This is a genomic window from Patescibacteria group bacterium, from assembly GCA_024654625.1.
In the GTDB taxonomy this organism is placed as follows: Bacteria; Patescibacteriota; Minisyncoccia.
The window spans coordinates 1-52,809 of record JANLHB010000024.1 but is presented as its reverse complement, the minus strand read 5'-3'; the positions used below and the strand labels follow the sequence as shown (position 1 = coordinate 52,809).

The following is a 52,809-nucleotide window of genomic DNA, read 5'->3' as shown; positions in this document are numbered from 1 at the left end:
CAGGACTCGCCTAAGCACCACTAAAGGGTGCTGGGCGTCGTGTACTCTTCAGTAGTACACGACGAATCTGGAACCACGGAGGTCTCATAAATCTTAGTGCACTCGCCAGGACTCGAACCTGGGACCGTCGAGGTATAAGCTCGATGCTCTACCAACTGAGCTACGAGTGCATTTAACAGGCTAAACCGTATCTTTCTTCCTCTTTGGCTTTATCTTATTCAAAATCAGAATTTTTTCAAACTCTTCGCGCTCTATCGTCTCTTTTTCTATCAATTCATCGGCAATCATTTTCAAAGCGTCATGATGTTCTTTCAACACATTCTCAGCCCTATCTCTCCCTTCATTCATGAAAGAAGACACTTCACCGTCTATCAAAGATGCTATTGATTCCGAGTAACTCTTACCGGAAGAATACGCTCCGCCTAATATCGGCGCGCCTTCATAATCACCCCAAGCCACAGGGCCAACCTTCTCTGACATGCCATATTTTGTCACCAAATCTCTCGCTAAGCTCGTCGCCACCTGAAGGTCGTTTGACGCTCCAGTCGTAATATCTCCGAAGGTCATCTTCTCTGCCATATAACCTCCCAAAGAAACAGCGATATCATCTACAAAATGAGCCTTAGAGTGCAAGTGCCTTTCTTCTGTCGGGAGTTTCAGTGTGTAGCCGGCCGCCCTACCCCTAGAGACTACAGATACTTTATGCACAGGGTCAGCATGCGTCAAGACTGACGCCACCAAAGCATGCCCGGCCTCATGATAAGCGGCAATCTTTTTCTCATCCTCAGAGAGAAGACGACTTTTCCTCTCAGGTCCCAACATCACTTTCTCAATAGACCTGATAAGATCAAACTGCGAAACATGCTTCCTGTCTTCACGAGCCGCAAGAATAGCCGCCTCATTCATAAGACTATAAAGATCCGCCCCAGAGAAACCGGGAGTTCTCTCTGCAATAACTTTCAAATTAACATCCTCAGCAAACGGCTTCTTATGTGAATGGATAGTTAAGATTTCTTCTCGGTCTTTAATGTCCGGCAGGTCAAGCATCACTCGTCTATCAAAACGCCCTGGCCTTAGAAGAGCAGTATCTAAGACGTCTGGCCTGTTTGTCGCCGCCATCACTATCACTTTCTCATGCGGTTCAAAGCCGTCCATCTCAACAAGTATTTGATTGAGAGTCTGTTCGCGTTCATCATGCCCGCCGCCAGTGCCTCCGCCCCTATGACGGCCAACAGCATCTATCTCATCTATGAAAATTATTGATGGAGCGGCCTTCTTTGCCATAAGGAAAAGGTCACGCACCCTGGAAGCGCCGACACCGACAAACATCTCTACAAACTCTGAACCGGAGATATGGAAGAATGGCACACCCGCTTCACCGGCCACCGCCCGAGCCAGAAGGGTCTTACCGGTGCCAGGCGCGCCCATCAAGAGGACGCCCTTCGGGATCCTTGCGCCGATATCAAGAAACTTCTTAGGATTTTTCAAGAAATCAACAATCTCCTTTAATTCTTCTTTAGCTTCTTTCACTCCGGCGACATCATTGAAAGTCACTTTCTGCGCCTTATCATCAGGATAGATGACCCTTGCCTTAGACTGACCAAAAGAGAACATCTGCATACTTGAACCTTTAACTTGACGTGATGCAAAATATAAGAAAAGGACAATCAAGATAACAGGGATAAGAAAAGGAAGAGAAGCCAGAAGATAAAAGGCAATATCTGAAGGATTTTTTACTTCAAGACTAACTTTACCAAGCTCTTCAGTGGAAACGCCATAATTTGAAAGGGTCTCTGAAAGTGAAGATTCAACCTCCTTTTTAGAATTTTTTAAAGTACCATCTTTAAATTCAATCTTAATTTTCTCTCCCTCAATAGTCACTTTTGAAACTGCGCCAGAATTGATATCAGAAACAAGTTCAGACAAAGCTATCTCCGGAATATCTTTCTGACGCTCGGAAATAATAGAGTAGACACCGGTAATAAGCATAAGAATAAGAAAAGCAGTTATAAGGTGCCTGCTAAATTGGCCTATTCCGATATTTTTACCGCCTTTTTTCCCAGGTATCTTTGTAGGAATTTTAGGAATCTTTACCATAATATAAGTTTATTATATAGAAAAAGCCGGCAAAGTAAACAAAAAGTATTTGTGTTATTATTAATCAATGCCGGCATTGATTCAAAACAAAAAAGTATATTTTGACTATGAAGTCCTTGAGAAATTTGAAGCGGGAATTGAGCTTTTTGGCTTTGAAGTAAAGTCGCTAAAAGCAAATCACGGCTCTATTACAGGCGCTCGTGTCCTCGTGAGAGGGAACGAGGCATTTGTTGTAAATATGGATATACCGGCCTTCCAGTCTCACAACGCTCCGTCCACTTATGAACCTGACCGCACCAGAAGACTCCTCTTAAACAGAAAAGAGCTCTCTTACTTGGCGGGGAAGTCCCAACAGAGAGGCTTGACAATAGTGCCTATTTCGGTGTATACTAAGGGCAGATTGATAAAGATGGAGATAGGGTTAGTGAAAGGAAAGAAGAAATTTGACAAACGAGAGACGATCAAGAAAAGAGAGACCGAAAGGAATATAGAAAGAGAGATGAAGAGGTAGATTTTACGAACATCCCAGAGGGATGTTTTAGGGGAGTGATTGGCTTCGACAGTGATCATACCTTAAAAATACTGCAAACCGAGCTTGCGAACGCTCGTTAAACATCGCAAACAAATAAGTGCTAAAACTGTAAAAGCAACCGTTTCTCCATATTTTGGAGTTAACGACATTGCTCCAGCATACGCTATTGCGTAAGCCGTCTAGCTTTATCTATTTTCGGTAAGTAAAGCGGGCGTCAAATCACCGAAATAGAGAATTCGCTTTCCTCGACGAATTTTCGAAACAAAGAGGATCGGAGTATAACGACTTTTGCTTTTTTAGATCCTATACTCTTAAATTGCCCACGCACTTTACGGGCGATAAAAAAGATAAGTTTGTAGACGTGTTTTCACAGGAGACCACTGGACGCGGGTTCGATTCCCGCCACTTCCACAGCCAAAACGAGCCACCCGAAAGGGTGGTTTTCGTTTTGCGCTGTGTAAGTGGAGCGAGGCAACTGCTTGCCTCGCGTCGGGAATCGAAAGCCGGAGCGTTGTGTGAGTTTGAGTCCGCTATATGGCGGACGAAAGGCGAACACCGCGAGGCAGGGTCGTGAGATTTTTTCGTCAGAAAAAATACTCCTGACCGATTCCCGTTTTAAAAATCACATGGCTACGTAGCGACCGATTTCCACAACTCAACAATTCAACCGGCTGAGCCGTTTAGCTTTACTTGCATTTTTACCTTTCTTAATATAGATTTCCTCATAGATACAGCACCTACAAAACTAAATAAAAAAATAAAGGAGGAAAGATAATATGACACCCAAAGAAATATTTATGAGTATGCTCTTTAAAATGGCTATCATTATAGTGAGTAGCAGCATTCTTATTGATACTGCTGTGGATATTTGGCACAGGATGAGAGTAAAAGAAGAAGATAATACCCCATCATTTCTTTTTTCTGTTCCGATAGCAGGAATTTGTATTGTTGTTCTTTATTTAAGTCTAGTTCATTTAGGCTAACTAAACAAGACGAATATTTTTTAAAAGCCAACGAGGGAGGTGGTCCATGCCAAAAAAGAAGACTCGAGCAGAAAAATTCGGGATATTGCAGGCCGATGCAATACTGGAAGCGACGCATTTAACATATAATGCGCAAAGAGGAAAACAAATGATCAAGGCCTGCATCAAAAGACTCCAAGAAAGATTTTCCGAATTACAACCCAAGAAAGCCCATCCCGCTTATAAGGAAGCGCGGTATGGGAAAGATAAGAAAAAATCTCCTCCTAAAGGCGCTTCATGAAAATGAAGCGCCTTTTTAATGACCAATATGTCAACCTGCCACGTTGACACTATTTACGGAGAAGCTTGCTAAACCCTTGTATTTTTAAAAGCTTTTTGCTAATATGTAAAGCACTGGATTCTTTATGCACGAGCTTTATAAAAATCGGCTCGTTATCTTAACTATCCATAATTTAAATAATCTGAAGAAATTAAGACTAAACAATCAAATAACCGCGCCTGAATTAAGAGTTATATCTGATGATGGTGAAAACCTTGGCGTAATCTCAACAGAAGAAGCACTCAAAAAAGCTAAAGAGAAAGAGCTTGACCTGATAGAGATATCTCCGACAGCCAAGCCTCCTGTTGCAAAAATAATGGATTATGGTAAATTCCAATATCAGGAGCAGAAGAAAGAAAAAGAAGCCGGAAAGAAAGCCAAGACGGTTGAGATCAAGAACATAAAGATAGGGATAGGAACATCAGAACACGACCTTGAGCTAAAAGCTAAGAAAGTATCTGAATTCTTAAAAAGAGGCGACAGGGTAAAAATAGACCTTGTCTTAAAAGGAAGAGCAAAATACCTTGATAAAAACTTTATAGAAGAAAGATTGAAGCGCGTGCTTAATTTCGTGAGTGAAAATCATAAAATTGCCGACGGACCAAGAAAAGGCCCAAAGGGAATAAGCGTAATAATAGAAATAAATAAAAATAAATAAAATGAAAGGTTCAAAAACAAACAAATCATTTCAAAAACGTTTTAAAATAACCAAGAAAGGCAAAGTCTTGGCTAGAAAGCCCGGACAAGGACATTTTAATGCTAAAGAAAGCGGTAGTAAAACAATGAGTAAAAAAGGTCTTACATCTTTCAATATCAGCGCTAAAAATTTAAGCCGTTTTCTTCCATACAACAACTAATAACTAACATATGACACGAGTTAAAAGAGGAACAATTGCAACAAAAAGAAGACGTAATGTCCTTAAGCAGACAAAAGGATATCGTTTTGGGCGCAGTACAAAGGAAAGATCAGCCAAACAAGCCATCCAAAAGGCCGGCACTCACGCATTCGCGCACAGAAGAAAGAAAAAACGAGAGTTTAGAGCTCTTTGGCAGGTAAAGATAAATGCCGCTCTTAGGCCGCTTGGCTTCTCATATAGCAAATTTATAGATATTTTAAAAAAGAAAAATATTGAAATAGACAGGAAAATACTGGCCGAAATAGCAGAAAAACGACCGGCAGTGTTTGAAAAGATTGTTGAAAACGTTAAATAATGAAAATACCATCCGCCAGCTGGCGGATGGTATTTTTCTGACATGCCTTGCATCTTAAAGGATTTTATGTTAAATTAATAAAATCATGTTATTAACCAAGAAGAAACAACTTATTATAAAAAAGCACCAGGTGCATAAAACCGATACCGGTTCACCTGAAATTCAGGTTGCCGTATTATCAGAAAAGATAAAAGAGCTGACAAATCATCTAAAAAAACATAAAAATGACAATCATTCACGAAAGGGCCTATTGCAGATGGTTGCCGACAGAAGAACTATTCTTAACTACCTTTCCAAAAAAGACGAAAAAAGATACAAATCTCTAATCAAAAAATTAAATCTTAAAAAATAATCTATTAGCCAATCCGCCGCGGCGGATTGGCTAGACAACATGTCAGTAGTAAAACATAAAAATCAACGAGTAGGAGTATTCATAGATACTCAGAACTTGTATCATAGCGCTAAAAATTTATACAAAGCTAGAGTAAACTTCGCTGAAGTTATGAAGACGGCTGTTGCCGGCAGGCAGCTTATAAGAGCCCTTGCCTATGTCATCACCACCGAATCCGGGGAAGAGAAGAGCTTCTTTGAGGCGCTTACTAACCTTGGGATAGAGACGAAGACTAAAGACCTTCAGATATTCTTTGGCGGAGCAAAAAAAGCCGACTGGGATGTGGGAATAGCCGTTGACGCCATTCGTCTTGCTCCTCGCCTTGACGCAGTGGTCATTATCTCAGGAGACGGAGACTTCGCTCCTCTTATAAATTATCTCAAAAGCACTTTTAGCACGCAGGTTGAAGTTATCGCTTTCGGTAAATCAGCTTCAGGGCAGATACGGGAAGCCGCCGACGACTTCGTTGACCTAAGTGAAGATAAAGACAAATACTTGATAAAGAGGTAAAAAATTGTATAATCAAGTCATTACAAGTAAATTACCATTAATACTCGTTTAAGATTTAGGTTGTCAGATAGGTAGAACAGGAATAAGCTGTTTCGTGTTCTAAAATCTGATAATCAAATATCTCTAAGCGTCAAATTTATGCATACAAAAGAGTACTCTATGGAGATAGGCGGAAAGACGCTTATCGCCGAATTCACAAATTTAGCAGACCAAACAAGCGGATCCGTTATTGTAAAATATGGAGAAACGACTGTTCTTGCAACAGTCGTAATGACTAAAAAAGAAAAAGATATAGGCTATTTCCCTCTGGTAGTTGACTACGAAGAGCGTTTTTATGCTGCCGGTCAAATACTCGGTAGCCGCTTTATAAGGAGAGAGGGAAGGCCGACTGACGAAGCAATCCTTGCCGGAAGAGCTATTGATAGGACAATCAGACCGCTCTTCAACCAATCAATGAGAAACGAGATTCAGGTAGTAATAACAGTCCTTGCCATAGATGAAAACAACGACCCTGATGTGCCTTCAATCATTGCCGCCTCTTTGGCTATCGCCACATCTGAGACTCCATGGAACGGGCCTGTCTCTGCTGTACGAATCGGTGAACAAGAAGGAAAATTTATTGTTAATCCTGCTTACCCACAAAGAATTGATTCCCCGATTGATATCTTAATCTGCGGTAAAGAAGGCAAGATAAATATGATAGAAGCCGGCGCAAAAGAAGTAAGTGAAGGCAAAATCAAAGAAGCTTTCCTTCTCGCTGAAAAAGAATTAAAGAAAATTGAAGACTTCCAAAAACAAATAATAAACGATATTGGCAAAGAAAAAGTTGCGATTGAAGAGAAAAAACCATCAGAAGAATTGAAAAAATTGTTTATGGAACATATTGCCGTAAAACTGGAAGAAGTTATATTCAGCAATACAACAAGTGAAATAAACCCTCTTAAAGATTTCTGGCTTGGAGTTATAAAAGAAGCTCTACCTGAAGAGATGCCTATTGCAGGCGATTACTTTGAGTCAGAGATAGATAAATTCGTGCACAAAGAAGCTATTTTCTCAAATAGAAGACCGGACGGCAGAGCGATGGACGAAGTGCGCCCTCTTTTTGCCAAAGCCGGAGCATTATCAGATCTTCTCCATGGGTCCGGGATATTTTTCCGCGGAGGAACTCATGTGCTCTCAGTACTGACACTAGGCGGACCGAAAGAAGTCCAACTTGTAGAAGGAATGGAGGTCCAGACAGAAAAGCGTTTTATGCATCACTACAATTTTCCTCCTTTTTCAGTCGGAGATGTAGGAAGAATGGGCGGAATAAATCGCAGGGCTGTCGGACATGGAGCCTTGGCGGAAAAAGCGCTTGAAGCAGTACTCCCAAGCAAAGACGAATTTCCATACACTATTCGTATCGTTTCTGAATCAATGGCTTCAAACGGCTCTACTTCTATGGGTTCAGTTTGCGCCTCAACTCTTGCCTTAATGGATGCCGGCGTACCTATTAAGAATCCGGTTGCCGGTATTGCCATGGGCTTGATGTTGAGCGAAGCGAAATCCGCCCGTGGCGGAAGCGAAGCGAAATCCGCCCCGCCAGCTGGCGGAAGTGAACAAGAATACAAGGTGCTAACCGACATTCAAGGACCGGAAGACCATCATGGGGATATGGACTTTAAAGTAGCCGGAACAAAAGAAGGAGTTACAGCCATACAGATGGATGTAAAAGTTGAAGGTATCCCTTCTAAAATCCTTATTGAAGCTCTTGAAGGAGCCAAAAAAGCCAGACTCAAAATATTAGACAAAATCACAGAAGCAATCTCTGCCCCAAGGCCAGAAACGAAAGAAGCCGCTCCAAAAATTATAAAAATAATGATAAACCCGGAGAAAATAGGCGAGGTAATCGGCCCGGGCGGAAAAGTCATCAAATCAATAATTGAAGAGACCGGGAGCGAAATTGATATTGAGCAAGACGGCAGTGTCTTCATAACCGGCAAAAAAGACGCCGTAGAAAAAGCCAAGAAAATAGTTGAAGATATTACCAGAGAATATCATGCCGGGGAAAAATTTGACGGTGTAGTGACAAGACTATTTGACTTTGGCGCTATGGTAAAGATAGGGCACAATACAGAAGGATTAGTCCACGTATCAGAAATTGCCCCGTTTAGAATAGACAAAGTAACTGATGTTGTAAATATAGGCGATACTGTCCCTGTCATAGTAAAAGAGATTGATGAAAAAGGGAGAGTAAATCTGTCTATCAAATCAGCTGACCCTCTTTACGCTGAAAAAAAAGGCGCTAAACCATCACAAGGAGGCGCAAGACCTGGCTCGAGTGAACAAGTAGGGTATAATAGAAACAATGAACGAGGAAACGGAAAAAATAATAACAACAGAAGGTATTAATCAAATTCCTTCCCCAGATAATCAGCAAGAAAAAAATACAGAAACAAACTCCCTGAAAAAACCGATCTTACGCACAATGAAAAGTGATATGCAGGAATATATCAACCGGCAAAAAATGTCGATCATTGATATTGCCGGCAAACAAGCTCAAAAGCAAGGGTTAAAAATATCTAAATCTTACACCAACTGGCCAAATAAACTTATAACAATAGCGGTTATAATGCTCGTCATAATAAGTGCCGGAGTTTTCAGTTATACCGTAATACAAAAGAAAAACTCTCAAGGGAAAAAAGAGGCTTCCAAACAAAATTTACCGACACCGCTTATTCTGCCAAATGAACAGAAGATCATTACACTTCTTAAAAATAAACAAGAAGAAAATAAAAATATAATAAACAATTTAATACTTACAGACACCAAGCTTGGCAGTCTGACCGATTTTATTTTCATAGATGAATCTAATCTTATTCTAACGTCAGAACAATTTTTGAAAAGCATTGGAATCAATACGCCTCTTGGATTTTCAAGTTTTCTAAGCGATAAATTTATGTTTGGAGTTTATTCTATAGAAAAAAATGAACCATTTATAATCTTCAAAGCAAGGTCTTATGAAAATATTTTTGCATTAATGCTAAAATGGGAGAAGACGATGAAAAATGATTTAAGTTCGCTATTGCCATATACTGGCGACAGCAGTTCTATTGACCAAATCTTCCAAGACAGAATAATAAAAAATCACGATACGCGGATAATCTACAGTCAAAATGGCCAGATAGATATTCTTTACTCTTTCTTAGATAAAGAGACAATAATAATAACATCAAGCGTAGAAACTTTTGAAGAGATATTAGGAAGACTATCTTCGCCCAAACTTTAGCATAGATTAATATGCTTAAATAAGATTGATTTTTAATATTATTCTTGATATTATAAAAATATGAAAATAGATACTAAACATTTCAAAGAAAAGCTGGAAGAAGAAAAAAAAGTGCTTGAAGAAGAGCTCTCTCAAGTTGGAAAAATTAACCCGAATAACCCGAAAGATTGGGAAGCGACCGCCCCTGACTTGAATCTGCTTAAGGCAGATAAGAACGAAATGTCAGACAATTTTGAAGAATTTGAAAACAGGGCCGCTGTGGAGATAGAGCTTGAAGATCGACTTAAGGATATAAACTTGGCATTATCAAAAATAGAAGACGGGACCTATGGCAAATGCGAGGTAGACGGGAAGGATATAGATAATGCCCGTCTTGAGGCAAACCCTGCCGCCAGGACTTGCATAGAGCACGCATAATATTATGTCAGTCAAGGTTCATTCTGCTCAAACAATAGGACTTGACGCTCGTATTATTGATGTTGAGCTGGATATTTATAAAGGACTTCACTCTTTCTCTCTCGTTGGGCTGCCTGATAAAGCCGTAGAAGAATCTAAAGAAAGAATAGGCGCCGCTATCAAAAATAGCGGTTTTGTCTCGCCATTAAAAAAGAATCAAAAGGTTATAGTCTCTCTGGCGCCGGCCGATATAAGAAAAGAGGGGCCTATCTTTGACCTTTCTATAGCTATCGCTTATCTATTGGCGTCAAAACAAATAAAATTTGACCCGACTAAAAAAATATTTCTTGGCGAAGTGGCGCTTGACGGAACATTGCGCCCTATAAAAGGAGCACTTTTTCTGACAATGGCGGCAAAAAATGCCGGTTTTGAAGAGATTTTTCTACCGAAAGAAAATACTCGCGAAGCCGCTCTAATAAATGGCATAAAAATATTCGGCTGTACTAATCTTAAAGAGATCAGTCTTCATCTTTCTCCTCCTAAAATAATACCGCCGGAAAAAACAAAAGAAGAAAATATTTCTTTTGCTATAAAAGAAGAATCTCCGATTAATTTTAATAAATTAAATAAAACTACATCTCAGAGAATTTGTTTCTCTGAGGTGAAAGGTCAAGAAACAGCAAAAAGGGGTTTAGAGATAGCCGCCGCAGGCGGGCATAATATCCTTATGATAGGTCCTCCTGGCACAGGTAAGACAATGCTCGCAAAAGCTTTTGCAGGAATATTGCCCAACATCTCATTTGAAGAAACTCTTGAAGTCACAGGCATCCACTCTGTGGCAGGCATATTAGAAGGCGATATCGCGCTTGAAAGACCTTTCCGATCGCCTCACCATACTTCTTCTTATGTCTCTCTAGTTGGCGGAGGAAATTTCCCAAAACCCGGAGAGATAACTCTCGCTCATAGGGGAGTCCTTTTCTTAGACGAATTTCCTGAGTTTGAACGAAGAGTTATAGAGGCTTTAAGACAGCCTCTTGAAGACAAGGTTATAAATGTTTCTCGCGCTAGAGGGTCTGTAAGATTCCCAGCCAATTTCATACTTATCTCTGCAGCCAACCCTTGCCCTTGCGGAAATGCCGGTACATCAAAAGAATGTATCTGCAGTATGGGCGCCTTGATGCGTTACCGCAGAAAGATATCCGGACCAATCGTAGATAGGATAGACATATGTATTGATGTGCCAAGGATAGAACACGAAAAACTCTCTGACGACTCTGCGAGCCTTGAGACTTCAGCCATTATAAAAAACCGCGTGGAAAAAGCTCGCGCCATACAAAGAAAAAGATTTTCTCAAAGAAATAAAGATACTCAAACAATGACAAACAGCGACATGACCACCAAAGATCTTAAGGCCTTCGCCCCTCTTTCAGAAGCGCTGAAAAACACTTTAAACCAAGCGGCGACAAAACTAGACCTCTCCGGCCGGGCTTATCATAAAGTGATAAAGCTCGCGAGGACTATTGCCGACTTAGACGGAGCCTCTGACATAGCCGAGAATCATATTTTCGAAGCTCTCCAATACAGGCCGAAACAAGACAATTAACACAAATATCAAAAGCCAAAAAGGTCTCACCTTTTTATACAAAGGTGAGACCTTTTAATGTTTAATGTTTATATTATTTAATTATTTAAAAAGGATTTTTGGCGCCTCGAATCTCAAAGTGAAGATGCGGGCCTGTGGATTTACCGGTAGAGCCAACATAACCTATTATCTGACCTTGCACCACATGCCAACCGGTAGATACTATAACTTCGCTTAAGTGAGAATATAAAGTCTGAGTGCCATTAGAGTGCTTTATAACTATATACTTGCCATAACCTCCATTCCAACCGGCTGAACGGCTCACAATCACATCTCCTGCCGCCGATGCCAAAATTGGCGTTCCTGTTGGCGCAGCCAAGTCAACACCATTATAACCATGAAGGCCTTGGGACCTTACCGCATTTTCAACAGGACGAAGATAATAGCCTGAATAAGAAGGGCCTCCGGAACCTCTTACTACGACAGTCTTTACTGAAGAAGCCGGCACATAAGATGAATCTTCTCCATTTGGAATTATAACTTCACTTCCAACTACAAGCTTCTCACTATCGGCTAAACCGTTAAACTGAATTATTTCATCCGCATCTCCTTTAAACTTAGTAGCAATCCCTTTAACAGTATCTCCTTCTTTTACAATATATTTAACCCCTGAAATAGGCAAAATAAGAAGTGTTTGACCTGGTTTGATGAGGTCGCCTTTTTTTATATCATTTGCCCATATAATAGTACTGATACTTACATTGAACATTTTAGCAATCTGAGACAAGCTATCACCATCCCTTACAACATAAAGGCTGATCTCTCCGCTTTCCGGCTTAGCGTCTTCTATATCAGCCATACTTCCATAAGGACCGGTATCAGAGAACAGCGCGCTTCCGTTTATTATAGTAATATCACCGCCACCTTTAGCCGGAGAAGGATCAGAATTTAAAGCCGCCTGGAGAAGTGGCATATTTTGAAGATTTTCACCAGGTGTCTCTTTCGCCATCCCAGCAGAAAAGCCCAAAATACCCCCTAAAAACGATAAAAAACCAGCCGAAACTGGTATTGGGGACGAGAACAATAATACTAACCCAAATAACATTAAAGATGCCTTTATGGATAAAAGCTTTAAAAATAAGGATATTTTATTCTTGTGAGCCCTATTTCTACTGCTGGGGTCACCAGAATTTGTTGAGTTAATTAAAATAAGCCAAAAATCAAAATTTAAACATTGCGACCATACCTGACACTTCTTTAAAAAATGCTTTTTCAGATATTTCACCCTTAAATATCGTTATTTACGGGGAAAAGCTAGTGCAACTAGCCTTAACTATAATTATATAGCGACCACCCTATTAGTCAATCAATATGTGGATAACAAACCCCGTCACTCGGGAGTGACTAAGGGTAACAAATTTCATCAATTTAGACCGTTAGATGCACAGAAAATCACAATTAAATTTGCCTCAATTTAACAAAAAGAATAGAATAAAGTTATGGAAAAAATGATGGATTCTTTTGACCAACAATTACTCGGTGTCACACCCGAGGAAGATAAATATTCTAATAAGCTAGTGGAGGCAGCTCTAGGTGATGATGTTTTTAAAAGAGACGGGGGGCAACCAGTGTCGGAGAATGCACCACAAGATTTAGGGGCGGCAGCGGCCAAGCCGGAGAAGCTAGTTTACAAGGACTTTAAAGATCTTGGTAAGATAAAAGATTTGTTTCCAAAGGCGGAAAAAAGAGAGGAGCCAAAAATGGAGCAGGCCCCACAAAACTTGGGAGCGGCGGCGGCAGAGAGTAACAAAAAAAGAATCCCTTACCCGATTCATTCAGAGTTAGGTAGGATGAAAGAAGGACTAAGAGATTCTAAAGAAAGACTTGAAAGAATGGAAAAAGAGCATGGACCTAAGTTAGGAATAGAGCATTATAAAAAACAGATTAATTTCTACGAAGAAGAGATTAAAAAAGCTGAAGAAGCAAAGACTCGATATTTAAATTCTATCCAAAAGTCAGTCTCTAAAAAAAGCGGAGTTGAAAAAAACCAATTTGTAGAAGCTAAAACTCAAGATGAGATTACTCAAAAAAACCCAAATGAGCAACCTATAAAACAAGAAATCGGGGAACGACTTAATCTTATAGACTCAAACGAGAAACCCATACGTGAGGTAGACAATACTCCAAAATTTGACGCCTTCAATAAACCAACTCTTAAAGATTTAGCCGGAATAGAAGAGAGTATGAAATCAGCTAAAAATGTTGCTGAAAAAATAGATTTTGGAAGGCACGAAACAAAAGAAGCCCCAGGAACTCCAGTAAAATCAATAAGTGAAGGCTGGTATGGGAAAGCTGAGGAACTAGAAATGCATAAATTTAATCAGGCTATCTCCCGGTTTGAAGATACTACTGAAAAGAAAATTGAGGCAAAAGGGAATTGGGTAATGGAGAGAGCGCGGTCAACCGGCGAATGGTATAAGAAGCAACCCTTTAAACGTAAAATTCTATTATCTGGTGCGCTTATTGCCACTGCGAGTGCATCAGCGCTTATTGGCGGACCTGTGGCAGGAACAATAGCCACAGCCGCTTTTACCGGCACCCTGATGCAAAGAGCATTAGGTGGTCTTGCCACTTTTGTAGCAACTGAAGCATGGCTTAAAAGATCAGCTGAAAAAGGAGGTATGGAGCGAACCAAAGCGGAAGCGACAAGGCAAACAATAGAAGCTGCCGCATTAGGAATGCTTGTAGGAAGCGGTTATGCAGCTGAAGGGATAAAAACAATATCCGATGCAACTGGCCTTACCACACTAATCACTGATGCTTATAATTACTGGCTTCCACCAGAAGATATGGCAAAGATTACCAACGCCATAAAAACACCTTTCATAGAAACATCTACAACACCGCCGACAGTGCCTTCTATTGATGCTAATATACCAACAACACCGGACATAGCTCCTGAAATTAACGCCAATGCTGACGCAGTGTCCCTAGATTCAAATCTCGCAAATGTCGCAGAAGGAGTAACTAAAGAAGTCGCTGAAAGAGGTCTTACTTCTGATTTTTCAATCGAGCTTGGCAAAAATGGCGTCCCGGGGAGCTTGGAGCGAGTCTTTCATATGATGGCGGCAAACCATATGGACTTGAAAGGCACCGTGATCTTCGGAGAAGCGGAAGGCGCAAAAAGCCTAAACATCGCCGCTAATTTAGTGAAACTTGCCGAAGGAAATAATCTTGCCGATGTAGATAATGTCGCCGGCATAAGCGCCTCTGAGTTTAACAATGCCGCTGTTTGGGACAAGACAAAAAATTTCTTAACGATAAAAGATCATAACGCCTTCAATAAAATAGTTGAGAACCTAGAATCGCGCTCTAACGCGCTCTGGGACCAAGGCGTCCTTAAAACAGGCGCTGTGGCTTATCTTAACGACATCAAGCCCGAAACATGGGTAGAAACGCTTCACGCTGACTCGTTAGATAAAATAGGAGATATTGAGACCGGAATTACCGGTCATGACGACATCATCCCTAGCCAAATAACAGATTTTGACAATAGTGAAATGGTAAAAGCGGCAGATGAAGCTCAAAGAAAAATAGCCGAACGCTTAGACACGCTAAGAAATGAGCTATTAAACCCAGAACCTTTAAAAGGGGAGACTTACACTATTACAGGAGCAGATAAAAACACGCCTTCTGGCGCGTGGGAAAGCGCAAAAAATGCCCCTATCACCGCTAACGGAGAAAGTGTATTAGAAAATGTTGCTCCCGCCAAAGTACCTGCAAAAGAAGCCTTAGAGAATCTAGCAAACTACAATGTAAATAAAATAATGAATGATGACATAAATAAACTCTTTGGCTCAAAAGGATTCCTCGGATTCGGCGCTAAAAACGGTCTGGAGTCAGCTGAATGGCTAAAGGCAAAAGACCTGCCAGCCACCAAAGCAGGAGGAGTATTAAAGAAATATTTAGAGAATCTTCAAGGGCACACAGGGTCAGCCCTTCAGTCAAATGAAACAACAGAAAGTTATATAAAAAGAGCGATTGCTCATTTTATGAAAGATGATGAATTGGTAAAAACCCCAATAAGTAAACCAATCTTAACAGAAATAATACCAAAACCAACGCCTGAAATATTCACCCCGACAGAAGTTCCGCATACACAGGCCATAGAACCAAATATTCAAGAAACATCAAGACCGACAGTATTCGGATATCCGAAAGCGCCATTACCACCAAAAGATGAAGGTTTTATATGGGTAGGAGGGGATAATAATAAATAAATATTATGATACAACAAGAAGAAATAAAAAACACACTTATAGAAGAGCTTGGGCTTTCGTCTTTATCAGAAGGAAATAAAGATCTTGTAATTTCTAAATTCGGAGAAAGTCTGCTAAAGAGGATAACGGCTGTAACACTGGGAAATCTTCCGGAAGAAGCGCGTGGAGAATTTAATACATTAAGCAAAGAAGGCAACAACGATAAAATGCATAACTTTTTGCAAGCTAAAATTCCCGGGATTGAAGAATTAATTCAAAATGAAATAAAAGAAGGGATAGCAGAATTTAGAAATATTGTCACCGGGCTCAAATAAGGTATTATACTTTAATGAGTTCGTCTGAATTAAATAAATCTCAAGAGGCAGCCGCCCTGCATAAGGAAGGCCCTCTTTTAATAATAGCCGGAGCCGGAGCCGGCAAAACTAAAACTATAGCTCATAGGATTTTTAACCTTGTAAAAGAAGGAGTGGAGCCAAAAAATATTCTTGCTATAACTTTCACCAATAAAGCAGCCAAGGAAATGAAAGAGCGGATTATTGACCTAATAAAGAAAGACGCCCCGCACCTGCTGCAAGATAGCATACCTTTTGTAAGCACTTTTCATTCGCTTGGTGTCCATATTATAAAAGAAAATTCAAAAGCCATTGGCATAACGCGATATTTCTCTATCTTAGACAAAGAAGATTCTTTAAAAGCCGTTAAGTCGGCGATAAAAGAGGCTAATCTTGATATAAAACAATTTGACCCAAGACGAATTCAAAATACAATTTCAAGACAAAAAGGTGAATTGACGGACTACGAAACTTATCTTGAAGAAGCAGGCGATGAATACTTCCCTAAAATGCTCGCCATAATATGGGGCAACTATGAGAATATTTTAAAAAAACAAAACGCGCTTGATTTTGACGACCTCATCCTAAAAACAGTCATTCTTCTTCAAGAAAATCCTGAAATATTAAAATATTATCAATCCTTGTGGAAATATATCCACATAGACGAGTACCAAGATACAAATAAAAGCCAGTATACGCTTACAAAACTTCTTTCAAAAGAGCATAAAAACATTTGCGGGGTAGGCGACAGCGATCAATCAATTTATGGCTGGAGAGGGGCGGACTTTAAAAATATCCTTAATTTTGAAAAAGATTACCCTGATGTTAAACTTGTGCTTCTTGAAGAAAATTATCGCTCTACTAAAAATATTCTCTTTGCCGCAGATAAGGTAATAAAGAAAAATAAACTGCGCATAGACAAAAATATGTTTACCAAAAACAAAGAAGGCGAAAAAATAACGCTCTTTGAGGCGGAAAATGAAGAAAAAGAAGCTCTTTTTATAGCAGAAGAGATAGAAAAAATTATTTCTAAAAACAAAAGCGAGGCTTCAGGTATTGCCATACTTTATAGAGCTAATTTCCAATCACGCTCTTTAGAGGAAGCGTTGCTTAAAAAAGGCATTCCTTATCAAATTCTAGGGGTCCGTTTTTTTGAAAGAAAAGAGATTAAGGATATACTGACTTTTATAAAAGTGGCTTTAAATCCGGACGACCAAGAAGGGCTAAAAAGAATTATAAATATCCCGCCAAGGGGAATAGGAAAAACGACTCTTCTTAAGATATTCTCCGGCAAACAGAATGAACTTCCGCAAAAAACAGAGGAGAAAGTTAATGATTTCAATAAATTATTAACATCAATAAAAAAATCCATTCTCACAGAAAAGCCGTCACTGGTGATAAAAAATGTTATAAAAGCAACCGGAATGGAGGAGTTTTTAAAAAGCGGAAGTGAAGATGATCAAGAAAGATTGGAAAATATAAGAGAATTGGTAACATTAGGATTAAAATACGATGACTTTGAAGCGCCCCTAGGTATTGAGAAGCTCTTAACGGAAGCGTCTCTTGTATCAGACCAAGATTCAATACAAGAGAAAAATAAAGCGGTAAGGCTTATGACAGTGCACTCAGCCAAAGGACTTGAATTTAAATATGTATTTATCACCGGACTCGAAGAAGGTCTTTTCCCTCATCAAGATTTAGGCGGTAAGGGGGAGGAACACGAGGAAGAAGAGAGGAGGCTTTTTTATGTAGCATTAACCCGCGCAAAAGAAAAACTCTATTTATCTTTTGCCGATATGCGGACTATCTTCGGGTCAAAGCAAGTTAATTACCCTTCATCATTTTTAAGCGAGCTTCCGGATCACCTCATTATTTTCCATAACAATGATGATGCCGGTGAAGACTTGCCAACAATTGAATTTTAATAAATATGATAAAAGCAAAAAAAAGACTGGGTCAAAATTTCCTTACTTCAAAAAGCATCGTCTCATTGATTGTAAAATCCGCCGAAGTAAATCAAAAGGACACTGTCCTTGAGGTTGGACCAGGAAAAGGGGTCTTAACGGAAGAGCTACTTAAATATGCCGGCAGGGTTATTGCTATTGAAAAGGACAAGGAATTAATAAACTTTCTAAAGGACAAATTTAAAAAAGAAATAATAAATAAAAAACTTGAGTTAATATATGGCGATGCATTAGATTTTGACCCAAAACCTTATATATTAAAGGATAAATCTTATAAAATTGTAGCTAATATCCCATACTATATAACATCGCGATTATTAAAAACCTTCTTAGAAACAAGAGTTCAACCTGAAAAAATTGTCCTTTTAGTCCAAAAAGAAGTGTCCGATAGAATAACAACCAAAGAACATAAAGGACAACGGAAAGAAAGTATTTTGTCCATTAGCGTAAAAGTCTATGGAACGCCGAAATTTATAAAAAAAGTTCCGGCAATGTTTTTCAATCCAAAGCCTAAAGTTGATTCGGCTATTATTCTAATAAGTGATATTTCAAAAAAGAATTTTACCTCGCCTCAAGAAACAATAGATGAGAAAAAATTTTTTGAAATCGTAAAAAAAGGTTTCTCAAGTAAAAGAAAACTATTAAAAAATAATCTAAACTTAATAAACACCGCGTGCTTGTTAAAATGCGGAATACCGATAGATGCCAGGGCAGAGAGATTATCCGTGGATAATTGGCTTTGTTTATTAAAAAATCCGGACTGCACCGGACTTTAATAAAATTAATTATAAAGGCTTAATAACAATCCTCCTTTCTTCTCCTTCTCCGATACTCTCTGTCTTAATATCAGGGTATTCAGCCAAAGCAGTATGGATAATTCTCCTCTCATAAGAGTTCATATGAGGTAAAATAATCTCTTTCTTGAAATATCTGACTCTTTGAGCATTCATCTTAGCCAGACTCTTTAATTCTTCAGTCTTTTTAAGCTGATAATCATTAACGTCAACCGAAAACTGAAGCGAATTATCAAATCCGGCTTTTCTTAATTTTACTTCAGAAATTTTTTTTACAATATGAGAAAAAGAGCTAAGATTTTGCCCGTTATTTCCTATTAGAGTATTTATACTCCTGGTCCTTACCGTAAAACGAGCGCCGTCAATTTCGTCAACAATATCAATCTCGCCCGCGATTGTCATTTTCGAAAGAAGTTCCTCTATTATTTTTTTTATTATATCCTTTTGAGTCTCCATTTAGAAACATTTTTTTAGCTTTAAATCTGACTAGTATTTCATGAACTATAGCAAAAATATTCATAGTTGTCCAATAAAGGGCGATAGCCGATGAAAACTTAAATGCTATAAAAAATACAAAAAGAGGCATTATATATCTCATCTGTATATTCATACTGCGGGCAAAATCATCCTGAAAAGAGCTCTTTTTACTATTATCTTTTTTAGCCAAAGGCGGTGTGGCAAGCCTCATTTGGAAAAATTGAGTAATTGCCGCAAAGCCGGCAAGGATATAGCTTTTCTGAGTCAAATCAAATATACCCAAGAATGAAGTCCTTATATTGTCAGGGACAGAGATAAAATAATAAAGATCATCCGGGTTAAAACTAAGGCCATTTAAAAAAACCTTATACAGCGCAAATATTATAGGTAGCTGTATTAAAAGCATTAAAAACCCCGACATAGGATTAATCCCATGCTCGCGATATAAACTCATAACCTTTTTTGCCTGCTCTTGTTTGTCTTCTTTATGCTTCTCTTTAAGCGCCGATATTTCAGGCTCAAGCTTGCGCATTTTTAATTGAGTAACAATTGTTTTATGAGAAAAAGGGAATAATATAAATTTTACAACCAGAGTCAGAGCAATAATTGCAATACCAATATCGCCAAAAGGCGCAAGGTTAGCCAAAAAAGCCAAACCGTTATAAAGAGGTTCATAAAATACTGAAATATAAAGTAATTTTAAAAAAGTCATATATAAATTAATTTTATTTTTTACCTAATAATCCCGATTTTACCAATAGAAAAACGAGATTCTTCTCAAAATCAGCAAATTTAAGCTCTTTGGACTCTTTTTTTAAAAAAACAAGCATTTCTAATCCTCTTTTTATACTGTCTATATTTTTTAATAAAACACTCCTACCCCGTCTTTTAAGTTTATTTCTCTCTGTGGCCTTTTTTTCAACAGAAACAGGGACAATAACTGAAAATTTACTTAAATTACTATCTGTATATCGAATTTTTAATGTAAAGAACTCTGATTTTATTGTTTTTCCTTCCTTAAAAAGTTTTTTGAAGGAATTTTTATCCACCCTTCTTTTTTTAGGCAACATATAGTTATAAAATGAAGGATTCTTAATTTTATTCAATAAAACAAGACTCATCAGGTAAAACACCTTAAAATAAAGAAAAAAACTAGACAGCTAGTTTTTTTCTTCCTTTTTGCCTGCGAGAAGCAAGAACCTTCTTTCCGCCGGCAGTTTTCTGTCTGACAAGGAAACCATGTGTTTTTTTCCTTTTTCTATTTTTAGGCTGATATGTAACTGACATAATTACCAGTATAGTATAATTTCAAGCTTAGTCAATCATATTAAAAACTAAGGTCGGCCAAGTTTTATTTAAAAACAACATTAAGATGAAAATTTTAATCAAGGTCAATCTTCACAACTGCTCCACTTATTATTAACATAACAATAAGGTTTAGCTGATTTTTATTTTTCTATATTTAAAAGGTATAATAATAAACGATTATGGAAAAAGAAAAACTTTGGGAAGGGGTGTTGGCTGAAATAGAATTAAATATTTCACCTGCAAACTTCACAACATGGTTTCAAAACACAAATATAGCGAACAAAGAAGACGGTACTATTTTTATCAATGTTCCAAATACATTCGCAAAAGAGTGGCTTTTTAATAAATATCATAAATTAATAACAAAGGCGTTGCGATGTCTTGATCCAAATGTAAGAAGCGTAGAATATATAATTCTCCCCCAAAACTCAAACAATCTTCAAAAAAATCAGCAATCAAGCCATAAAGAAAGCGAGAATCAACTTGAGTTCAATGAGCTTTATATCAACAGTGAAGACAATTTAAACCCCAGATACACTTTTGACTCTTTTATAGTTGGCTCTTTTAACGAGCTTGCCTACACCGCAGCAGAAACAATTTCAAAAAATTTAGGCTCTCAATATAACCCTCTTTTTATATACGGAGGAACAGGTCTTGGAAAAACTCATCTTTTACAAGCAATCGGTAATAAACTGAAAGAGACAAACAACAGCGCCAAAATAAGATACATAACGTCTGAGAAATTCACCAGCGACCTCATAGAATCAATAAGAAGCAACAATATTTACAATTTTAAAGAGAAATACAGGCAATGTAATCTGTTAATAATTGACGATATCCAATTTTTCTCAGGCAAACAAAAGACCCAGGAAGAATTTTTTCATATCTTTAATTCTCTTTATGAGTCAAACAGGCAAATTGTCTTCTCGTGCGATAAGCCTCCAAAGCATATAGAAGGGCTTGAGGAACGCCTTAGGTCGCGTTTTGAAGGCGGAATGATGGTAGATGTATCAAAACCCGACTTTGAATCAAGGTTGGCGATTTTAAAGTCTAAATTGGAAAGTAAAAATTTTACATTACCAAATGAAACTATTGAATATATAGCATCTGTTATAAAAGACAGTATTAGAGAACTTGAGGGTGCTTTAAACATTATAATAGGGGAGATAAAAGTTAAAAACAGAGAAATTTCAATTCAAGAAATCAAAGATATTTTGAAAAAGAATATAAAACCTTATAAAACCGTAACGATAAACGCTATTATTAAGACAATTGCTGATTTTTATAATATTGAAGAAAAGTTTATTTTCGGAAAAACAAGAAAAAAAGAATATGTTACGCCAAGACAAATAGCGATGTATTTATTACGGGAAGATTTTAACAGTTCTTTCCCTTATATAGGGAAAAAATTCGGCGGCAGAGACCATACCACTGTTATTTATTCATATGAAAAAATTTTAAATGAAATTAATAAGAATGAAAGGTTAAATCAAGAAATAACACAAATAAGAGAAATACTTTATAAAGATTAAACTGTTAATAAGTGTGTGGAAAATTTTATAACATATTAGGGATAAGAAGTAGATTATTATTCGTATAAATTTTTCTTAATAAATACACACATCTTATTAGATTTTAAATTATCATTTTATTAACATTTTATTTTTTAAAAAAGATATATAATAACAAGTTAATAATCAGTTTTCCACTTATACACAACACTAATAATAATAAAAAATTTTATATAAATAATAAATATTAATTACTATGAAGATTACTTGTTTAAAAAAACATTTAAAAGATTCTATATCTTTAGCTGAAAAAATAACAAATAAAAATTTACACTTACCGATACTCGGCTCTGTTTTAATATCAGCTAAAAATAACAAACCGGGAAAAATAAAATTAACAGCAACTAACCTGGAGATTGGTATTGAAATTAATATACCGGCAAAAATAGAAGAGGAAGGTGAAGTTGCGGTGCCAGCAGGTATTATTAATGGTTTTTTATCTAATTTTAATAAAGCTGATAATATAAATCTTGAATTAGTGAATAATAATCTTGTTATTTCAGCGCCAAATACATCAACGCTTATAAAAAGCTATCCGATTGACGATTTTCCTTCACTTCCAACAATAAAAGAAGAAAATGTATTTTCCTTGCCGGTAAAAGAATTTATCTCCGGTTTAAAGTCAGTTTATTACGGAGCTTCATTGTCAGGTATTAAACCGGAGATATCAAGTGTTTATATCAATTCTTCAGATAAAACACCTTTAGTTTTTGTAGCAACTGATTCTTTTCGTTTAGCGGAGAAAAAAATACCATACAAATTTAAAGGATTTTCACCTTTAATTATTCCTTATAGGAGTATAGTTGAAATAATACGTATTTTTGAAAATAAAGAAGGAGATATTGATATTATTTTTGATAAAAATCAAATTATATTAATAGTTGATAATATTAAGTTTATATCAAGATTAATTGACGGCATTTTTCCTGATTATAAGCAGATTATTCCGCAAAAGTTTACAACTACGGCTGTTGTTAATAAGGAAGATTTGATGAATATATTGAAAACAGCAAGTATTTTCTCCGGAAGATTAAATGAAGTTAATTTAATTATACATAAAAGTGATAATATGATAGAAATTAAGACATCAAGCCAAGAAACAGGAGAATATAACACAACTATTAATTCAGATATTATCGGTGAAGATATTAAAATATCGTTTAATTATAGATATATTGTAGACTGTTTGAATTATATAAATACTGATACTATAGTGATGAATTTTAACGGGCCAAATAAACCGCTTGTTATAACCAATAAAAATACAAGCGATTTTCAATATTTAGTTATGCCAATGAATGCATAAAAATATATAAATATATAAATACGAAGCACGAAATCAGAAGCACGAAACAAATTCAAATGACCAAAATACAAAATTTAAAAAAATTAAAAAATTAGAATTTATAACTTAGATATTATTTCGAATTTCGTTATTTCGTGCTTCGAATTTAAAATATTATGTGGAAAACTCTTTCTCCTTTTTTGGAAAAATTTAAAAGTCTAAAAATCCCCAAAGAAGCCATTGTAGATGATATTATGGAGATTATTTTAAATAAAACAGGTATTAAATTAGAAAAAGAGAATATTGTAGTTAATAAACCGACTGTATTTATTAAAGCAAATCCAATGATTAAGAATGAAATTTTCTTTAAAAAACAGCAGATTTTAGAAGAGTTGGAAAAACAATTCTATTCTAAAACAATAATAGATATAAGGTAGATTTATAGACCTATATTAAGCTCCATAGTCGTTTCTCCTTTGTTTTTTACGCTATCGTAAACTATTACCTTAAGTTCGTTTTTATCACCAAGTCCCTCGGTGTTGTTTGGGTTAAATGAGAAGTTAAAAGGAGCATTTACTGTAGAGCCAAGATATATGTTATTTAAGAATATATCCACTCTTGATATTGGAAATTTGCTGTAATTTTGAATCTGGAGTGTTATTTTATCATTTTTATTATAAATATTTTCAGACTTAGGTTCTATTATGTTTATTTTCGGCATAAATTCAGGTTTATGAACATCGTCAAATTCTTTAGGCGTATCATTCGCGGTCTCGGTCTTTATTTTTTGATTTTCTACCCACTTTAAAACCGGATCTTCCCATAATTCAAATTGAAGGTCATTTTCAGGTTCTTCAGGTTTCGGCCCAAGCGGGTTATTCTTATCTACCCAATAAAGTATTGAGTGAACATCTGTAACCACCCTCTCTTCTCTTAATTCTAAAGGGGTAAATTCAGTCGCAAGTTTCTTTGAAATTTTATCTATAAAATAACTCTCTCCTCCTTGCCAAATACCGTGAAGAATCGGTTTTTCCGGTATTGGTATATTAGGTTCCTTGAATTTTTCTTCAGGCAGATCAATTAAAACTTCTTTAAAAAATGTGTTCCACATAGGAGCCACAATAAAACCAGCCACCTTTTTCTCCATTTCTGAGTTATTGTTGTTCCCTGCCCACGCTCCGAGCGCAAAGTTCGGCGTATACCCGACTATCCATGCGTCTTTGTAGTCATTTGTAGTTCCTGTTTTAGCCGCCACGTCTTTTTCCGGGAAATAAAGATAAGAGTTGCTTCCAAATGCCGGTGTTCTGGCATTATTGTCTGATAAGATGTCAGATATCATTAAAGCTATATTTTCATCAAGAACACGCTTTGGTTCCGGAGAGAATTCCTCAATAATTTTTCCATTATTATCTTCTATTTTTAAGATTCCAGTTGTTGGATTTTTTATCCCACCGGTAGCAAATGCGCCGTAAGCCCCTGTTATATCAAGCGGAGTTACCTCGCCGCCTCCTAATACAAGTGTCAGTCCATATTGGTTTACATTTGAAAGGGTGCTTATTCCCATATCTTTGGCAGTTTGAAGCGAGTCTTGTAACCCTGCAAGATAAAGCGCTTTTACGGCTGGAATGTTTATGGATTGAGCTAATGCATCGCGAAATGATATGGGGCCATGGAAAATGCCGTCATAATTTCCAGGATGATAACAGTCATCAGGATTAACTTCTGTATATTTTGGAGTGCCGTCAGGTTTGCAATTTGATTGAAATTCAGTTTGAAGGTCAAAGACGACAGTGTCTGGAGTAAAACCCTTCTTGAATGCTGTAGCATATACAAAAGGCTTAAAGGCGGAGCCTGGCTGGCGTTTGGCTAAGGTAACATTAAAATTACCTTCTTTTTCGGCGTTAAAATAATCTCGGGAGCCAACCATTACAAGTATCTGGCCTGTTTTCGGGTCTATCCCCACCATTCCTGCATTTGAAGCATTAAATTTTTCCTCGTTTTCTTGCCCATATTCAGCAACTATCTTCTCAGCTTTTTCTTGAAGCTTGTAGTCAAGAGTGGTTGTTACTTTAAGTCCTCCTTCTTCTATTAAATCTTTGCCATATTTTTCTTCTAAATAACTTTTTATAAATATTACAAAATGAGGAGCAAGTATTCCCTGATCAGATCGCGGTACGAAATACACTTCTTCATTTTTTGCCTCTTCAGCGTCTTTTTCACTGACAAATCCAAGTTCAAGCATTCTGTTTAAGACAATATTTTTTCTTTCATCCAGTTTGTCGCGATTATTCCCATATGGCGAGTAAAATGTCGGCGCTTTCGGTATGGCGGCTAAGTAGGCTGCTTCCGCCAATGTGACATCTTGGGCATTTTTGCCAAAGAAAGTCATAGCCGCTTCTTCTGTCCCATAAATACTTCCGCCATAAGGCGCTTCATTCAAGTAAATATTAAGGATTTCATCTTTTGACATTAATTTCTCAAGCCTAAGAGATAATACTGCCTCCTTTAGTTTTCTTGATATTTTTTTCTCTCTTGATAGAAGAGTATTTTTAATTACCTGTTGAGTGATAGTTGAACCACCTTGGACACCTTTTCCTTTTAATGGTTGTATAAAAACTGCTCGAAATATTGCGGTTGGACGAATACCGGAATGTTGGTAGAATTCAGCATCTTCAATAGCCACAGTGGCATTTTTTATATGGCGCGAGATTTTTTCAAGTGAGACGACTGTTCGTTGAATATTTTGATGAACATCGTAGAGTAATACCTTTCCTGTTTTGTCATATATTTTAGTTGATTGAATTATTTTTCTCTGTTCAAATGAACCGAAATCGGGCATTTGAAGCGTGTTTGCCCATAAGAGAAAAATTCCTCCGCCTGTAAATAAAATTATAAAAGAGGCTGCAATTAACCCCTTAATAGAAATAAAGCCCTTATCCTTCATTATTTTTTTATGTAACATTGTTAAGTATTGTAGATATAAAAAGAATGTTTGTCTATAGAACAAAAATACTATACGAAAAATGCGATAATATGCTATTGTTTAATAATAATGCTGATAAATACAGATAAACAAAAAATTAATGAAGTTTTAACTCGCGGTGTTGAAGAGGTGATTGATTTTAATCATCTTAAGGAAAGAATGGAAAAAGGAGAAATGCTCCGGGTTAAATTTGGAATTGACCCCACGGGTCCCAAAATTCATTTAGGACGAGCGGTGCCACTTCGTAAATTACGAGCTTTTCAGGATTTAGGGCATCAGATTGTCTTGATTGTCGGTGACTTTACCGCCAGGATAGGAGACCCTTCTGATAAGCTAGAGAAGAGGCCTATGCTCACCAAGGAAGATATAGAAAAGAATATGAAGGATTATATTGTTCAGCTTGGCAAAATCCTTGATATGGGAAAAGTTGAAGTTCATTATAATAGCGAATTTCTTTCAAAGCTTAACCTTGAAGAAATTGCAGAGTTGGCAGAGAGTTTCTCTGTGGGTCAGATGCTTGCTCGAAGGAACTTTAAAGACAGGTTTGAAAAAGGCGAAGAGATAAGCGTCCGCGAGTTCTTGTATCCGCTTATGCAAGGGTACGACTCTCTTGTTGTAAATACCGACTTGGAGATTGGCGGATTTGACCAACTTTTTAATTTAAAGGCCGGACGTATAGTGCAAAGACATTATGGCAAACCCGAGCAAGATATTCTAATCACAAAAATGATAGAAGGCACAGACGGAAGAAAGATGTCTACTAGTTGGGGTAATGTTATTAATATTATTGACGAGCCAAATGAAATATTCGGCAAATTGATGTCTATAAGCGATGAATTGATCGCAAAATATCTTCTTCTTGCCACAGATATGCCGGAAGGCGAAATAATTGATATTGGCGGAAAAATGGAAAAAGGAGAGCTTAATCCCCGCGACGCAAAAATGGAATTGGCAAAAAGAGTAGTAGAGATATATTACGGAAATGTCGAGGCGGAGAGCGCGAAAAATAATTTTATAGAAACTTTTCAGAAGGGCGGTATACCGGAGGATGTTAAAGAGGCGGAAGCTGAGATAGGCGCTAATTTGAATGATGTTTTGCTTGGCGAGGGGCTTGTGTCATCTAAAGCTGATTTTAGAAGATTGATTGAAGGAAATGCTATAGAGATAAATGATGAAAAAATAACAGATGCTCAATATAAAATTAAAAAAGATTGTTTGGTGAGAGTCGGGAAATACCGTTTTCTTAAAATAAAAATTAAGTAATTTTTATAAAAAATAATCCGTCCGCCAGCTGGCGGACGGATTATTTTTATGATTACTCTTCGTCTTCCACCTCTTCATTTTCATCGTCATCATTATCTCCCATTGGCATATCCTCTTCCTCTTCTTCTAGTTCATCGTCGGAGAAATCATCGTTCATTGTTGTATCGTTGAACATATTTTTATTTAAAACTTTTAATTAAATCGCTTTAAACGACCTAGTCAGGCTTAGATATAAGGCTGAACATACCAGTTTTATCAGAAGTTAAAAATTTTTGCAAGTGTTTTAAAATGAAATGTGAATAACCTGTGGATAAAATATTCAGTAGAAAATTTAATGCTAAAAAGTCTTATTTTAATTTACTTTTTGAATGGAGGAGTGGATAGATGGGTTGTCTGCTGGTAGACAGGTCTGCAGGCAGGCAGGCTGAGCAAGTTAAAGCGCAGGCGATGGCGTCTGTTTCATCGTCTGCCATTTCTTTATCTTTAAGTTTAAGGATTGTTTTTACCATATGCTCTACTTGCCTTTTTTCCGCTTTGCCATAGCCGACAACAGCCGTCTTTATTTCAAGCGGGGTAAATTCGCGTAATTCAGATTTATAAAGCATAACCAGGTAGATTATTAATCCTCGTACCTCAGAGACGCGCATAGCGGTTTTTTGATTAGTGGTAAAAAAAAGCTTTTCTATGGCTGTAATATCCGGCTTCCATTTCTTGATTATTTTTTCCAGCTCTTTGCCGATTATGAATAGCCTTTCGTTGAAAGGAATTTTAGCGGAAGTCTTAATACAATCGGAGAAAAGCAGTTCTTCTCTGCCTTTTTTCTTTTCAAGGATTGCTATTCCCAGCCTTTCGTATCCCGGGTCAATACCTAAGATGATCATGATTTTATATTAACATATTTAATCATTCAACTAATTAAAATTATGCTTGAGAGTATCATATTAGGTAGGGTAGAGCCAGGAATTTAATGGTATACTTAATTATATATGAAGAAGCGTCTTTTTGTATCAATTTCACTTCCTCTAGAATGGCAAGATGCATTCGCAGATTATTGCAAGCAATTCCAAGCGCACGATATGGGGTGGACGCCTAAAGAAAATATTCACATTACCGCGTGTTTTTTGGGGGAGGTGGAAGAAAAGCATATTGGTGATATAAAAGAGAAACTTAAAAGTTTGTGCGCGCACACTGAACCATTTTCTCTTTTATTTGAAAAAGTAGATTTTGCTCCACCGAATATGTCTCCGCGTATGGTATGGGCGGAGTTTTCTCAGAGTGATGCATATCGGCAGTTTGTAGAAGAAATGCAAAAAGAGCTGAGGAGTTTTTTAAGCGTAGAGCCTCATGAGGAAATAATTCCGCACGCAACATTAGCGCGTTTTAAAAACCCTGCTTTAGTAAAAGAAATTGATCTCTCAAAATCGTTGCCCGAACTCACTTCATTTGATGTTCGTTTCGTTGATCTAGTGGAATCGCGCTTTGATTCTGCCGGTGTGAGATACGAAACACTTGAAACTTTTCCATTATCAAAAAAAATAAAGATGTATCAGATACTTTCTCATACCGCAGATGTGCGGTTGAAAGCGGAAGGCTCAACGATTGAGGAGTTGTTTTGCGCCGCGCTTCGCGGAATGGCGGAAATACAAAATGCAAAAAGAACTCGTCAGCCGGCGGATGAAAACGAAAAAGTAAAGAAAGAAATACACATAACATCGCCTGATCAAACTGCATTACTAATCGATTTTCTTTCCGAGGTGCTTGCGCAAAGCCAAATTGAGAAAACAGTCTTTGATGAAGTTATAGTTAAAAAACTTTCTGGCACAGAGCTTAAAGCTGAGGTTACGGGCGAACGCGTGGAAGGGTTTGGCGAAGACATCAAAGCCGTCACCTATCACGGTGCAGAGATCATACAAAATGACGCAGGCAATTATGAAGTAACTATTCTTTTTGATATATGAAAAAAGAAGATTTGGTAAAGATTAGCGATTATATTTGGGAGATACCCAAAAGCTATCGGCACGATATGCGGGTGCCGGCGCGCGTATTTATTTCGGAGAAAATGATGGGGAAACTGCTTGAGGAAAAGGCGCTTGAGCAGGTGGTAAATGTGGCAACTCTTCCCGGTATACAGAAATATTCACTCGCGATGCCTGATATTCATTGGGGATATGGGTTTGCGGTGGGCGGGGTGGCGGCAGTGGATGCGGAGCATGGCGTAATCTCGCCAGGAGGAATCGGGTTTGATATTAATTGCGGCGTAAGGCTTTTGAAAACGGATGTTCACTATGGTGACATACAAGATAAAATTCCCGTGCTTTTAAATGCCTTGTACAAAGAAGTGCCTTCGGGCGTAGGGAAGGGTGGGCAGATGATACTTTCAGAAAAAGAGCTGGATGAGGTGCTTCTTTATGGCTCGGAAAAGATGGTGGCGGATGGTTATGGCGCGAAAGATGATCTTTTGCATTGCGAATCGGGCGGACGCTTGGGAGAGGCTGATGCATCAAAAGTGTCAAAGACCGCAAAAGCGCGCGGGCGCGACCAGCTTGGCACCATTGGCGCAGGGAATCATTTCGTGGAAGTGGATCGTGTTGATGAAATATATGATGAGAAAACGGCAAAAGAATTCGGCCTATTTAAAGATCAGATAGTCATACTCATTCATTGCGGGAGCCGCGGATTGGGGCATCAGATTGCGACAGATTATATTCGGGTGATGCTTCGTGCGATGCCGAAGTATGGTATTTCATTGCCAGACAGACAGCTTGCCGCGTGCCCGTTTATGTCGCCCGAAGGGCAGGATTATTACAAGGCGATGGCAGCAGGGGCAAATTTTGCGTGGGCGAATCGCCAGCGCATTACTTGGGAAGTGCGAAAGGCGTGGGATTATGCGATAGGAAGAGGGGATGCATTGGAGTTGTTGTATGATGTGGCGCATAATATCGCAAAAGTGGAAGAGTATGATGGAAAAAAGTTACTGGTGCATCGAAAAGGAGCGACACGGGCATTTCCCGGCCAGCCAGTGATTATCCCAGGGTCCATGGGGACGCATTCATTTGTGATGGTTGGACAGAAAGAATCGCTTGAGCAAAGTTTCGGTACCACGGCGCACGGCGCTGGGCGCATGATGTCTCGTACGCAGGCGAAGCATGAGATACGTGGCGCGGCACTGAGAGAAAAGTTGGAAGCAAAAGGTATTGCCGTGCGCGCCGGTTCTATTTCCGGTCTTTCAGAAGAAGCGCCGGAAGCATACAAAGATATTGAAGACGTAGTGGACGTTGTAGATCACACCGGTATCGCGCGCAAGGTTGCTCGACTTCGCCCTGTAGCGGTAATGAAGGGATAATAAAAACTTAAAATTATTTTTTTAGATATAAACTGATTTTTAATTAACTGGAAAAATTAGCGAAAATGATGAATAATAAAAATAATTTTATGATAAAGATTATTACTCATAATGGGAAGTTTCATTCAGACGATGTATTTGCCGTGGCGACTCTTGGGCTTGTTCTTGGTGACGAGCCTTTTGAAGTGTTAAGGACGAGGGATCTTGAGATTATTAAGAGCGGGGATTATGTACTTGATATCGGCGGGGAATATGATGAGGGGAACAATAAATTTGACCATCATCAGATCGGCGGAGCCGGCGAGAGAGAGAACGGCATCCCTTACGCTTCTTTCGGCTTAGTCTGGAAGAAGTTTGGAGCTGGTTTATGCGGTTCACCCGAAGTGGCTAGTCATATAGATGAGAATTTGGCACAAGTAGTGGACGCGGAGGATAACGGCGTGGATTTGGTGAAAGAATATGTTTTCCCTGATGTGTATGGCTATACAATTACCGGCGTGGTAAATATGTTTAGGCCGACATTGAAGGAGAAGGATATAAGTTTCGATGAGAAGTTTCTTGAGGCGGTCTCTCTGGCGCGCCAGATAATAGAAAGAGAGATAAAGATAACTCAAGATCAAGTAGAATCAGAAATTAAAATAAAAGAGGCTTATAATATGTCCGAGGACAAACAGCTCGTCGTGTTTAACGAGGACGGAGATTACGGCAGAGAGAATGTCGTCCGCGTCCTGCTTGAATACCCGGAACCTCTATACGCTGTGCTCTACAGAAGTGATGTTTCAAATTGGCAAGTGGTGGCCATAAACAAAGACAAGAAGACATTTGAGACAAGGAAACCCATTCCCGATAAGTGGAGAGGTTTGCGGGGTGAAGAGTTGGCAGAGGCGACAGGTGTGCCCGACGCTATCTTCTGCCACCGAGGCGGCTTCATGTGCGTATCTGGCTCAAAAGAAGGGGCCATCAAATTTGCAAAACTTGCCATGAAGTAAAACTACGGACATGCGACGTCCGTAGTCTCATGACTGAGGATTATAAAATTTAAGCTAATTTGATATTATAAAAATATGAAAAATAACGCAGTGCGATAAGAAAATGACGCCGGCGGAGATCATCGCGGGGTTCAATAATGACCCCAATGATTTCACGACGCAATGTCCGAAGTGCGAGTGTCGTTTTGTCAAAAGTAGATAACCGTTGATTTTTGGTAAGAAAAATATTAGACTCTAAATTAGATTAATATCGTCTTTAAAACTGGTAATAAGTTTTAAATTAAAAATAGAAAATTTAAATAAAGGAGGCGGGCTATGGAAGAAGATGTTATGAAAGAGAGAGCTTATGAGCGTTGCGACTGGGCTAGAGCTACGATGTGCGGAGCTTGGGTAAGCGGTATTTTCTTCATCTTCTACTACCTGGTTCTTTTGCTCTCCAATGACAGTAAGGTGGCGCTGGAGAGCGCACTCTTCGTCTCGGCTGAAGTTTTCGTGTCTATGTTTATTGTCGTTAGATTAATAATCTGGATTGATCTTAAGATGGGATTCTGAAAAAGAAAGGTTGTAAACAACAACGGGTGTGGTAGAAATTCTACCACACCCGTTTTTTTGTATTCCGTTTTTACTACCCTATCCTTTTTACTCGGCGTTGGTATAGACGTTTTGCACTGAGTCATTGTCTTCCAGTTCTTCAATTAGTTTTTCAAGTTTGGCCCCGTCTTCTTCTCCTATAGGCGTTATTTGCTTTGGTTCCCAGCCTTCGTGAGTCTTCTCAAAGGCCCAAGTGGCACTCCCTTGTCCGGCAAGTGAAAGTCCGTTCTTGGATAGAATATGTTTTATCTCTGCCGCCGAGCGGTTCTTATTGTCAGTGATCCCCTCTATGATAAGGGCTACTCCTCCTGGACCGTAAGCTTCATACAGCACTTCCTCAAGGTTGCCGGCATCAGCACCAGCTCCCTTTTTGATAGCTTTTTCTATATTTGTTATTGGCATATTTTCTTTCTTCGCTCTTTCTACTACGGCGCGGAGCGATGGAGAATTTTCATCGCCTTTCGCTTTCTTGGACTCAATAGTTATTAATTGGGAAAACTTCGAAAAGACTTTGCTTTTTTGCGCGTCTGTAACCGCTTTTTTATTTTTTATTTTTGACCATTTATTATGTCCTGACATACCAATTTTATTTACAAAATTGAGCCTGCCTGCCGGTAGGCAGGTATCCGCCTTAGGCGGACGGCTCTATTATTCGCTAAAATTAAAATTTAAAAATCAAAACGCAAAATTTAATAATTTACCCCTGGTAAACTATTTTAAACTTTACTTTGTCATTTTGCAATTTGATATTTACATTTTGCATTAAATTGCCAATTATCACAATAATTTCTGTTGTTCATCTTCCGGTAGTTTTATCCCTAAATGCAGATATGCATGAGGCGTCGCTACTCTTCCTCTTGATGTTCGCTCTAAGAAGCCGAGCTGTATAAGATATGGCTCATATACATCTTCAATTGTCGCTTCTTCTTCTGATATGGCGCTCGCAATTGTGTTAAGCCCCACGGGCCCTCCGGCGAATTTGGTGATGATTGTCTCAAGGAGCTCCCTGTCTGCTTGTGATAACCCGACATCATCTATTTCAAGAAGTGATAATGCTTCTTTTACACATTCCATATTTAGAGATTTTCTATTTACTTGAGCGAAGTCCCGGCATCGTTTTAGGAAATGATTAGCTGCCCTGGGGGTAGATCTGCTTCTTTTTGCTATCTCAATAGCCGCTTCATCTTCTATCTCTACATCAAGGATCTTGGCTGAGCGTTGGATAATTTTTTTAATTTCATCAGTAGAATAAAAATCAAGACGGAATGTTCCACCGGAGAATCTTGAGCGAAGAGGAGAAGAGAGGAGCGCTATCCTTGTGGTAGCGGCAATAAGGGTGAAAGGAGGGAGCTCCAGTTGGATTGTGCGAGCCGATGGCCCTTTGCCTATTATTATATCAAGCGAGCCGTTTTCCATCGCAGAGTAGAGCACTTCTTCAATAAGTTTATTCAAGCGATGTACCTCGTCTATGAAGAGAACATCCCCGGGGGAAAGGTTTGTGAGTATTGATGCCAGATCACCAACCCTCTCAATGGCAGGTCCGGAAGTTATCTTGATTTGCGCTTCCAGCTCTTTGGCTACTAAATTAGCGATAGTTGTTTTGCCTAGCCCGGCAGGACCATAGAAAAGCAAATGTTCCGGCGGATGATTCCTTTCTTTGGCGGCCGTGATAAGTATTTTAAGATTATTTTTTATTCTTTCTTGTCCTATATAATCATGCCACTTCTGAGGCCTTAATGTTGCGTCAAGAAATTTATCGTTATTTATTTGTCTTTCTTCTTGATTTGACATACGTGAGTTGTTGCATTAATAGTTTGGTATAAAAAGTTATTATATCAATTATTCAAATAAATCATCATAACTGGAAGTTAACCCCCAGTTTGTAAAACTTAAATCATTGCCTGTTTCATATCTATTGTTGGATAGCCCGCCGTCTTTTTGCATTTTTCCAGAATCATACAATATTGACATGATTTTATATTTTTGCCCATCCGGGCTATAAATATAGCACGCTTTTTTATTAGGGTTTGACGGCGATTCTCCAAATATATACATAATCTGCTGTTGAGTAAAGTATCCTTTGTTTTGCAGTTCATTGAAAAAATTTGAAGGATCGCTTTCGGAGCAATCAACGCATCTTTCAGAATTGCAATTAGGCGCAACGGGAAGCGTGTCGTATGTGCTATAGTCTTGATAGTATAGTTCTAACGCTTTCGTAACTTCTTGTATAACCCTTATTTCATTAGCATCGCTGGCGCTTCTTCTGGCGCTAAGAGTGAAAGCAAAGATAGCAGAGCTTAATATTCCTATAATGGCAATTACTGCCAATAATTCTATAAGAGTAAAGCCTCTTTCGGCAGTATTTTTATTAGTTTGGTGTACATTTTGCTTACTTGACATAATAATAGTTATGTGCTAGGTTATATATAGGTTCATGAATTTTATCGGGGTTAATTGTATTTTACCATATTTTGCTGATATATAATATAATTCAATGTTTAATTTCCTTTATTGGCGATTAAGCTTTAATATTGAGAACTGAATAAGAAACCACTTAAATTTTCAGGCAAAAGCTTTGCGCTTTATCGGGTTTTGTTTAAAGGGTACTTTGGCTCCCCGCCTTGGCGGGGCAAGCTGGGGGATTACTAAAAATAAAACCTAAACTTTTGACGAATGTTGGAAGTTCCAGCCTGAAAATTTAAGTGGTTTCTTATTTACCTCGCCAAGGCGGGGTTTACCGTTTCTTGGCGGGGTAACTCCGCATTAATATTCAAGCTCAATAACTCTGCCAAGTTCATCAAGCGATGTCTCTCCGTTTAGGACTTTAAGTATTCCATCTTGAGACATCGTCATTATTTTTTGTTTTTTAGTTTCTTCTCTTATGTCCGATTCGGTTGGATTTTTTAAAATAAGCCTCTCTACATCATCGTCTACCAGTATAGCCTCAAAGATGCCGATTCTCCCTTTATATCCGGTATTACTGCATTTATCGCAGTTTCCCGCTTTATAAATTTCTATATTTTCCATGTTTGGTTCTTCCGTGCTTTCCGGTAAAGATTCAATAATTTTCAATATTAAGGACATTTCTTCTTTAGTAGGAACGGTTTTCATTTTGCAAGAATCACAAAGTTTCCTGACTAGTCTTTGCGCAAGAGAAGCGTTCAAGGCAGGAGCGATAGTGTTCGGATTTACGCCAAGATCTATAAGTCGCGGTATTGTGCCGGCGGCGTTATTAGTGTGGAGGGTTGAAAGGACGAGGTGTCCAGTAAGCGCCGCATTTATCGCGATTTTTGCCGTCTCCAAGTCTCTTATTTCACCGACCATTATCACATCAGGGTCTTGTCTTAAGATTGCTCTTAGTCCGTTTGCGAAGTCGTACCCTTTTTTTGCGTCAGTTTGAGTTTGGGTTATACCCGGGAGGTGGTATTCAATAGGGTCTTCAAGTGTGATTATTTTTATCTCGGGGGTTTTAATCTTTTTTAAAACAGCATAGAGCGTGGTCGTTTTTCCTGACCCTGTCGGTCCGGTCGTTAATATCATGCCGTTTGGCTTTTTAATTTCTTTGGAAAGTATTTCAAAGAGCCTTTTTTCTATGCCAAGCTCTTCAAAAGTTACGCTGATAGAATCAGGATTTAATATTCTCATTACAACGGATTCGCCATAAGCGCCGGGCACTGTTGAAGTTCTTATTTCAATATCAGTATCTTTTATATGGATAGAAAATCGGCCGTCTTGAGCCCTGTCTTTTATATTGAGTTTTAGCCCGGAGACAAGTTTTATTCTTGAGAGAATAAGCTGGTATATTTTATGTTCAAAGAACACGATATCATGGAGTACTCCATCAAGACGAAATCTTAACCTTATATTTTCTTCTTCCGGTTCAATGTGTACGTCAGAGGCTCCTATCTTTATCCCTCCGGCTAATATAACTTCTAGAATTTCAGAAACTTGATGGGCTTTTTTTGTTTCTATTATTTCAATGATAGTTTTTTTAAATGAAGTTATGTTATCGGTTTTTTCCATTAATTCTTCAAGCTTATTGCCTGAGATATCAATAGCTCCGATTGTTACTTCTGTAAATTTCGGCACTTCTTTATAACGACCCCAAGCCTTCTCAAGACTGTTTTTAGAGACCATAAATACAGTCAAGATATAACCTTTATCTTCAAGGCTTTTTAATATTTCTTTTGTTTTGTCAGGATTCGGGCTTTGAATGGCCGCTTGGAGCTTTTTACCTACGCTTTGAAATACGGCCATATTAGCTTCGCGAGACTCTTTTTCAGGGATAATCTTAAGTGAATCAAGGTCTATAGTTACGGTTGAAAGGTCAAGATAAGGGAGATTATATTTCCCCGCTAAAAGTTTGGTTAAATCTTCTTCTTCTTTATCCCTCCATTTATTAAGTTTTTCTTCGTTGTCGTCACTGGGTAAAGTCATTGTTATATATGATAGCTTAATTACAGATTTGCTTCAACGCCTGCCTGCCGGCAGGCAGGGCTAAACGGCTCACTCCTCTTGAGGAGTGAGCCGTTTAAGGGATTATTGGATTACTTCTTTTATAGCCTTTCTTATCTCCAGCTCCGCTTCAGAGAAATTTGTATAAGGTCCGGCGATTAAATAATTGTCTTTAGAAGAAAAATTTGATTTTTCTTTCATTTTTTCAAATATATCATCTCGGCTGTTTGGTTTTATGATGCACCATATGCCATTTTTATCTTGCCAGAATATTATAGCAATAGGTTGAGGAGGGATATTTCTTATGATTTCTTCCAATATATGATTGAAAAAATTGGCTGATTTTGATTCTGCTTTAGATTTTCTAATATCTTCAAGCGACACAAAAGACCAAGAGCTTAAAAATAATTTATTTTCTCTTGTTCTTGCAAGCGCTCGGCCTAAGACTTGGGCAAACTGATTGCTTCTTTCTTTATTTTGGGTCAGAAGGGCAATTGGCGCGTTAAAGATTAGATCGCTCGGATTAATTTTATTTTTTTTAGAGACTATGGTTATAGAAAAATTATCGTCATTTTCATCATAAGAAAGTTCTGAGATTTCATGCATTTTTTTCGGAATTTTGATGGTCAGTTTATTTTCATCTTTCTTTTTCATTCTTTATTCGTATCATTTTATCGGTAGCTAAACAAGGTTGACAGTGGAGAGAGTGAGTGTTAGTCAGAGAGATTTTTCTCGTCTAAAATGTTAAAATAGAGGAAATGAAAAAAATAACAACTAATCTTAAGGAGACGCAATCGCTTGCTAGTGACTTGGCAAAAGAGATTATGAAAGAGTCCGGCGATAAGGCAAAAGTGATTGGACTTATAGGTGACTTGGGTGCCGGTAAGACAACCTTTACTCAGGCTTTTGCCGAGACTCTTGGGGTGAAGGAGAAAGTTTCCAGCCCCACTTTTGTAATAGAGAAGATTTATAAAATTCCCAAACTACGGAAGTGCGACGTCCGTAGAAAACAATTTGAACATCTTATCCACATTGACGCTTATAGAATTGAGGATAACCGAGAGATTATTCATTTGGGTTGGAAAGAGATAATAGATAATCCGAAAAATATAATCCTAGTGGAATGGGCGGATAAGGTGGAGGAGATATTGCCGAAAGATACTCAAAAAATATTTTTTAAATTTATTGATGAGAATACCAGGGAAATTAAAATGTAATAAAAATATTTACCAATGTCAACCTGCCACGTTGACATGGATGCATGATTAACTGTTGTTTATTTTCTTTTTATATTTAATATGCCTTGCGCTGCCATAAATAAATAATACTATTCCAAATAATACTGAAGCCACGGCCAATATTATAAAATATATTGAAGGAACGAATTTGATTAGAAACGCTCCTGAAACTAAAAATGCAAGTGATGTTCTCCAGTATGCTAAGAGTGTTCTTTCGTTTGCAAGATGAGTCCTTTCTTCTGCCAAGTCGTCTCTTGTTGTTGCCTGTTCTTCCATGTTTTTATTTTACCATTTTCAAAAGTTTAGTATTTTTTCTTGTTCCATATGTATAAAGTATATCAAAAATAAAGAGAATCGACAATTTTCAAGTTGAATCCATTTTTCGGATAATATGCTGATTATATAATATAATATATAATAGTTAAAAGCTAATTATGAAAAATTCAGACAAAAAAGATAAGAAAACTCTGGTACTATTGGACGCCCACGCCATCCTTCACAGGGCATACCACGCCTTGCCTGACTTTAAGTCTCAGGTGACGGGCGAGCCGACGGGCGCCTTGTATGGAGTAGCGGCTTTTGTCATAAAAGTTATCCGAGAGCTTAAACCCGACTACATTGCTGCCTGTTACGATCTACCGGAGCCGACTTTCCGTCATATCGCTTATGATGAATATAAGGGAAAAAGACCGAAGATGGACAGCGAGCTTGCCGGGCAGATAGATAGGTCTCGTGACTTGATGAAAGCTTTCGATATCCCTATTTATGAGAAACCGGGATTTGAAGCGGATGATATTTTGGGGACGATTGTTGAGAAACTTAAAGATAAGGATGATATAAAAATATTTATTGCTTCGGGCGATATGGATACGATGCAGTTGGTCAAAAATGGCGATGTGGTCGTCTACACTCTCAAGAAGGGGATAAACGATACGATGATTTACGATCAGAAGGCGGTTAAAGAACGCTTTGGTTTTCTGCCAATATTCTTGCCAGATTTTAAAGGGCTCTCCGGAGACCCGTCTGATAATATAATAGGCGTGCCTGGTATTGGAGCTAAGACAGCGTCAGCTCTTATAGAAAATTTTGGCAAGATTGAAAATATTTATAAAAAATTAAAAACAAAAAAAGGAGAGGAAGAATTCATAGAGAAAGGATTTAAACCAAGGATTATAAACTTGTTAAAGGAACATGAAGAAGATGCTCTTTTTTCTAAAGAGCTTGCGACGATAAGAAAAGATGCGCCAATAGAGTTTTCTTTAAAAGAGGCTGAGTTTAAGGATATTTCTCAAGATGAAGAAAGGAAAAAAGAGGTGAAAGATATTTTTGCCAACCTTGGGTTTAATAGTCTAATGACCCGACTCAATGGAGTGGTAGATAACAATAATGAAATTGCTTTGAATAACCCTGATAACGTTAAGAAAAATGAAGAAAAAGCAGTATCTCTCAAGGAGAGTATTTTAAAGAAGACTGAAGAGATGTATAAAGGGGGAGTTTTTTCAAAAGAGGTTTATGAGATAGAGAGCCGTCTGATGCCGGTAGTCTTGGAAATGGAGAAAAATGGAGTACTCCTTGATATCGATTTTTTAAAGAAGCTCTCTGTCGAATATCATAAAAAGGAGGAAAAAATGGAAGAGAAGATATGGAAACTGGCGGGAAAGGAATTCAATATAGATTCACCCAAACAGCTTTCAGATATTTTGTTTGTTACACTCGGTATTAGTAGTAAAAAAATTAAAAAGACACCCGGGGGGGTGCTTTCCACTAAGGCTTCTGAGCTTGAGAAACTTAGGGGTGAATTTCCTATCATAGATGATATTCTTTCTTATCGTGAAATAAGAAAGCTTCTTACGACTTATGTTGATAGTTTGCCGAAGTTGGTGGAGAGTGACGGTCGTCTTCATGCCAGGTTTGACCAGCTTGGCACTGCGACAGGGCGCTTTGCTTCAAGTGAGCCGAATTTGCAGAATATTCCTGTTAAGAGCGAGCTTGGTAGAAACATAAGAAAGGCTTTTATCGCGCCTAAAGGCGCTAAGTTTGTCGCTTTTGATTATTCTCAGATAGAGCTTAGAGTGCTTGCCATCTTGAGCGAAGACAGAGAGCTGATGAGTGTTTTTAAAAATGGCGGAGATATCCATGCTTCTGTTGCGGCGCATGTTTTTAAGGTTGAGCCGAAAGATGTGGATCGCGAGATGAGGAGAAAGGCTAAAGTCATAAATTTCGGCATTATCTATGGTATGGGAATTAACGCTTTGCGCGCCAATCTTGATTGTCCAAGAAAAGAAGCGCAGGAATTTTATGATAAATATTTTGAAAGTTTTCCGCGAGTAGCCGAGTATTTGAAAGAGCAGAAAGATAAAGCTTATAAGCTCGGATTTACGGAAACATTATTTGGCAGGAAGAGGTATTTCCCGGAAATAAGCTCGCGTATTCCTTTCATTCAGAAAGAAGCGGAGCGTCAGGCTACTAATCATCCTATCCAAGGGACGGCGGCTGATATTATAAAAATAGCAATGGTTAAGGTAAGAGAGGCGCTTTTAAAAAAGGGTTTATCAAAGAGGGCGCGTTTAATTCTCCAGATTCATGATGAACTTGTTTTTGAAGTAGACGAGAGCGCTGTTAATCAAGCAATAAAAATAATCAAAGAAGAAATGGAGGGGGCGATAGGAGAAAAATCAAAAGGCGTTCCGATTTTGACAGATATTAAAATCGGGAATAATTGGGACGAGATGGAAAAAGAATAATATATGATCTATTTAATTCACGGTAAAGATACTTATAGAAGCAGGCGCAAACTTGGTGAAATTATTTCCAGTTTTAAGAGTAAGGGATCTAATTTTGCTTTTTTCAGTATTGAGGAAGGTGATTTTTCCGCTCTTTTGATGGAGGAGCTTTTAAGGTCGCAATCGCTGTTTGAAAAGAAAAATGTGGTTGTTCTTAACCGTATTTTGGAAGAGGCGATAGCTCGTGATTTTATTATGGAAAAAATAAAAGAGATATCGGCATCGCCTAATATTTTTCTTTTTTGGGAAGAAGAGATTAGTAAAAGTATTTTAGATAAAATTTCTGATTTTATCGGCAAGGCGCAGGAATTCAAATTGCTTGAAAAGCAGAAATTAAAAGATTTCTTAAAAGGAGAATTGAAGAAAATAAATATGAAAATTGATATATCAGTGGAATTTGAAATTCTTGAAAAATACGGTTCTGATTTGTGGGGCATAAAGAGTGAAATTGAAAAGCTTGCTTTGTTAAACCAAAGCGATACCCAAGATAAGTTTAAAGGGTCAGTGTCCGGGTGGGGTGAGATAAATATCTTTCACCTGACAGACGCCTTTGGTAGTAAAGATAAAAGACGCGCATGGGTTCTCTACCAGAAAGCGCTTCTCTCCGGACTTCCGGCTGAAGAAGTATTTTGGAAACTCTCTTGGCAGGTGAAAAATATTTTACTAGTGAAGAGAATGTCTGAAGAATTAAAAAAAAGCGCAGAAGAAATTATAAAAGAAAGTAAAATCAATCCTTTTGTTGTAAAAAACTGCCTGAGCTTTGCAAAAAATTTCGAGACAGATAAATTAAATGATTTGTATTTAGAGCTTGTTGATATTTATAATAGTGTAAGGAAGGGAAAGACGGAGTTTGACATAAGTGTTGAAAAGTTTCTGCTTTCGTATTAGGCTTTAAATATAATGCAAAAACCTAAAATCTTAATTTTTTCTATCGCTTACTCGCCTTTTTGGGGAGGGGCGGAGATTGCCGTCAAAGAGATAACAGAAAGACTGTCTAGTGATTTTGAGTTTGATATGATCACTCTCGCCTTAGAAAAAGGGCTCCAGAAGAAAGAGAAGATAAGTGCTATAAATATGTATCGTATCGGTGGGGGGAAATTGCTTTTTCCTATCATGGCGTTTTTAAAAGCGAGAAAGCTGAATAAAGAAAGAGACTATAATATCGTCTGGTCAATCATGGCAAATCGAGCCGGTTTTGCGGCGCTATTTTTTAAACTTTTCTCCACTCCAAAGAAGCCCGAAGATCCACCTGTAAAATTTTTACTTACTTTGCAAGAAGGCGATGAGCTTAATTACCCAAAGAAGCGGGCCGGTATCTTTTGGATTTTTATCTCCCCTTTCTTTAAAATGATTTTTAAGAAAGCGGATTTTATCCAGGCGATAAGTTCGTTTTTGGCAGAATGGGGTATAAGTATAAGAAAATCTCCTGACAATGTAGCAGTTGTGCCAAACGGGGTCGACCTAGATAAATTTAAAATTGATTTATTTAATAAAAGAGAAGTGCGAAAAAGTTTTAATCTTAAGTTAGACGATAATGTTATTGTCACTACTTCGCGCCTGGTTCCTAAAAATGGAATAGTAGATTTGGTGGAGTCAATTCACCTTTTTATTGATAAATATAATATACCAGTTAAACTCCTAATTCTTGGCGAAGGAGAAGAAAGGGCGAAAATCGAATCTTTGATAAAAAAATACAAACTAGAGAAATACGTATTTCTCTTAGGTTTTATCCCACAAGATAAAATTTATGATTATCTCTATGCTTCAGATATTTTTATCAGGCCGTCTTTAACAGAGGGGTTGGGTAATTCGTTTCTAGAGGCGATGGCAGCCGGTCTTCCGGTTATAGGGACACCTGTCGGCGGGATACCGGATTTTCTTGAAGACGGCGTTACTGGTCTTTTCTGCAAACCTAGAGATCCGGAGAATATTGCAGACGCTATATATAAACTTTTAAGTGATGCGAGTTTAAAACAAAAAATTGCCCAGAACGGGCAATCTCTTGTTTTTGAAAATTATGGTTGGGGTACAGTCTCAGGAGAAATGAAAACTATCTTTAAGCGATTGATTTAAGTAACTTGATGATACCGGACTTTTTTCTAGAAGCGGTATTCTTCTTTATGATTCCTCTTTTTGCGGCTTTATCAATTGCTTTATAGGCCATAGACACAAGTTTAGAAGCCTCATCTTTTTTCTTTTCTGATACAAGCTTTTTAAAATTTTTGATGGCATCCTTCATTTCACCCATTCTTTTGATGTTGAATAGTCTCTTTTTTTCTGAGACGCGGATTGCTTTTTTCGCTCCTCTTGTGATTGGCATAAAATTAAATATAGCATACTCGCTTTAAAATGCAACATCTCAATAAATATATGGATGCCGGACATCTATATATTTTAAAAAGTGATAAAAAGTGCAATTTTTCCGAAAATAAATTAAAATGAAGACAATGATTTCCCACATAACCGGAAAAATTATCTTAAAAGGTGAAAAATTTGCAGTTTTAGATGTAAGCGGTGTTGGTTACCATGTATATACCACACTTGATACTTTAAGAAGGCTTCCTAAGGATAGTAACGAAAATGTGTCTTTCTGGACACATTTATATGTAAGAGAGAACATTATGGAGCTTTACGGGTTTGCCGCTTATCCTGAGCTTAAGTTTTTTGAGATGCTTATAGGGATATCTGGTATTGGTCCGAAAGGGGCGATGGGTGTGCTTTCTGTGGCGCCGATTGATACTTTGCGTCAGGCTATTGCTTCAGGTGATACCACTTATCTTACCAAGGTGTCAGGTATAGGAAAAAAGATTGCCGATAAGATAGTTTTAGAGCTTAAAGATAAACTCGGCGGGTCTATTTATACACCAATCGGCGGTATGCTTAAAGACGATCAAGACGTGATAGATGCCCTTCAATCTTTAGGCTACTCGTTAAATGAATCTCGTGAAGCGTTAAAACAAATTCCGGACGATGTTGCCGGTACTAATAATAGGATAAAAGAAGTTTTAAAAAACTTAGGTTCAAATAAACCCCGTTAGAAATTTCAAAAAATAAATTTTATATGTTTGATATTGATAAATATTTAAGGATTATTCGGAAAATTATCCCGATAAGAATTTTTAAAGCTACTCAGCCGGCTTATCACTTTCTTCTGGCATTTTTTGCAGCTCTTGTTTATAGGTTTCCATCAAGAAAGATTTTTGTTTTAGGTATTACAGGGACAAAAGGCAAGACAAGCACGCTTGAAATTGCAAATGCTATCTTAGAAAAAGCCGGTTATAAGACAGCGCTTTCTTCCACCCTAAGATTTAAAGTGAGAGGTGAGTCAGAGAATAATCTTATGAAGATGACGATGCCCGGCCGTTTTTTTACGCAGAAGTTTTTGCGTAAGGCTGTAAAAGAGAAATGCCAATACGCCTTACTCGAGATTACTTCTGAAGGGGCGAAACAATTTAGACATAAATTCATATCGCTTGATGCGTTGATTTTTACTAATCTCACTAAGGAGCACATAGAGTCGCATGGTTCTTTTGAGGCGTATAGAGACGCTAAACTTAAGATAGCGAAAGCACTCGAGCGTTCTAAGAAGAAGAGAAGGATTATCATAGCAAATAGTGACGACGAAAATGCCAGTCGTTTCTTAAATATTAAAGTGCCTGAGAAGATTAGTTACAGTATTAAAGACGGAGAGCCTTTTACTCTAAAAAAGAACGGCATTGATTTTACGTTTAAAGGAGAAAAAATCTCCACATATTTATCTGGTGGTTTTAACTTATACAACATTTTATCGGCATCTTCCTTCGCGTTTAGCCAGAGTGTCGGTGTAGAAACTATTAAGAAGGCTATTGAAGAATTCAAAGGGACACCCGGTAGAATGGAAGAAGTGGATGAAGGACAAGATTTTACTGTCGTGGTGGATTATGCCCATACTGCGGATTCTTTAGAAAAGGTTTATGAAGTGTTTCAAAATTCTTCCAAGATTTGCGTCCTTGGCTCAACTGGCGGTGGCAGGGATAAATGGAAGAGACCCGAGCTCGGCAGAATCGCGGATAATTATTGCCAGCATATAATCCTTACAAATGAAGATCCGTACGATGAAGATCCTAAGAAAATTGTGGAAGATGTTGCAGTTGGCATCAAGAGGCCAGTTTATGAAATAATAATGGACAGAAGAGAGGCGATAAGAAAGGCTTTAAGTTTAGCCAAGACTGGTGACACGGTTATAATTACAGGAAAAGGCACAGACCCTTATATAATGGGACTAGACGGGACGAAGCTCGAGTGGAGCGACTCAAAAATTACAAGAGAGGAGCTTAAGGTTTTACTGAATAAATAAATCTATTTAGTAAAAATCTCATTAAGTTTTTGACGAGTGATTGGCCCGACAAGCCCAAGTGGCGGTTCTATATTATATTTTCTTTGAAATTCTTTCACGGCTTCGTCTGTGCATTTCCCGAAATTTCCGTTGATTGGACATTCATTTTTGCTGAGCATTTTTGGCGGATAAATTTCGCTTTGCGCCAAAGCAAGTTGAAGCGCAAAAACATCTTTATTGCCTTTTAGCCCTTTGTTTAAGTTGTCATTCCAAGAATAAGAATTGTTTAGAGTATCGTATTGCAGAGTCAGTGGATTATTTTCGCCTTCAAAGAAATTTTTTATCCCTAAGTATGTTTGATAAGCGGCTTCTTCCAAGGCGACCTTTCTTATATTTTCATTTATAAATTGCGATTCATAGATATACCCGTATTCTATGAAAAGAACAGCAGAATCCAAAGAATTATTTGCCCCTATGGCGATAAGCTCTTGGTCTTCTATTATGCTGTTTTGTTCTTTCGGCATATCGCTGACAGGCAGATATTTTTTAAGTTGATCAAAGACCGGTTTTGCTAATGCCATACTTGCTTTGGAATTGGAGAATTGTTTTTCCGGTATGTATATGGCAAAGCCGGAATATTCCCCGCTTTTGTCGTATCGCCTGCCAGGGTAGTCATTGAAATGAATATTGATGACTATATCTATGTCATTTTCATTGGCCCATTTGTTTATGCCATATAATTTTATTATAGTCTTTTCTGAAGCGCTATTGTGTTCAACGGTATTATTTATCTCCACTAACCCAATCTGGACGACCGTGTTCATCATGTTTTTATACTGGCTTATGAATTGGATTATAGAATCTTTATTTTTATTAAAATAATTCGAGAAAATAGAATTGTAACCATATTTATTTCTTACTAAAAATACATCAAACTCTTTTTCTTTTTCAAAAAAGTTTTTTAGATATTCTGCCAGCTCTATATTTAAGTCTGCTTCTTTTATCCCTTTGAATTGTGCCCCAAAGACATCATCATCGTGCCCTGGGACTATAAGTATGTTTAGTTTATCTTTTTCTTTCTCGGCAAGTTTATATGTATCTTTCATTTCTGTCTCGGTAATACTGTCTATGAAGAATACTCCCGCAAGGAAATTCTCTACCGGTCTGATGGAAAGAGCATCGCTCTTTCCGGATAAAATCAAAGCTCCGCTTAAGATAGCGCCGGTAATCAAAAGCAGATAAATTGTATTTTTTATTAGATTCATATGTATTATTATACAGTATATGCCTGAATTACCAGAGGTTCAAACAACAGTTTCCGGACTTAATGAATTTTTACCCGGCCTTAAGATTCGGGGTGTCTGGTCTGACTGGAAAAAAATGATTAAGTTTCCAAAATCTTTTAGTAGTTTTAAGAAAGAATTAATCGGGCATAAGATTATAAAAGTAGAGAGAAGAGGGAAAAATATTTTGATTTATTTATCGGATGATAAAACGCTCCTTATCCATATGAAGATGACCGGCTCGCTTTTTTACGGTGATGGTTTGGGGGTTAAGTTTAACCACCTTGTATTAAATTTATCTAATGGAAAACAATTGACCCTTTCTGATCTTCGTAAATTCGCCAAGGTTTTGATTTGGCCGACAAGCAGATTAGCCGACCTTTCTGATATAAATAAGATAGGCCGTGACGCTCTGGAAAAAGATTTATCATTAAAGAAATTTAAAGATATTCTGAAAAAGAGACCTAACGGGAAGATAAAGCAAATTTTGATGGATCAGGATATCGTTGCCGGCATAGGAAATATCTATTCGGATGAAATTTTGTGGTATTCCGGTATTCACCCCTTGAGAAAAATTTCCAGTATTAAAGAGAATGAATTTAAAAAGATTTATAAAAATATGCGCTTGGTATTGAAAAAAGCGATAAAGCTCGGCGGTGACTCAATGTCTGATTATAGGAATATTTACGGTGAGAAAGGCCACTATCAAGACCACCATAAGGTGTATCATCGAGAAGGGGAGCCGTGCCTGAAGAGGGGATGTAGAGGAATAATAAAAAGGATAAAAATTGGCGGACGCTCGGCTTGTTTCTGCCCCGTTTGCCAGAAATAGATTAAAACCGAAGCCGATACCCGACGTCGATTCTTGATTTTTTGTAAACATCTGTAAACATAAAACTCAGTTTAGGTCATGTATATATTTTGTAACGACCGCTTCAAAATATATACATTAGTGTAATATGTATGTGTGTGTGGACATTATCGCAATTTATTGACTTTTGCCAACACTGTCCAACACCGAGTGTTGGACAGTGTTGGATAGTTGGACAGTGTTGAGTTATAGAAATTCGCTTGATTTTGTTTTGACTATATGGCATATTCAATGTGTAATTAGCTCTTTAATAATTGCTTCATTGTGAAGCAGTCGTCCGCCCGAGCGGTTTGGGTAATCTTAAATGCCAGTCGCTTATTTTGATAAATAGGCTAACGGCAAGGAGGCTATCATGGATTGGAAAAGAATTCCTGCGGGAACTTTAAATGCTGCAAGTCAGCGTTTCTGGGGAGCGCTTGGTGATGATGCTGGTGATGTTGCTCGTCTCATTAATCTTGATGAGACGTATCTTACTCTCCTGACTGATTTCGCTAAAAATCAAAGTCTTGGAGGCAAAACACTCTCAAATATTTATCCTCAGTGGGTTCGCGCTCGCGAGATCATGGGGGCGAACTTCTTCGGCGTCGAGGAAGCGATCAGGCACTTCGGGGTCAATCCCTCGAGAGCGCAGATCACCGCCTTGTCCGAGGTGCCATTCACTGAGGAAGTGTTGGAGTCTTGTAAGGACACGCACGTCCTTGTTGCTGTGCTTCCGATGTCGATCCTCAACATTCGTGGCAAGGTCGAGCGTAAGCTCTTCTTCAGTCACGACGACGCCTGGTACAATAAGCAGGCGTTTGCGAAGGACAAGGGCGAGGTCGGCTGGCGCCTGGTTTGCAAGACCCCGGTGCCGGACTCGACTTCGAAGACGTGGGACGAACAGCAGGCCACGCTCGACAAGAACGACGAAACGCCGAAGGCTCAGGTGATGGCCTACACTATCATCGGCCACTACCTCGCCACTGGCGAGCGACTGTTCGAGAACATCTATGTCAGATGTTCGGACCTCGACTCGGACGGTGACCGCGTCAATGTCGGTAGCTTCGATGTCGGGGGTCTGAGCGTCAGCTACTATTGGGACTACAGCCGCTACGGTTACATCGGTGTGTCCTCGGCCCGGAAGTCCTGAGTCTTGATTCCTTGAGAGCTCTGAAAAACATGTTTTTCAGCTCTTGGATCCCTTTCTGCAGCAGGCAGGCTTGAGCCTCTGTGCAAATTTTCCTCTGTTAATTCAGCTGGAACTATTTGCCGGAGGCTCTTTTTATTTGGATTAAAACCGATATCCGAAGTCGGTTGTTTTTGGTTTTTTGTAAACTCAAAACTCAGTTTAGGTCATGTATATATTTTGTAACGACCGCATCAAAATATATACATTTAAAAAGCGCCATAAGTATTTAGGCATTACACTTTTTATTTGCTCACATCAATGTTTCCAAGTATAGTATTTATATGGGAGATGATGCGAAAAAAGATTTAATATTTTTAATTTTGTTTTTGATAGGACTTGGTTTCGTCTGGTATTATACAGGCGGACTAAATAGAGAGACGGCAAAAAGTCCTTTTGTAATACCGCCCGGCTCTATCGGCGGTATCAGTTCAGGTCCTGCCGACGAAAAAGAAGTTATTGGTAGCGGAGCAACGCCTTCAAATGACACTTCTGGTCTTTCGGGTCAGTCGCTTGCAGATCTAATATCATTCGGATCTATATACAAAGCTAAAGAGACTGATCCGGAAAAAGAATATATAGAGATAAAGCTTTCTTCAAAGAGTGTTGATAAAGCACTTCTCTCAGGATTGAGGCTTAGAGGCGCGTATAACTTGGATTTGCCTATTGGAGATGGAGTTTATCTGTATTGGCCCGGTATTGTTAATAATAAAGAACCGATCTTTCTTGAGCCGGGAGGAAAAGCTATTATCACAACAGGTCAGTCTTCTATTGGCTATTCGTTTAGATTAAATAAATGCACCGGTTATCTTGAGCAGTTTCAGAATTTTAGCCCAAGTTTGCCTAAGGACTGCCTTTATCCGCGTGATGAAGATCTACCGTCAGGTCAGGGAGGACTTGATGATAAATGTCTTGATTATATTGATAAGCTTCCTAGATGTGAAATCGTCAAATCTATACCGGCTTATTTATCAAGCCAGTGTCAGGAATATGTAAGCACGAAGATAAATTATAAGTCATGCGTAGATACTCACAGAGATGACGCTGATTTTTATAAGAATGAATGGAGGATATTTTTAGGCCGAAATGATGAATTATGGAAAGAGAAAAGAGAAACAATCGAACTTTTAGACAAGTCAGGTAGTCTTATCAAATCAATCTCGTATTAATTCAAACAATGCCACTCCTGCGGCGACTGAAACATTGAGCGACTCTTTTTTTGCCATAGATTTACCTCTTTAATTCCATTCATATGTCCTCGCGAGGAATCGCCCAAGCACCACTAAAGGGTGCTGGGCGTCGTGTACTCTTCAGTAGTACACGACGAACCTCTATTACGAGCTCCGCAAGCTCGCTAATTTCCAGACCGCCATTGCCTTTGCTCTCAAGAGGAATCGAACCTCTATTACGAGCTCCGCAAGCTCGCGTTCTATCCTTTGAACTATGAGAGCAGTAAATGAATTTAAAAATGCGCCCGGAAGGACTTGAACCTTCGACCATCGGCTTAAAAGGCCGTTGCTCTACCAACTGAGCTACGGGCGCAAGATTTATATTGTTAATGTTATTGAACTGAACTTAATACCTTGCTCGGACCCTGTCCGCCCCTCTCTGGCGGGAACTGACCTGCCTGCTGGTAGGCAGGGCTACGGGCGCAAAATAATAGAAATAGAATAACCTGTTTTATCAATTTTATCAAGTTTAGAACTTCAAAAATTTTGAAATAATTTCAGAAAATGACTCTTCAATTTTTTTCTCTTTTATGAATTGTAAAAGTATTTCTTGTATAACTTCCGGGTCAGCATTCCCTAGAGGGATTGATAGGTGCGTCATAAGTAACTTATTAGACTTAAGGATTAGCTGTTTAGTATGCGGAGGATTATAGTTTATCCAAAAATATTCCAGATTTTCAAAAAGATAAAGTTTATTTCTGGCTTGTATCCCCTGAGGAGAGATTGAGAAATCAATAATATCCGGTTTTTTTGCCCCATACATAAGAATAGAAAATCCTGATATTCCGATAATGATACTTGCAAGAAAGTTTTTTAGTAAAACAGATCCAACAACAAGCGCTATTGTTATGATAATTACAACCCAAAACCAATCAGCTGATTTTTTATAGAAAATAAATTCCGGCGCTTGCCATTCTATTATTGGTGTTTCGTTCATCTGTATATTTTATCATATATAGGGTGATAAATAAAAAGATAAAAATAGTTCACAGCTGGTTCTTTTGCCATCTATCAATATTGTGCAAATAATGTATTATAATCTATTATAAAATATTAATTAAAAATTATGGTACCTAAGAAAGTATTTTTCACAAAGGGTGTAGGCAGGCATAAGGATTATCTTCAATCTTTTGAATTGGCGCTTCGCGACGCCGGCATAGAGACGCAAAATCTGGTTACCGTTTCAAGTATTTTCCCTCCGGGGTGCAAAAGAATTTCTAAAGATGAAGGGCTTAAGTATATGAGGGCCGGATCAATAAGATTTTGCGTTATGAGCAGGAATGCTACAGACGAGCCGAATAGGCTAATTGCCGCTTCTGTCGGTTTGGGAATTCCGAAGGATAATAATCAATATGGCTACCTAAGCGAGCATCATTCTTTTGGTGAGACGGAAGATAAGGCGGGGGAGTATGCTGAAGATTTGGCGGCTACTATGCTTGCCACCACTTTAGGAATTGAGTTTGACCCCGACAAGGCATGGGACGAGAGAGAAAAACAGTATAAAGCGAGCGGGAAGTTTATCACCACTACGAATATTACTCAATCCGCTATGGGGCATAAAGATGGTCTCTGGACGACAGTGCTTGCGGCCGCGGTATTTGTGCTTCCAAACGAGTGCGAGTAGGTAGAGAATCAATAGATTAAAATCAAAATTTATGGTGGTTAAAAGCAAAAAATTAATAAAAATTTTAGAACTGATTTTAATGCAACAAAGAATATTTTAATTAAATAATTAAAAATACCTAATCTTCCATGAAAGATTAAGTATTTTTATCTTTGGCGGGCTACCTCGGGCTGGAACCGTGGTCTGTCAAGTCTGGTAAAGCTATTTTAACCCTTTTGGGGTTATAAATCGAAGGTTCCTCGTGCGCCTTTGATTTTTAATAAGAGCTTATAAATTTATCTACAGCTAATTTAGTCTTGTGATAAAATGGCAACAAATTTAATTTATAAATTCCATTTATTTTTTCAAAAACAGAATTTACACCATTCCCAATATCTAAAACAATATCTTCTTTAATGTGAGCATTGTGAGATAGTTTGTTACGATAACCTTTCTCTATTATCTTTAATTCATTGCCAGATAAATTCAGATTATAATAGTCTTGGTTATTAAGAACTTTAAAATGTTCTCCAACATCATCTCCTCCTTTCATTACTATTGTTCCAATCGCGTCAGTAATGGATAAAAGTATCAATGCAGCCGGATAACCATAACAGCCTGCTGATTCATTCCAGCGAGGATCTTTGCTTTTATCAAAATCAATACAATATTTAGCTACTTCAATATATTCTTGAATAGCTTCCTTAATCATTGAGTTTTTGTCTTCGTGGAGTGCCATAAATTTATGTAATAAATTGTCTATATAGTTCTTCGTGCACTTTTACATTTAACGTTATCTACAAATCATGTAAATAATATTTCCAAAGGGTGCACCATAAGTAATAAAGTCAGGATTCCCTTTAAGCCACACGCCAAGCCCATTTGTTTTATTAAGAACTACCGTGCTAATCACGTTTTCATTAAACCAAATAGCCATAAGTTTTTGATTATTATTCTGCACAATTGTGAAATTTTCCCCCTCTGATGCTCCCGCTTGCATATCTCCTCCTGTTAGAAAATTGAGTGTTTTCTCATCTTTAATGTTCATCGCAATCTTATCTGTTCCTTTTTGAACCGAACCCTCAATACCATTAGTCAAATATTCCTCAGGACTACCAATTATGTCTGCAGAAACCAATGATTCGCATGCAAAAGACGTATTGCTGACAACGTTAAGAGTGTAGGGAAATGTAACTTTTACAGTATTAGTGACAGGATTATTTCCTTGAAATAAAAAGTATCCGCCGATAATTACAACGATAATTATCAAAATAGTAATCGGTTTTTTGTTTTCAATATTTAATTTATCCTTTTCCATATATTAATATTAACGCTACCAATAAATTTGTATAGCAAGAGTTACCTACATAGTACCTCGTGCTAGCTGTTAGATGCGG

General features: G+C 38.0%; 54 protein-coding genes, 3 tRNA genes and 1 other RNA gene. 35 read left to right on the top strand and 23 right to left on the bottom strand.

Annotated features, from left to right (window positions below; all coding sequences use genetic code 11):
- Window positions 1-97 precede the first annotated feature (97 nt).
- Window positions 98-170: transfer RNA gene (locus tag NUV40_02875), tRNA-Ile, on the bottom strand.
- Window positions 171-180: 10 nt separating this feature from the next.
- Window positions 181-2,097 carry an ATP-dependent zinc metalloprotease FtsH gene (gene ftsH / locus NUV40_02870; GenBank protein ID MCR4342824.1) on the bottom strand — a complete coding sequence of 639 codons (1,917 nt, stop codon included), beginning with the start codon at window positions 2,095-2,097 and terminating at the stop codon, window positions 181-183.
- A gap of 67 nt (window positions 2,098-2,164) precedes the next feature.
- Between ftsH and smpB the strand changes: the two genes are divergently transcribed.
- The 13 genes from smpB (at window position 2,165) to NUV40_02805 (ending at window position 11,311) form a co-directional block, all read left to right on the top strand.
- Entirely contained in the window at window positions 2,165-2,608 is a 444-nt protein-coding gene (smpB, locus tag NUV40_02865; GenBank protein ID MCR4342823.1) for an SsrA-binding protein SmpB, read from the top strand.
- A gap of 31 nt (window positions 2,609-2,639) precedes the next feature.
- Window positions 2,640-3,043, top strand: a transfer-messenger RNA (tmRNA) gene (ssrA, locus tag NUV40_02860).
- Window positions 3,044-3,405: 362 nt separating this feature from the next.
- Window positions 3,406-3,612, top strand: coding sequence for a hypothetical protein (locus NUV40_02855; protein ID MCR4342822.1), 207 nt, complete (start codon window positions 3,406-3,408; stop codon window positions 3,610-3,612).
- A gap of 46 nt (window positions 3,613-3,658) precedes the next feature.
- Window positions 3,659-3,892 carry a hypothetical protein gene (locus NUV40_02850; protein MCR4342821.1) on the top strand — a complete coding sequence of 78 codons (234 nt, stop codon included), beginning with the start codon at window positions 3,659-3,661 and terminating at the stop codon, window positions 3,890-3,892.
- 124 nt (window positions 3,893-4,016) lie between these two features.
- A complete protein-coding gene (gene infC / locus NUV40_02845; protein ID MCR4342820.1) occupies window positions 4,017-4,589 on the top strand; it encodes a translation initiation factor IF-3 in 573 nt (190 codons plus the stop codon).
- A gap of 1 nt (window position 4,590) precedes the next feature.
- A complete protein-coding gene (locus NUV40_02840; protein ID MCR4342819.1) occupies window positions 4,591-4,788 on the top strand; it encodes a 50S ribosomal protein L35 in 198 nt (65 codons plus the stop codon).
- A 10-nt stretch (window positions 4,789-4,798) separates the two neighbouring features.
- Entirely contained in the window at window positions 4,799-5,143 is a 345-nt protein-coding gene (gene rplT, locus NUV40_02835) for a 50S ribosomal protein L20 (protein ID MCR4342818.1), read from the top strand.
- Window positions 5,144-5,228: 85 nt separating this feature from the next.
- A complete protein-coding gene (gene rpsO, locus NUV40_02830; protein ID MCR4342817.1) occupies window positions 5,229-5,495 on the top strand; it encodes a 30S ribosomal protein S15 in 267 nt (88 codons plus the stop codon).
- Between the two features lie 39 nt (window positions 5,496-5,534).
- Window positions 5,535-6,044: an NYN domain-containing protein gene (locus NUV40_02825; protein MCR4342816.1), complete on the top strand. Its 510-nt coding sequence runs from the start codon at window positions 5,535-5,537 to the stop codon at window positions 6,042-6,044.
- A 138-nt stretch (window positions 6,045-6,182) separates the two neighbouring features.
- Window positions 6,183-8,435, top strand: coding sequence for a polyribonucleotide nucleotidyltransferase (locus tag NUV40_02820; GenBank protein ID MCR4342815.1), 2,253 nt, complete (start codon window positions 6,183-6,185; stop codon window positions 8,433-8,435).
- The gene (locus NUV40_02815; GenBank protein ID MCR4342814.1) at window positions 8,392-9,312 is read left to right on the top strand and encodes a hypothetical protein; all 921 of its coding nucleotides are present in this window, start codon (window positions 8,392-8,394) and stop codon (window positions 9,310-9,312) included. Before NUV40_02820 ends, NUV40_02815 begins: the two co-directional genes overlap by 44 nt.
- A 60-nt stretch (window positions 9,313-9,372) precedes the next feature.
- On the top strand, window positions 9,373-9,729 hold the full coding sequence (locus NUV40_02810) for a TraR/DksA C4-type zinc finger protein (GenBank protein MCR4342813.1): 357 nt from the start codon (window positions 9,373-9,375) through the stop codon (window positions 9,727-9,729).
- A 4-nt stretch (window positions 9,730-9,733) separates the two neighbouring features.
- Window positions 9,734-11,311 (top strand): YifB family Mg chelatase-like AAA ATPase, encoded by a 1,578-nt coding sequence (locus NUV40_02805; protein MCR4342812.1) that lies wholly within the window; start codon window positions 9,734-9,736, stop codon window positions 11,309-11,311.
- Between the two features lie 85 nt (window positions 11,312-11,396).
- Here NUV40_02805 and NUV40_02800 read toward each other — a convergent pair whose 3' ends face one another.
- A complete protein-coding gene (locus NUV40_02800) occupies window positions 11,397-12,299 on the bottom strand; it encodes a peptidoglycan DD-metalloendopeptidase family protein (GenBank protein MCR4342811.1) in 903 nt (300 codons plus the stop codon).
- Window positions 12,300-12,789: 490 nt separating this feature from the next.
- On the opposite strand from NUV40_02800, the gene NUV40_02795 reads away from it, so the two are divergent.
- The 4 genes from NUV40_02795 to rsmA are packed head-to-tail and all read left to right on the top strand — an operon-like array spanning window position 12,790 to window position 18,642.
- Entirely contained in the window at window positions 12,790-15,570 is a 2,781-nt protein-coding gene (locus tag NUV40_02795) for a hypothetical protein (GenBank protein MCR4342810.1), read from the top strand.
- 5 nt (window positions 15,571-15,575) lie between these two features.
- Window positions 15,576-15,884: a DUF5663 domain-containing protein gene (locus tag NUV40_02790; GenBank protein MCR4342809.1), complete on the top strand. Its 309-nt coding sequence runs from the start codon at window positions 15,576-15,578 to the stop codon at window positions 15,882-15,884.
- A gap of 14 nt (window positions 15,885-15,898) precedes the next feature.
- A complete protein-coding gene (locus NUV40_02785; protein MCR4342808.1) occupies window positions 15,899-17,827 on the top strand; it encodes an exodeoxyribonuclease V subunit gamma in 1,929 nt (642 codons plus the stop codon).
- Between the two features lie 5 nt (window positions 17,828-17,832).
- Complete coding sequence (gene rsmA / locus NUV40_02780; GenBank protein ID MCR4342807.1) at window positions 17,833-18,642, top strand: 16S rRNA (adenine(1518)-N(6)/adenine(1519)-N(6))-dimethyltransferase RsmA; 810 nt, start codon at window positions 17,833-17,835, stop codon at window positions 18,640-18,642.
- A 9-nt stretch (window positions 18,643-18,651) separates the two neighbouring features.
- Here the strand turns inward: rsmA and NUV40_02775 are convergent, their stop codons facing one another.
- From NUV40_02775 to rpmH, 4 genes are all read right to left on the bottom strand, one after another.
- Window positions 18,652-19,062 carry a hypothetical protein gene (locus tag NUV40_02775; GenBank protein ID MCR4342806.1) on the bottom strand — a complete coding sequence of 137 codons (411 nt, stop codon included), beginning with the start codon at window positions 19,060-19,062 and terminating at the stop codon, window positions 18,652-18,654.
- Window positions 19,040-19,849 (bottom strand): YidC/Oxa1 family membrane protein insertase, encoded by an 810-nt coding sequence (locus NUV40_02770; protein MCR4342805.1) that lies wholly within the window; start codon window positions 19,847-19,849, stop codon window positions 19,040-19,042. Before NUV40_02770 ends, NUV40_02775 begins: the two co-directional genes overlap by 23 nt.
- Window positions 19,850-19,862: 13 nt before the next feature.
- Window positions 19,863-20,207 (bottom strand): ribonuclease P protein component, encoded by a 345-nt coding sequence (rnpA, locus tag NUV40_02765; GenBank protein MCR4342804.1) that lies wholly within the window; start codon window positions 20,205-20,207, stop codon window positions 19,863-19,865.
- Window positions 20,208-20,289: 82 nt separating this feature from the next.
- Entirely contained in the window at window positions 20,290-20,424 is a 135-nt protein-coding gene (rpmH, locus tag NUV40_02760; protein ID MCR4342803.1) for a 50S ribosomal protein L34, read from the bottom strand.
- A 200-nt stretch (window positions 20,425-20,624) separates the two neighbouring features.
- Between rpmH and dnaA the strand changes: the two genes are divergently transcribed.
- From dnaA to NUV40_02745, 3 genes are all read left to right on the top strand, one after another.
- Window positions 20,625-21,977, top strand: a complete 1,353-nt coding sequence (dnaA, locus tag NUV40_02755; GenBank protein ID MCR4342802.1) for a chromosomal replication initiator protein DnaA — start codon at window positions 20,625-20,627, stop codon at window positions 21,975-21,977.
- Window positions 21,978-22,212: 235 nt separating this feature from the next.
- Complete coding sequence (gene dnaN / locus NUV40_02750) at window positions 22,213-23,322, top strand: DNA polymerase III subunit beta (protein ID MCR4342801.1); 1,110 nt, start codon at window positions 22,213-22,215, stop codon at window positions 23,320-23,322.
- Between the two features lie 155 nt (window positions 23,323-23,477).
- Window positions 23,478-23,738 carry a hypothetical protein gene (locus NUV40_02745; protein MCR4342800.1) on the top strand — a complete coding sequence of 87 codons (261 nt, stop codon included), beginning with the start codon at window positions 23,478-23,480 and terminating at the stop codon, window positions 23,736-23,738.
- Window positions 23,739-23,740: 2 nt separating this feature from the next.
- Here the strand turns inward: NUV40_02745 and NUV40_02740 are convergent, their stop codons facing one another.
- The gene (locus NUV40_02740) at window positions 23,741-26,263 is read right to left on the bottom strand and encodes a penicillin-binding protein (GenBank protein ID MCR4342799.1); all 2,523 of its coding nucleotides are present in this window, start codon (window positions 26,261-26,263) and stop codon (window positions 23,741-23,743) included.
- Window positions 26,264-26,353: 90 nt separating this feature from the next.
- Between NUV40_02740 and tyrS the strand changes: the two genes are divergently transcribed.
- Entirely contained in the window at window positions 26,354-27,547 is a 1,194-nt protein-coding gene (gene tyrS, locus NUV40_02735) for a tyrosine--tRNA ligase (protein ID MCR4342798.1), read from the top strand.
- A gap of 52 nt (window positions 27,548-27,599) precedes the next feature.
- On the opposite strand, the gene NUV40_02730 is transcribed toward tyrS, so the two are convergent.
- Both NUV40_02730 and ruvC read right to left on the bottom strand, forming a co-directional pair.
- Window positions 27,600-27,722 carry a hypothetical protein gene (locus NUV40_02730; protein ID MCR4342797.1) on the bottom strand — a complete coding sequence of 41 codons (123 nt, stop codon included), beginning with the start codon at window positions 27,720-27,722 and terminating at the stop codon, window positions 27,600-27,602.
- A 172-nt stretch (window positions 27,723-27,894) separates the two neighbouring features.
- Window positions 27,895-28,428 carry a crossover junction endodeoxyribonuclease RuvC gene (ruvC, locus tag NUV40_02725; protein ID MCR4342796.1) on the bottom strand — a complete coding sequence of 178 codons (534 nt, stop codon included), beginning with the start codon at window positions 28,426-28,428 and terminating at the stop codon, window positions 27,895-27,897.
- A 105-nt stretch (window positions 28,429-28,533) separates the two neighbouring features.
- Between ruvC and thpR the strand changes: the two genes are divergently transcribed.
- The 4 genes from thpR (at window position 28,534) to NUV40_02705 (ending at window position 32,431) form a co-directional block, all read left to right on the top strand.
- Window positions 28,534-29,505 carry an RNA 2',3'-cyclic phosphodiesterase gene (gene thpR, locus NUV40_02720; GenBank protein MCR4342795.1) on the top strand — a complete coding sequence of 324 codons (972 nt, stop codon included), beginning with the start codon at window positions 28,534-28,536 and terminating at the stop codon, window positions 29,503-29,505.
- 65 nt (window positions 29,506-29,570) lie between these two features.
- Window positions 29,571-30,890 (top strand): RtcB family protein, encoded by a 1,320-nt coding sequence (locus tag NUV40_02715; GenBank protein MCR4342794.1) that lies wholly within the window; start codon window positions 29,571-29,573, stop codon window positions 30,888-30,890.
- Between the two features lie 65 nt (window positions 30,891-30,955).
- Window positions 30,956-31,879, top strand: coding sequence for an MYG1 family protein (locus NUV40_02710; GenBank protein ID MCR4342793.1), 924 nt, complete (start codon window positions 30,956-30,958; stop codon window positions 31,877-31,879).
- 315 nt (window positions 31,880-32,194) lie between these two features.
- Window positions 32,195-32,431 (top strand): hypothetical protein, encoded by a 237-nt coding sequence (locus tag NUV40_02705; protein MCR4342792.1) that lies wholly within the window; start codon window positions 32,195-32,197, stop codon window positions 32,429-32,431.
- Window positions 32,432-32,518: 87 nt separating this feature from the next.
- Here NUV40_02705 and NUV40_02700 read toward each other — a convergent pair whose 3' ends face one another.
- The 5 genes from NUV40_02700 to NUV40_02680 all read right to left on the bottom strand — a co-directional run bounded on the left by NUV40_02700 (window position 32,519) and on the right by NUV40_02680 (window position 37,579).
- Entirely contained in the window at window positions 32,519-33,049 is a 531-nt protein-coding gene (locus NUV40_02700) for a YebC/PmpR family DNA-binding transcriptional regulator (GenBank protein ID MCR4342791.1), read from the bottom strand.
- Window positions 33,050-33,247: 198 nt separating this feature from the next.
- Complete coding sequence (gene ruvB, locus NUV40_02695) at window positions 33,248-34,261, bottom strand: Holliday junction branch migration DNA helicase RuvB (GenBank protein ID MCR4342790.1); 1,014 nt, start codon at window positions 34,259-34,261, stop codon at window positions 33,248-33,250.
- Window positions 34,262-34,309: 48 nt separating this feature from the next.
- Window positions 34,310-34,870 carry a type II secretion system GspH family protein gene (locus tag NUV40_02690; protein ID MCR4342789.1) on the bottom strand — a complete coding sequence of 187 codons (561 nt, stop codon included), beginning with the start codon at window positions 34,868-34,870 and terminating at the stop codon, window positions 34,310-34,312.
- A gap of 363 nt (window positions 34,871-35,233) precedes the next feature.
- Window positions 35,234-36,907: a GspE/PulE family protein gene (locus tag NUV40_02685; GenBank protein MCR4342788.1), complete on the bottom strand. Its 1,674-nt coding sequence runs from the start codon at window positions 36,905-36,907 to the stop codon at window positions 35,234-35,236.
- 102 nt (window positions 36,908-37,009) lie between these two features.
- Window positions 37,010-37,579, bottom strand: a complete 570-nt coding sequence (locus tag NUV40_02680) for a hypothetical protein (GenBank protein ID MCR4342787.1) — start codon at window positions 37,577-37,579, stop codon at window positions 37,010-37,012.
- Between the two features lie 104 nt (window positions 37,580-37,683).
- Here NUV40_02680 and tsaE point away from each other — a divergent pair, with 104 nt between their 5' ends.
- Window positions 37,684-38,142 carry a tRNA (adenosine(37)-N6)-threonylcarbamoyltransferase complex ATPase subunit type 1 TsaE gene (gene tsaE / locus NUV40_02675; GenBank protein ID MCR4342786.1) on the top strand — a complete coding sequence of 153 codons (459 nt, stop codon included), beginning with the start codon at window positions 37,684-37,686 and terminating at the stop codon, window positions 38,140-38,142.
- A 48-nt stretch (window positions 38,143-38,190) separates the two neighbouring features.
- Here the strand turns inward: tsaE and NUV40_02670 are convergent, their stop codons facing one another.
- Window positions 38,191-38,439 carry a DUF202 domain-containing protein gene (locus NUV40_02670; GenBank protein MCR4342785.1) on the bottom strand — a complete coding sequence of 83 codons (249 nt, stop codon included), beginning with the start codon at window positions 38,437-38,439 and terminating at the stop codon, window positions 38,191-38,193.
- A gap of 158 nt (window positions 38,440-38,597) precedes the next feature.
- Here NUV40_02670 and NUV40_02665 point away from each other — a divergent pair, with 158 nt between their 5' ends.
- Genes NUV40_02665 through NUV40_02655 form a run of 3 tightly spaced genes read left to right on the top strand, consistent with a single transcriptional unit; the run spans window position 38,598 to window position 43,019 of the window.
- The gene (locus tag NUV40_02665) at window positions 38,598-40,907 is read left to right on the top strand and encodes a DNA polymerase (protein MCR4342784.1); all 2,310 of its coding nucleotides are present in this window, start codon (window positions 38,598-38,600) and stop codon (window positions 40,905-40,907) included.
- A 3-nt stretch (window positions 40,908-40,910) separates the two neighbouring features.
- Window positions 40,911-41,834: a hypothetical protein gene (locus NUV40_02660; GenBank protein MCR4342783.1), complete on the top strand. Its 924-nt coding sequence runs from the start codon at window positions 40,911-40,913 to the stop codon at window positions 41,832-41,834.
- Window positions 41,835-41,846: 12 nt separating this feature from the next.
- A complete protein-coding gene (locus NUV40_02655; protein ID MCR4342782.1) occupies window positions 41,847-43,019 on the top strand; it encodes a glycosyltransferase family 4 protein in 1,173 nt (390 codons plus the stop codon).
- Here NUV40_02655 and rpsT read toward each other — a convergent pair.
- Window positions 43,003-43,266 carry a 30S ribosomal protein S20 gene (rpsT, locus tag NUV40_02650; GenBank protein MCR4342781.1) on the bottom strand — a complete coding sequence of 88 codons (264 nt, stop codon included), beginning with the start codon at window positions 43,264-43,266 and terminating at the stop codon, window positions 43,003-43,005. The two genes, NUV40_02655 and rpsT, sit on opposite strands and share 17 nt — an antisense overlap.
- Window positions 43,267-43,384: 118 nt before the next feature.
- Between rpsT and ruvA the strand changes: the two genes are divergently transcribed.
- Both ruvA and murE read left to right on the top strand, forming a co-directional pair.
- Window positions 43,385-43,984 carry a Holliday junction branch migration protein RuvA gene (gene ruvA / locus NUV40_02645; GenBank protein MCR4342780.1) on the top strand — a complete coding sequence of 200 codons (600 nt, stop codon included), beginning with the start codon at window positions 43,385-43,387 and terminating at the stop codon, window positions 43,982-43,984.
- Window positions 43,985-44,007: 23 nt separating this feature from the next.
- A complete protein-coding gene (murE, locus tag NUV40_02640) occupies window positions 44,008-45,282 on the top strand; it encodes a UDP-N-acetylmuramyl-tripeptide synthetase (GenBank protein MCR4342779.1) in 1,275 nt (424 codons plus the stop codon).
- Window positions 45,283-45,284: 2 nt separating this feature from the next.
- On the opposite strand, the gene NUV40_02635 is transcribed toward murE, so the two are convergent.
- Window positions 45,285-46,526: an N-acetylmuramoyl-L-alanine amidase gene (locus NUV40_02635; protein MCR4342778.1), complete on the bottom strand. Its 1,242-nt coding sequence runs from the start codon at window positions 46,524-46,526 to the stop codon at window positions 45,285-45,287.
- 19 nt (window positions 46,527-46,545) lie between these two features.
- On the opposite strand from NUV40_02635, the gene mutM reads away from it, so the two are divergent.
- The 3 genes from mutM to NUV40_02620 all read left to right on the top strand — a co-directional run bounded on the left by mutM (window position 46,546) and on the right by NUV40_02620 (window position 49,749).
- Window positions 46,546-47,376, top strand: a complete 831-nt coding sequence (gene mutM, locus NUV40_02630; GenBank protein MCR4342777.1) for a DNA-formamidopyrimidine glycosylase — start codon at window positions 46,546-46,548, stop codon at window positions 47,374-47,376.
- A gap of 391 nt (window positions 47,377-47,767) precedes the next feature.
- Window positions 47,768-48,544, top strand: a complete 777-nt coding sequence (locus NUV40_02625) for a hypothetical protein (protein ID MCR4342776.1) — start codon at window positions 47,768-47,770, stop codon at window positions 48,542-48,544.
- A 320-nt stretch (window positions 48,545-48,864) separates the two neighbouring features.
- Window positions 48,865-49,749, top strand: a complete 885-nt coding sequence (locus NUV40_02620; GenBank protein ID MCR4342775.1) for a hypothetical protein — start codon at window positions 48,865-48,867, stop codon at window positions 49,747-49,749.
- A 210-nt stretch (window positions 49,750-49,959) separates the two neighbouring features.
- Here NUV40_02620 and NUV40_02615 read toward each other — a convergent pair.
- The 3 genes from NUV40_02615 to NUV40_02605 form a co-directional block, all read right to left on the bottom strand.
- Window positions 49,960-50,031: transfer RNA gene (locus NUV40_02615), tRNA-Arg, on the bottom strand.
- Window positions 50,032-50,049: 18 nt separating this feature from the next.
- Window positions 50,050-50,122, bottom strand: a tRNA-Lys gene (locus tag NUV40_02610).
- Window positions 50,123-50,278: 156 nt separating this feature from the next.
- Complete coding sequence (locus tag NUV40_02605; protein ID MCR4342774.1) at window positions 50,279-50,746, bottom strand: hypothetical protein; 468 nt, start codon at window positions 50,744-50,746, stop codon at window positions 50,279-50,281.
- Between the two features lie 129 nt (window positions 50,747-50,875).
- Here NUV40_02605 and NUV40_02600 point away from each other — a divergent pair, with 129 nt between their 5' ends.
- Window positions 50,876-51,433, top strand: a complete 558-nt coding sequence (locus NUV40_02600) for an arginine decarboxylase, pyruvoyl-dependent (GenBank protein ID MCR4342773.1) — start codon at window positions 50,876-50,878, stop codon at window positions 51,431-51,433.
- Window positions 51,434-51,689: 256 nt separating this feature from the next.
- On the opposite strand, the gene NUV40_02595 is transcribed toward NUV40_02600, so the two are convergent.
- Both NUV40_02595 and NUV40_02590 read right to left on the bottom strand, forming a co-directional pair.
- A complete protein-coding gene (locus tag NUV40_02595) occupies window positions 51,690-52,151 on the bottom strand; it encodes a hypothetical protein (GenBank protein ID MCR4342772.1) in 462 nt (153 codons plus the stop codon).
- A gap of 54 nt (window positions 52,152-52,205) precedes the next feature.
- Window positions 52,206-52,730 (bottom strand): hypothetical protein, encoded by a 525-nt coding sequence (locus NUV40_02590; GenBank protein MCR4342771.1) that lies wholly within the window; start codon window positions 52,728-52,730, stop codon window positions 52,206-52,208.
- Window positions 52,731-52,809: the final 79 nt, after the last annotated feature.

What these genes read in the sequence shown, in the direction of transcription:
- ftsH (MCR4342824.1), bottom strand. Translation starts at nt 2,097, where the DNA reads ATGGTAAAGATTCCTAAAATTCCTACAAAGATACCTGGGAAAAAAGGC.
- smpB (MCR4342823.1), top strand. Translation starts at nt 2,165, where the DNA reads ATGCCGGCATTGATTCAAAACAAAAAAGTATATTTTGACTATGAAGTC.
- NUV40_02855 (MCR4342822.1), top strand. Translation starts at nt 3,406, where the DNA reads ATGACACCCAAAGAAATATTTATGAGTATGCTCTTTAAAATGGCTATC.
- NUV40_02850 (MCR4342821.1), top strand. Translation starts at nt 3,659, where the DNA reads ATGCCAAAAAAGAAGACTCGAGCAGAAAAATTCGGGATATTGCAGGCC.
- infC (MCR4342820.1), top strand. Translation starts at nt 4,017, where the DNA reads ATGCACGAGCTTTATAAAAATCGGCTCGTTATCTTAACTATCCATAAT.
- NUV40_02840 (MCR4342819.1), top strand. Translation starts at nt 4,591, where the DNA reads ATGAAAGGTTCAAAAACAAACAAATCATTTCAAAAACGTTTTAAAATA.
- rplT (MCR4342818.1), top strand. Translation starts at nt 4,799, where the DNA reads ATGACACGAGTTAAAAGAGGAACAATTGCAACAAAAAGAAGACGTAAT.
- rpsO (MCR4342817.1), top strand. Translation starts at nt 5,229, where the DNA reads ATGTTATTAACCAAGAAGAAACAACTTATTATAAAAAAGCACCAGGTG.
- NUV40_02825 (MCR4342816.1), top strand. Translation starts at nt 5,535, where the DNA reads ATGTCAGTAGTAAAACATAAAAATCAACGAGTAGGAGTATTCATAGAT.
- NUV40_02820 (MCR4342815.1), top strand. Translation starts at nt 6,183, where the DNA reads ATGCATACAAAAGAGTACTCTATGGAGATAGGCGGAAAGACGCTTATC.
- NUV40_02815 (MCR4342814.1), top strand. Translation starts at nt 8,392, where the DNA reads ATGAACGAGGAAACGGAAAAAATAATAACAACAGAAGGTATTAATCAA.
- NUV40_02810 (MCR4342813.1), top strand. Translation starts at nt 9,373, where the DNA reads ATGAAAATAGATACTAAACATTTCAAAGAAAAGCTGGAAGAAGAAAAA.
- NUV40_02805 (MCR4342812.1), top strand. Translation starts at nt 9,734, where the DNA reads ATGTCAGTCAAGGTTCATTCTGCTCAAACAATAGGACTTGACGCTCGT.
- NUV40_02800 (MCR4342811.1), bottom strand. Translation starts at nt 12,299, where the DNA reads ATGGCGAAAGAGACACCTGGTGAAAATCTTCAAAATATGCCACTTCTC.
- NUV40_02795 (MCR4342810.1), top strand. Translation starts at nt 12,790, where the DNA reads ATGGAAAAAATGATGGATTCTTTTGACCAACAATTACTCGGTGTCACA.
- NUV40_02790 (MCR4342809.1), top strand. Translation starts at nt 15,576, where the DNA reads ATGATACAACAAGAAGAAATAAAAAACACACTTATAGAAGAGCTTGGG.
- NUV40_02785 (MCR4342808.1), top strand. Translation starts at nt 15,899, where the DNA reads ATGAGTTCGTCTGAATTAAATAAATCTCAAGAGGCAGCCGCCCTGCAT.
- rsmA (MCR4342807.1), top strand. Translation starts at nt 17,833, where the DNA reads ATGATAAAAGCAAAAAAAAGACTGGGTCAAAATTTCCTTACTTCAAAA.
- NUV40_02775 (MCR4342806.1), bottom strand. Translation starts at nt 19,062, where the DNA reads ATGACAATCGCGGGCGAGATTGATATTGTTGACGAAATTGACGGCGCT.
- NUV40_02770 (MCR4342805.1), bottom strand. Translation starts at nt 19,849, where the DNA reads ATGACTTTTTTAAAATTACTTTATATTTCAGTATTTTATGAACCTCTT.
- rnpA (MCR4342804.1), bottom strand. Translation starts at nt 20,207, where the DNA reads ATGTTGCCTAAAAAAAGAAGGGTGGATAAAAATTCCTTCAAAAAACTT.
- rpmH (MCR4342803.1), bottom strand. Translation starts at nt 20,424, where the DNA reads ATGTCAGTTACATATCAGCCTAAAAATAGAAAAAGGAAAAAAACACAT.
- dnaA (MCR4342802.1), top strand. Translation starts at nt 20,625, where the DNA reads ATGGAAAAAGAAAAACTTTGGGAAGGGGTGTTGGCTGAAATAGAATTA.
- dnaN (MCR4342801.1), top strand. Translation starts at nt 22,213, where the DNA reads ATGAAGATTACTTGTTTAAAAAAACATTTAAAAGATTCTATATCTTTA.
- NUV40_02745 (MCR4342800.1), top strand. Translation starts at nt 23,478, where the DNA reads ATGTGGAAAACTCTTTCTCCTTTTTTGGAAAAATTTAAAAGTCTAAAA.
- NUV40_02740 (MCR4342799.1), bottom strand. Translation starts at nt 26,263, where the DNA reads ATGTTACATAAAAAAATAATGAAGGATAAGGGCTTTATTTCTATTAAG.
- tyrS (MCR4342798.1), top strand. Translation starts at nt 26,354, where the DNA reads ATGCTGATAAATACAGATAAACAAAAAATTAATGAAGTTTTAACTCGC.
- NUV40_02730 (MCR4342797.1), bottom strand. Translation starts at nt 27,722, where the DNA reads ATGTTCAACGATACAACAATGAACGATGATTTCTCCGACGATGAACTA.
- ruvC (MCR4342796.1), bottom strand. Translation starts at nt 28,428, where the DNA reads ATGATCATCTTAGGTATTGACCCGGGATACGAAAGGCTGGGAATAGCA.
- thpR (MCR4342795.1), top strand. Translation starts at nt 28,534, where the DNA reads ATGAAGAAGCGTCTTTTTGTATCAATTTCACTTCCTCTAGAATGGCAA.
- NUV40_02715 (MCR4342794.1), top strand. Translation starts at nt 29,571, where the DNA reads ATGCGGGTGCCGGCGCGCGTATTTATTTCGGAGAAAATGATGGGGAAA.
- NUV40_02710 (MCR4342793.1), top strand. Translation starts at nt 30,956, where the DNA reads ATGATGAATAATAAAAATAATTTTATGATAAAGATTATTACTCATAAT.
- NUV40_02705 (MCR4342792.1), top strand. Translation starts at nt 32,195, where the DNA reads ATGGAAGAAGATGTTATGAAAGAGAGAGCTTATGAGCGTTGCGACTGG.
- NUV40_02700 (MCR4342791.1), bottom strand. Translation starts at nt 33,049, where the DNA reads ATGTCAGGACATAATAAATGGTCAAAAATAAAAAATAAAAAAGCGGTT.
- ruvB (MCR4342790.1), bottom strand. Translation starts at nt 34,261, where the DNA reads ATGTCAAATCAAGAAGAAAGACAAATAAATAACGATAAATTTCTTGAC.
- NUV40_02690 (MCR4342789.1), bottom strand. Translation starts at nt 34,870, where the DNA reads ATGTCAAGTAAGCAAAATGTACACCAAACTAATAAAAATACTGCCGAA.
- NUV40_02685 (MCR4342788.1), bottom strand. Translation starts at nt 36,907, where the DNA reads ATGACTTTACCCAGTGACGACAACGAAGAAAAACTTAATAAATGGAGG.
- NUV40_02680 (MCR4342787.1), bottom strand. Translation starts at nt 37,579, where the DNA reads ATGAAAAAGAAAGATGAAAATAAACTGACCATCAAAATTCCGAAAAAA.
- tsaE (MCR4342786.1), top strand. Translation starts at nt 37,684, where the DNA reads ATGAAAAAAATAACAACTAATCTTAAGGAGACGCAATCGCTTGCTAGT.
- NUV40_02670 (MCR4342785.1), bottom strand. Translation starts at nt 38,439, where the DNA reads ATGGAAGAACAGGCAACAACAAGAGACGACTTGGCAGAAGAAAGGACT.
- NUV40_02665 (MCR4342784.1), top strand. Translation starts at nt 38,598, where the DNA reads ATGAAAAATTCAGACAAAAAAGATAAGAAAACTCTGGTACTATTGGAC.
- NUV40_02660 (MCR4342783.1), top strand. Translation starts at nt 40,911, where the DNA reads ATGATCTATTTAATTCACGGTAAAGATACTTATAGAAGCAGGCGCAAA.
- NUV40_02655 (MCR4342782.1), top strand. Translation starts at nt 41,847, where the DNA reads ATGCAAAAACCTAAAATCTTAATTTTTTCTATCGCTTACTCGCCTTTT.
- rpsT (MCR4342781.1), bottom strand. Translation starts at nt 43,266, where the DNA reads ATGCCAATCACAAGAGGAGCGAAAAAAGCAATCCGCGTCTCAGAAAAA.
- ruvA (MCR4342780.1), top strand. Translation starts at nt 43,385, where the DNA reads ATGAAGACAATGATTTCCCACATAACCGGAAAAATTATCTTAAAAGGT.
- murE (MCR4342779.1), top strand. Translation starts at nt 44,008, where the DNA reads ATGTTTGATATTGATAAATATTTAAGGATTATTCGGAAAATTATCCCG.
- NUV40_02635 (MCR4342778.1), bottom strand. Translation starts at nt 46,526, where the DNA reads ATGAATCTAATAAAAAATACAATTTATCTGCTTTTGATTACCGGCGCT.
- mutM (MCR4342777.1), top strand. Translation starts at nt 46,546, where the DNA reads ATGCCTGAATTACCAGAGGTTCAAACAACAGTTTCCGGACTTAATGAA.
- NUV40_02625 (MCR4342776.1), top strand. Translation starts at nt 47,768, where the DNA reads ATGGATTGGAAAAGAATTCCTGCGGGAACTTTAAATGCTGCAAGTCAG.
- NUV40_02620 (MCR4342775.1), top strand. Translation starts at nt 48,865, where the DNA reads ATGGGAGATGATGCGAAAAAAGATTTAATATTTTTAATTTTGTTTTTG.
- NUV40_02605 (MCR4342774.1), bottom strand. Translation starts at nt 50,746, where the DNA reads ATGAACGAAACACCAATAATAGAATGGCAAGCGCCGGAATTTATTTTC.
- NUV40_02600 (MCR4342773.1), top strand. Translation starts at nt 50,876, where the DNA reads ATGGTACCTAAGAAAGTATTTTTCACAAAGGGTGTAGGCAGGCATAAG.
- NUV40_02595 (MCR4342772.1), bottom strand. Translation starts at nt 52,151, where the DNA reads ATGGCACTCCACGAAGACAAAAACTCAATGATTAAGGAAGCTATTCAA.
- NUV40_02590 (MCR4342771.1), bottom strand. Translation starts at nt 52,730, where the DNA reads ATGGAAAAGGATAAATTAAATATTGAAAACAAAAAACCGATTACTATT.